Consider the following 56,321-nt stretch of genomic DNA (forward strand, 5'->3'; position numbering starts at 1 on the left):
GAACCCCGGTCTCGGACGAGCTGTCGAACTTCGACTACTACGCCGACGAGCCGGTCCGCATCACCACCGTACAGGCCCCCCAGAACCAGCCGCCCAAAGAGCTGACGTTCATCCCCGCGCTCATCCTTCTGGGCCTCATCGCCTTCCTGCAAAGGGGCCGCGCAGCCCGCACCACTGAACAAGAGGTAACACCATGAGCAAATCCGTCCTTTGTGCCGTGGACATCAGCAATGATGATCTGGACGCCACCGTGCTGCAACGCGCAGCCCAATTGGCCGAACTGGATGGTGCGCAACTGGATGTGGTGACTGTGCTACCGGATTTTGGAGAAAGCTGGGTCTCGGGTTTCTTCAAGCCGGAATTCCACGAAAGGGCCGTGGAAGCCGCGCACGAAAAGCTGATCAGCTTTTGCGCCGCGACGCTGGGAGAGGCGCGCAATGCCAAGGTTCGCCATGTGGTGGCCACCGGCAGCGCCTATCAGCAAATCCTGCACACCGCACAGGAAGCTGGCAGCGATCTGATCGTCATCGGTGCACATCGACCTGACCTCAAGGATTATTTGCTGGGCCCGAACGCTGCACGGGTTATCCGACATTCGACAGCTTCGGTCTATGTGGTTCGATAACAACCCTCAGTAGCCGGTCATCTCCAGGTATCCGCGACCGGTGTGGCTGCCTTCGACGATGACAGGTCCCTCCCAGTATTCGAACCGGGTTCCCATCCAGGAATTTGGCGTGAGGGCCGAGACGTCAACCTCTATCCCTCGATCAGGCAGTCGGAGTTTCCATCGGACCGGTACACGCCGCTGCGCCACGTCGGCCTGTTCCAGTGACTCGAATTCCACCGAGCCATCGGGCAAGGCGGTAGCGACGCCGGCGGCATCAATCCAGGTGGCAGCGGTGAAATCCCCGCGCGCGCCGCGCAGGCGGAATGCCATCAGTTTGTCTCCGTCATCGAAGCTGAGTGAAAACCAGTCCCAGCCGCTTTGATCTTCGGCCAAAGGTTGCGAGGACCATTCGCGATCCAGCCAGCCGTGGCCTGTGACTGCAACATCTCTATCTGGCAAGTGTAGGACGCCCTGAACCGTGTAGGAGGGTTGCGAGTAGTAATAGCTGGCTTGCCCATCGGCGGATTTGACGGAATAGCCACCGTCGCCATGGAACACCAATGGCCCGCTGGCGTGTAGGGTCAGATCATATCGGAATTCTGGACCGCCTGCGGTGAGTGAGAGCGTGTCGATATCAGCACCGCTCATGTGCCATTCGTCAATCCAGGCCTCAAAGGGCTGTGCGGTGACACCCGCTTGTCCCGTGCCGCCGCGCGACAGGCGTTCGGCGAAATAATGGCCCTGGGGGGTGGTGACGGCAGCATGCCCCATCCAGATTTGCGGGCTCTGCCAGCCCTCGGCCTCTTCCGGTTTCAGGGCCGACCGGAACAAAGTCCACTGGATGCCATAGTCGCGCCCGTCGTCGCCCACAAGATTGGCTGTCAGGTACCACCATTCGATGCGGTAGCGCGGATGGGGGCCATGATCTGCCGGGAAATCGAACGCGTAACCGGGTTGCAGCACCTCGAACCCTTCGGCTTTGGTACCAAGCCCGGCATAGCCCTGTGCCAAAGCGCCAAGGGGCAGAAGGAGGAAGAACAGAAATGCCTTAACGTTCATTGGCAAAAACCCTCAGCAAGTTTGCAGGTGGAATTTGGCGCAGACGCCAGGCGGGCAGGGCGGCAGCAATTGCGGCGGCCACAAGGGTCAGCGCAAACAGGCGCAGCCAATCCCACGGGAACAAGTGCATGGGCAAACGCCAGCCAAAGGCCTGCACATTGATCACGGCCAACAAGACCCAGGCCAAAAGCAAGCCCAGCGGCAGCGCGAAACAGGCCGTCAACGCCGCCAACAGTACGCTGCGCCATAGTTCAAGCTTTGCCAGCTGCGTGCGTGTTAGCCCCAGCGCCCAAAGCGGGGCGATTTGTGGCAGTCGTTGGGTCCAGAGGGTCAGAAGGCTGGTCAGAATCGCAAACCCGGCCACGCCCAAAGTCAGAATGTTCAGGGCCGAGGTTACCACAAAGGTTTTCTCGAAAATGGCCAAAGATTGTGCTTTCATTGCGCCCTGCCGGATGACGGATGACGGGGGCATTTCGAACCTGTCCCGCAAGCTCTGGGCCAGTTCTGCCGCACGATCGGGGGCGACACGGATGCCAAAGCGTCGCGCGGTGGTTCCGGGCGCGATCCTGTCCAGCATCGGCATTGACACAATCGCCTGTCCGGTCGGATTTCCATAGTCGGAATACACGCCGGCAATGCGCAACGTATGTTGGGGTGTCAGGGACACCAGGTCTCCGGGCCACAGATCAGCGCGGCGCGCCAGTTGTTCGTTGATCAGAACGGCTCCGTTCTGCATCACCTGGTCCCAGACATTCGGGCTGCGGGCGATGAGCGGCCAGAACTGGCGATAGGTCGGATCATCAACAACACCATACAGAAACAACGGGCCGGTCGGGTGGCTCAGCTCGGCATTGCGGATGGGAAGAACGGCATCGACCTGAGGCTCCAGCCATGCGGTGATGTCCGCGCCCTGCGCGTCGTTCTGTGCGGTGAAGTACAGCTCGGATGTCAGGCGCTGATCCAGCCAGCCGACAAAGGTCAGACGGAAGCTCGAGACCATGGTGCCAACACCGATATTTGCCGCAAGCGCCAGCAACAGGGCCATCAATGCCAGCGACAGCCCCGGCAATTGCGCGCGCATGTCCGCCCAAACCCACTGGGCCACAGGGCCGCGCGCTTTTTGTCCGAAAAATTGCAGCGCATGGGACAGAAGATAGGGCAGCAACAGCGCCGCACCGGTCAACAGTCCGGCAAGCAGTGCAAAGCCAGCGATCAGACCGTCCGAGACGAGAGGGGCCAAAATCCCCAACGCGATCAGAAGCAGGCCCGTGCCTCCGGCCAGACGCCAGGATTGCGACGTTCCGTTCCACGCCTGCAAACCGGGACCTTCCAGCAAAGGCATTCGCGCCAGACGCAGCAAGGCTTGGCTGCTTGCCGCCAGTGTGCCCGCAACCGCCATGGCCAGCCCGGCCATAACCCAGTCGGGCCGCAAGGACATCTGGCCGTCGATTGGTGCGCCGTACAATCCGCGCAGCGTGGCCGCCACGTCAGGCAACAAAGCACCCGCCAGAAAAAAGCCCATCACCAGACCAAAGGTGCCCCCGGCCAGTGCCAGAAAAAGCAACTCGGCGCAGACAATCCAGACGAGGCGCCGCATGGGCAATCCCAACGCCCTTAGGGTTCGGATCACGCCCCGCCTTTGGGCAAAGGCCAGCCCGACGGTGCCGTGTACGATGAACAGGCCTACGGCGAAGGACAGCAGGCCAAAAGCGGTCAGGTTCAGGTGAAAGCTGTCGGTCAGTCGGGCCGTGTCCATTTGCGATGAGGGGCTGATATGCTCAAGCTCTGGCGCGATGTCGGAAAGCGGCGGGATCGCCTTGGGCTGATCTGGTAACACGATCAGCCGCGAGATCTGGCCACTCTGGTTTAGCAGGCGCTCTGCGACCCCGATATCCGTCAGCACCAGATCAGGCGGCAGAGAGGTGCTGGCGATCACCGGGGGCACCCCCGGCGCGTTCCGCAAGACCGGCAACAGGTCCGCCGGGGCGAGCAGACGCCCCGGTGCGGTCAGCATCTCAGCCGGGTCGGGCGGTGTTGCACCCTGTTCCGCCTCGGTCACGGCGGGCAGCGCCGGATAGGTCACCATGTCGACGCCCATCAGGCGAACGGTTCGGCCGCCGATTCGCATCGAGCCCTCAAGGACAGCTGCCACTTGCCAGCCTGCGCGCCGAAGCGTGACATAACGGGATAAGGGAATAGGACCGCCGGGGTCGCGAAGCTCGTCGAACTGGCCGATCGCCAACTGGGCCGACGCCCGGTCATAACTGGCGCGCGCCTCGGCATTGATGGCCTGCACGGCGGACCACAGGCATGTCGCCAACGCAATTCCCGTGAGCAGAGTGACCAATTGCAGCGGATGCGCCCGCCAATGAGACAACAGCGCCTGAATTGCAGGACCGGTCATTGAAGCCGACCACCTGTCAGATGGGCGCGACTGTCCAGCCGGGCGGCGATATCAGGGGAATGCGTGACCAGCAGCAAAGCGGCCCCGGTATCGGCAACCAGTGACAGCATCAGGTCCAGCACGACCGCGCTGGCGGTTTCATCCAGGTTGCCGGTCGGCTCATCTGCCAGCAACAGTTTGGGACGGGTTGCCATCGCCCGGCCGATGGCCACGCGTTGTTGTTGACCACCCGACAGGTTTTCGGGAAACCGCTCCAGCAAGTCGGACAGGCCCAGCCGCTGCACCAGATGGCTGATCCAGTCGGGATCGTGACGTCCGGCCAGCCGCGCGTGGATCGACAGGTTATGCGCTACGGTCAGTGACGGGATCAGGTTGAATTGCTGAAATACCAAAGACAACGTCTCGCGCCGCAGGGCCGCCCGGCCCGGGTCGTCCAGCGCTGAAAACGGTGTGCCGTCCAGCGTGATCTCGCCACCGTCAAAGCCGTCCAAAGCAGCGACCAGATGCAGCAACGTGCTTTTGCCACTGCCGCTTTCGCCGGTCAGGGCAAGCGTCTTCCCCTGTTCCAGCGCCAGTGAAACGTCGCTGAGGACCGGCCGTCCGCCGGGATAAGATTTCTGAATATGATCAACGCTTAGTAGCATCCGTGGTCCCAACCTTTGCCCCTTACAATGTGCGGCGTAGAAAGCCGGTGTCCAGAGCAGACAGAGCACAGGTTCCTTTCGCCGCAGCCTGCCGCGTTACGCATCTGCCGGGGTTGTCCGGGCCTCACGAAACCGTCATTGTGACCCGAGCGCCGGGACAACACGCAGCGGGATCGGGATTGATGACATTATCGCAGCAGATCATCTGGGGCAGCCTTTATCTGGGCATCTGCTTTCTGGCCGAGATCATTCTGCTGACATGGTGCACACTGGTGATCCGCAAACTGGTCGCGCGCTTCGAGGCCAAGAGTCGGATTCTGATGACCGCAGGCCCGATCAGCGTAGCGCTGGTCTTTATTGTGACCATCCATACATTTCAGGTCTGGCTGTGGGCGATCGTCTGGACGCTGAGCGATGTGTTGCCGGACATGAACACGGCGCTTTACTTCTCTCTGGTGACGTTCACCACGCTGGGGTACGGCGACATTGTTCTGGGCGAACAACTGCGGATCTTCGGTGCATTTGCTGCGGTCACGGGATTATTGGCCTTTGGTCTGTCGACCGCTTTTATGGTGGCCCTGATGACGCGCGTTTTTCAGAAAGAGCTGATGGATTAGAGGATCGGTGCCGTAAGCCGTGCCAGAGGCGCGCCAAAGCGGATGTGAAACGGTTGCTGGAGCAGCGTGCGTCTTAATTCATAACTTTTTTCAAAATCGGCGCGCAGCATCTCGGCGGTCGCTTCGGCGGCGCGCGCGTCAAAAAACAGGGCCATCGCCTCGAAATTCAACCGGAACGAGCGATTGTCGAGGTTGGTTGTGCCCACGGCCGCCAGTGTGTCATCGACCAGAAACACCTTTTGATGCATGAACCCGTCCGTATAGCGAAATACGCGGCCGCCACAGTCGCGGAGCTCATCGAAATAGGCAAAGGCGGCCAGCCAGGGCAGCCGGTGATCGATCACGTCAGGAACCAGAATCCGCACGTCCACACCGCGCAGGGCCGCGTGTTGCAGGGCGGTCATGATGTCGATATCGGGCACAAAATAGGGGGATGCGATCCATAACCGGTCTTTCGCTTCGGCGATGGCCGAGAAATACATCATCGCGCCGGTTTCCGTGTCATCGCCCGGACCTGTTGCAACCAGCAGGGCGTTCATATCCTGCTCGGATTCCGAACCAGCCCAATCCAGCTGGTCAATCAGGTCCTCGTTGCGGGCCCAGTGCCAGTCCTCGGTAAAGATCAATTGCAGCTGGCGGACGATGTGACCGGTCATTTTCAGATGGGTGTCGCGCCAGTGCCCGAACCGCGAGCTTTGGCCCAGGTATTCGACACCTACGTTATGCCCGCCGATGAACCCGGTTTCGCCATCAACGATGACTGTCTTGCGGTGGTTGCGATAATTCAGCTGAAACCGGAAGTTCGGCCCGCGCTGCTGGCGCGGGTCCGCAACATCGACGCCTGCGGCACGCAATGTTTCCAGATAGCTTGAGGCCAGACCATAGCTGCCGACCGCATCGGTCATGAACCGCACATGTACGCCGCGCTTGACCGCAGCGATCAGTTTTTGCTGCAGTTCGCGGCCCAGCGCGTCGTCGCGGACAATATAGAATTGGATCAGAACATAGGTTCTGGCAGCGTCGATAGCCTCGAAGATCGCTTCAAACGTGGCTTCTCCGTCGATCAGAAGCTTGGCACCATTGCCCCGGGATACCGGTAGATGGGCCAGCGCCTCGAACGGGCGCGGGTTGATGCGCATGGACTCCGGGTCGGGTTTCGAGAAATCGGCAAAGGTTTTGATCCCTTCGACCACACGTTCGCTTTCCTGCCGTGCAATGCGATATCCGCGAAACCGGTGATGGCCCAGGAACAGGTAAAGCGGAACGCCCAGCATCGGCGCGGACAGCAGAAATACCACCCATCCGACCGCCCCCTGCGGCGTCCTTGCCGTCTGCGCCGCGCGCACGGAAAACACGACAGCGACGCAGGCCAGAAGAAAGACAAAAACAGAAACCAGCAGAGTCCACATCAGCGTGCTCCAGTTCGGGTGAAGCGGGTCAAAGTTTCAGTGCCCCCCATAATTTGCCATATCGATGATCCTACTCCACATTTTGATCGCGCCTAGGTCTGATCACCATCGGCCAATCGTCCGTCCAGTGACATCAGAATGGCAACTGGCCGCAGCGCCGGGATGTGGCTGAAGATGATCAGCAGGCAGACGGTCAGAGGCACGCTCAGGAATGCGCCGATCAGGCCCCAGACGGTTGTCCAGAAGGTCAACGCCAGAATGACCAGAAAGGTCGACATGTTCAGGGATCTACCCAACATCGCCGGGTCCACAAAGTTACCGATCAGGAACTGCAGCGTGCCGCATCCCAGAACAATGATCAGAAACGGACCGATGGTTTCAAACTGCACCAATGCAATCAGCGCCGGGAAACAGACCGCGATGATCGACCCGATGGACGGAATGAAGTTCAGCGCAAAGGTTAGAACGGCCCAAGTTTCGGCATATTCCAGACCCAGCGCCCTGAAGACGGCATAGCTGATCCCGGCGGTGATCAGGCTGATCAGAGTTTTGACCCCCACATAGCGCTGCAGGCTGAGCGAGATTGCGTCAAGCACCGAAGCCAGATCAGCCCCCAGCTTTGGGTTGCCTGCCGCAAGTTGCAGCTTTTTGCGAAAGGCCAGTCGTTCGGCCATCAGAAATGCCACATACAGGCTGATCAGGAAGAACTGGTTCAGCAGCGACGTCGCGCTGCCCAGCAGAAGGCGGGCCACGTAGGACATGTCGATACTGACCAGATTGTCCCGGATGAACCGGGTCACATCGTTGCCGACCAGTCCGGCAATGCGGTTCACCGCGTCGTCAAACTGCGTCTCATAGGTGTTGATTGATCGCGCGAATTGGGTGGCCTGACTGCCCAGAATATACATGATCATGAACAAACCGGCCAAAACTACTGTCACACCAGCGATATTGGCCAACCACACCGGAGCACGGGTCAGGGCAATAACCCGATCACTAAGCGCGATAATCAGCACGTTGATCAGCAACGCCATGGTGATTGGAATCAGAAAGCTTGCACCGGCATATAATCCCAACACGCCAAGGGTCGCGATGATCGTCACGTCGCGCAGAACGGCAAGGGACATGCGGGGACGGATCAGGCGGTCGGGTTGTTCAGGGCTCATAAGCGGGCCTTGGGTTGAGACGGGCAGGTGCGCCCTGTGATCCTGCACAGGCTGGGTGCTTTATGCAATGCGCACAGTTGCTTAACCCGGGAATTTACCACGTGGCGGCTTCTGCCTCGGTGAAAGGCAAGCTAAGATTTGAATATGACACAAGTTTCGATTCCCTCACCCGGACTGTATCTCCGCGCGCTCTGGATGGCTCTGGGCCGCTTTAACGACAAGAACGGCTTTGTCATGAGCAGCCATGTCGCGATGTCCCTGATGATGGCGCTTTTTCCCTTTGTGCTGTTCACCGTCGCCCTCGCAGGCGCACTGTCGCAAGGCTATGTCACCGACGAGCTGATTGAACTGATCTTTGGGGCCTGGCCTCAGGACGTGGCGGAGCCGATCATCGCCGAGTTGCGCGCGGTTCTGGCGGGCGCTGGCTCGGGTGTGATCACGCTGGGCGGTCTGCTGGCGATCTATTTCGCGTCGAACGGCGTGGGCGCCGTCCGTAAGGCCATGACCCAGGCCTATCATGACAAGGACAGCTGGCCATTCTGGAAGACGCGTCTGTTGTGTATCGTGTTGGTGATCATGGGCGGCGGCGCAATCCTTGCGATTGCCGCGATCGAGGTGGTTTTGCCGGTCTATACACGTCTGGTCTCGGAAAAGACAGCCGTGGATGTAGATGGCTGGTTTTCCGTGGACAGGCTGCGATGGACGTTCACCGTGGCGGTTCCCGCTGGCACCGTGCTGCTGGCACATCTGATCCTGCCCACGCGGCGTCACCGTCTGACGCAAATCCTTCCCGGCGTCGTGCTGACGCTGGCGTTATGGGCGGCCGGAGGGTGGGGGTTTTCGATCTATATCGCCCAGTTTGCCACCTACAGCGCCACGTATGCCGGGTTGGCGGGGGCCATGGCGGCACTGATCTTTTTGTACCTGTGCTCGGCCATGCTGATCCTTGGTGCCGAATACAACGGAGCGCTGATCGACCTTCAATCTCCTCAAGTCGCGCTTTGAGCTTCGGCATCGAACTGGCAGATTTGCGCCCCAGTCCCGACCCATTTCACCGATAGCTTCGCTGTAAAAGCACAGCCATTGCCAAAAGGTGAGATATGTCAGAACGCCCGGCCACCAACGTTCAGCCCGCGACCCAAACGGGAAAAACCACCCTGGATCAACGCATTGCCGAGCTGCGTGACCGTGCGCCCTCGGATATCAGCCATGGTCAGGCGCTGATGCTGCAGGGAATCGCAGCCTCATCGCTGCGCGAGCAGCGCCTGTCGGGCAACAAGATCGATTTGAAATAAGGCTAGCCGCGAAAGCCGGTGGCCACGACAAATTTCTCGGAACTGTCGGACCGGGATGCAGGGGGTTTGACGTTCGCCACTTTGTTGAACTTCTGTTTCAGAAGCTTCTGCAGGTCCCCTTCGGCTCCGCCAGCCAGCACCTTGGCGACAAATGTCCCGCCTTCCTCCAGAACATCGAACGCGAAATAGGCGGCTGTTTCACACAGGGCCATGATCCGCAAATGGTCCGTCTGTTTGTGCCCCGAGGACGCGGCGGCCATGTCGGACATCACCACATCTGCTTTGCCCCCCAGCCAGTCTTTGACCTTCAGATCCGCGTCATCCTCCATGAAATCCAGCACATGGGCTGTAGAGCCCGCGACCGGTTCCACTTCTTGCAAGTCGACGCCCAGAACGGTGCCGATCCGCTTGCCGCTTTTCTCGCCCAGAGCGTTCACGCGTTGAACTGCCACCTGCAGCCACCCACCGGGGGCACAGCCCAGGTCAACAACGCGGGCGCCCGGCACCAGAAACCGAAATTTATCATCCAGTTCCAAGATCTTGTATGCCGCACGTCCGCGATAGCCATCCGCTTGGGCGCGCTTCACATAGGGGTCGTTCAGCTGCCGCTCAAGCCAGCGGGTCGAGCTGAGCTTGCGCCCACGCGCGGTCTTCACCTTGACCTTCAGGTCGCGCTGTCCGCGGCCCGAATTGCTTTTGCCACTTGGTGTCTTCGCCATCAGAACGGTCCGTCTTCCAATACACCGTCCGCACTCATCTGCGCATAAAGCAGACCTTCGCGCAGCCCCCGGTCCGCCACGGAAAGGCGATCGGTGGGCCAGCATCTGAGAAGCGCCTGCAATATCGCCGAGCCGGACATGATCAGGGCCTGCCGGTCATCCCCGATCCGGGGATCGCGGCGCCGACCCTGAGGGCCGAGTTCTAGATAGCCGCGTATGACTTTGTCAATCTGATCGCTGGTCATGCGCAGCCCATCCACCTTGGTGCGGTCGTAGCGCTTCAACCCCAGATGCGAGGCCGCTACGGTGGTGACCGTGCCGCTGGTACCCACGATCTGGAACCCTTCGCGCGCCTGTTCGTCTTTGTACGGTGCGAAATCGGCAAGGTTTTCTTCGAAAAACCAGCTCATAAGCGCAAAGCGGGCAGAGTCGTCCTCAACATCGTTGAACTGATCGCGCAGGGTTGCCACGCCCAGCGGCACGCTGATCCAATCCACCACTTTAGCGGCGGGGAAGGGGCTGTCAGCGGTGTGAAACCCGTTATGCAGCCGCATGATCGCCGCCGGGCGATCCCGGCGCGGCACGGATGAGATGTCGATCCAGACCAGTTCGGTCGAGCCGCCCCCGATATCGACGACCAGCAATTGCTCGGTCTTGGTGGACACCAGCGGCGCGCAAGAGATAACGGCCAGGCGCGCCTCTTCCTCGGGCTGGATGATCTCGAGCGTCAGGCCGGTCTCGCGTTTCACCTGCCGGATGAAATCGCGCGAGTTCCTGGCGCGACGGCATGCCTCGGTCGCGATCAGGCGCATCCGCCTGACCCGGTTACGCTTCAGCTTTTGCTGACAGATCCGCAGCGCCTGAACGGTACGCGCCATGGAAGACCGGGACAAGCGTCCGGTCCGCTCGAGCCCCGCGCCCAGTTGCACGGATTTCGAGAAACTGTCGACCACATGGAACCCGCTGCCGTTGGGCTGGGCGATCAACATGCGGCAGCTATTTGTTCCCAGATCCAGCGCCGCATATAACGCATCTGGATCGGGTCTTTCCGGCGCGGGGCTTTCGACCGCCTTCGGGAACGCGCCCGCACCTTTGGGACGCTTGGGCGCCATCTTCCACGCCCTCCGATTTTCGAGTTACCCCGACCATAGGTCGCGCACCTGAATCGCGCAAGACGCTCATTAAAGTGATGAGAATTTTGATATGCGGCTTTGGCCCATAGTTCGTTACAAGGCTGGTATTCCATCGTAGGCAAAAAGGTCGTTTGAAATACGCCTTGTGTCGAAAACCGACCGACCCCTGCCCATATAGATGTTTAGAACCGGCCCATCTGGTTAGGAGGAATCATAGGCGATGCCTAACGTCACCATCGTATACTGGCGCGACATTCCAGCCCAAGTCATCGTCGGCAAAGGCCGCCGCGGTGCCAAGCGGCAGTTGGAGGAACGGTTCGAGCAAGCGATCGACCGGGCTGCCATGAAGGTGAACGCCAAGGACAGTGATGCCTACCTGGCCGAATGGCGCAAAGCCGCCCCGTTCGAAGTTGAAGGCGACCCGGCCGAGATCGCCGAGGCGCAGGCGGTGCGGTTGGAAACGGAATACGATCAGGACCGCGTGAAGGCGCTGATCGCAAATGACGGTTGGGCATGAGCCCGAAATCTTTATGGGAGGCCGCGATGGCTTTGCTGAACTTCAAGAAACGTGATGCAGTTGAAAATGGCCCGGTAAACCCGACTGTCGAAGCCTTCTTGCAGGGCTATTCGATCGAGGTGATGCCGCGCACTGCCGAGAAAGTCGAAGACTTCCGCGCGCTACTGCCTGAAGGCACCCGCGTTTACATCGCCCATATCGAGGGCACGCCCATCGAGGATATGGTCAAGACCGCCAAGCGGATCGCGGCCGAGGGCTATCCGGTCATGCCGCATTTCCCGGCGCGGATCATCAAGGATGCAGCTACGCTTGAGAACTGGATTTCCATGTATCAGGGCGAAGCCGGCGTCGAGCAGGCGCTGCTGCTGGCCGGTGGTGTCGCAACGCCCCATGGCGCATTTGACAGCTCGATGCAGCTGATGGAAACCGGTCTGTTCGACAAGGCGGGCTTCAAGCGTCTGCATGTCGCTGGTCACCCCGAAGGCAACAAGGACATCGATCCTGACGGTTCGACCAGGAATGTCGAAGACGCCCTGCGCTGGAAGCAGAAATTCAGCGAAACCACCGACGCTGAAATGGCGCTGGCGACGCAGTTTGCCTTCGACGCCAAGCCGATCATCGCCTGGGCCGACAGCCTGAAAGAAGCGGGCATCGATCTGCCAATCCACATCGGTATCGCGGGTCCGGCCAAGCTGCAGACGCTGATCAAGTTCGCCATCGCCTGTGGTGTTGGCCCGTCGCTGAAGGTACTGCAGAAACGTGCGATGGACGTGTCCAAGCTGTTGCTGCCTTATGAGCCGACCGATGTTCTGACCGAACTGGCCAACCACAAGGCGGCCAACCCGGACTTCAACATCACCAACGTGCATTTCTTCCCACTTGGCGGTATCAAATCCAACGCCACCTGGGCCATCAACAACGGCGGCGCTTCGGCAAAGCCTGCAAACTCCTAAGGAACGGACATGACCCGTACAGTCGTCGAATCAAAAACAAAAACTGCCGTTCTGGGCTTTGACGAACCGTTCTGCGTGATCGGTGAACGGATCAACCCTACAGGCCGCAAGAAACTGGCGGCTGAGCTGGAAGCAGGCGATTTCTCGACTGTCGAGAAAGACGCCATCGCGCAGGTTGCTGCAGGCGCAACTGTTCTGGATATCAACGCGGGCGTTGTCTATAACTCGAACCCCAACCCGAACGAGACCGAACCGCCGCTGATGACCAAGATCGTCGAGCTGGTGCAGGGTCTGGTCGATGTGCCGCTGTGCATCGACAGTTCGGTGCCCGGTGCGCTTGAAGCTGGTCTTGAAGCGGCGGAAGGTCGTCCGCTGTTGAACTCGGTCACTGGCGAAGAAGAGCGTCTGGAACTGGTTCTGCCGCTGGTCAAGAAGTACAATGTTCCGGTTGTTGCGATCTCGAATGACGACACCGGGATTTCCGAAGACCCCGATGTGCGCTTTGCCGTTGCAAGGACCATTGTTGAGCGTGCGGCCGACTATGGCATTCCAGCGCATGACATCGTTGTTGATCCGTTGGTCATGCCCATCGGCGCGATGGCAACAGCGGGCCAGCAGGTGTTTGCTCTGGTCCGTCGCCTGCGCGAGGAACTGGGTGTGAACACCACATGCGGCGCGTCCAACGTGTCGTTCGGGTTGCCGAACCGCCATGGCATCAACAACGCCTTCCTGCCGATGGCGATGGGGGCTGGTATGACGTCGGCGATCATGAACCCGGTCGCGCTGCCGGTTGGTCCCAAGAAGCTGGCCGAGAAGAAGGCCGAGATCGAAGCAAAAGGCATCATCCTGCCTGCGGATATGGATGACGAAACCTTCTGCCAGATTTTCGGTCTGGGCTCGACCCTGCCGCGTGCAGGCAAGGAAATGGAGGCCATCCGCGCCGCCAATCTGCTGACCAATAACGACCCGCATGGCGGTGAATGGATCCGCTTCAACAAACCGCCCTCCGAAGCGGGTGCGGAAAGCGACGGGGCCCGTGGTCGCCGGGGTGGTGGCCGTCGCCGCCGCGCTTGATCCATCTTTCCTAGGGCATCGAAAAGCCGGGCCAGCGCCCGGCTTTTTGCGTTTGATGCGGATCAATGTCCTGCGGGAGAGGGTTTGCGACACTGAAGGTCCTTTACTGCAGAGAAACGGGATTTGCATGATCAAGCATCACCCACCAAAACTGACAGATGCCGACCTAAGTAAGCGGCTGGGGAAAAAGGAATATTTCGAGAATCTTGTTGACCTGCAGGCGCAACTCGCCCTGATTCAGCAGGCCTTCCTGTTTCATGGGTCTAAGGGAGTACTGGTTTTCGAAGGCTGGGACGCTGCGGGCAAGGGCGGCACGATCCGGCGGATCAGTCAGGCGTTGGACCCCCGCAGTTTCAAGGTCTGGCCGATCGGTGCGCCGCGCAATTACTATCTGAACCGCCATTACCTGTTGCGGTTTTGGGAGAGACTGCCCCCAGATGGCGCGATCTCGGCCTTTGACCGCAGTTGGTATGGTCGGGTCATGGTCGAACGGCTGGAGAAGTTCACACCCGAACATCGCTGGCGCGCGGCCTATCGAGAGATCAACGATTTCGAGCGGATGCTGGTCGATGACGGCACACGGATCGTCAAATTGTTCTTCCATATTTCGCCGGATGAACAGATGGCGCGGTTTACGGAACGTCTGCGCAATCCGATTAAGAGATGGAAGTTGACCTACGAGGATTTCCGCAACCGGGAACGCTGGGACGAGGCGCAGGTGGCGGTGGAAGAGATGCTGGCCCGCACCTCTACCGAGACCGCGCCTTGGCACGTGATCCCGGCCAACAACAAAAAATACGCCCGGATCACCGCGATGCGTGCGATTGTCGATGCGTTCTCGAAAGATATCGACCTAAACCCGCAGCATCTGGACAAGCGAACGCTGGACGCGGCTTGCGAGGCACTGGATGTTGAACAATCTCTGATCGACACCCTTCGCGCCCGTACGGAATAATCCAGATCTCCAGCGCCGAAAGGCGCTTGCGGACTGTTGGCGCGCAATGCTATCCAAGCGCGCGCGGCGGGTATGATGTAATGGTAGCCTGTCAGCTTCCCAAGCTGAACGCGCGGGTTCGATTCCCGCTACCCGCTCCAATCATTTTGAACGCCGTGCCTGAAACAGGTTGATGACCGCCGGAATATGCACGCCGTCGGCACGCTCAAAAGGTTGGAAGACCTTTGCGACGGCCTCTCGGATGATCGCAATATCTTCGGGCGTCGCCTTGAAATGCGTGATCAGACGCGCGGCGGGGCCGATGCGGGTGCACAAGGCCGCACAGTCCTGCAATGTACCTGCCACTTTCAGGAACAGCGGCACAGCGTCTGCCTGAATGTCGGTCAGACCTGCCTGTGAGAGAATTCCGCTGACCCGGTCCCGGTCGTGAAAGGCAAGCGGTCCTGGTGCGTTGCGATCAAATTTGGGCAAGGAACCCAACCGTTTCGTCGCCTCGATATGGGGCAGTTTGAACCACGGGTTGTCATCCAGCGGGCCCCATGCGGCAGTGGTCATCTGACCGCCGGGTTTCAAGGTGAGGGCCATGTTGGCAAAGGCCGCAACGGGGTCGTCGAAGAACATAACACCGAAGCGTGAGATAAGGGCGTCTTGGGACCCTTCGCCAAAGGGAAATGTCTGCGCATCGGCAAATTGAAACGCGACATTCGACAACCCTGCATTGATGGCGCGCTGTTTCGCCCGGTCCAGAAATTGCTGTGAAAAATCAGCTGCCAGAACATGCCCATCAGGCCCGACCCGTTGCGCTGCAGCGACGCAGCTTGCCCCTGTGCCGCAGCCGATATCCAGAACACGCTGGCCGGGGCTCAGACCAGCCCGATCCAGAACAAGGGTCAGGACCGGGGCCAGCAAGGCATCCATTTCATCCTCATAGGTCAGCCATTTCGCTGCCGAAGGTGACGTGCTCCAGAGTTCTGCCTGTTCTGCGTTGGCCATGTCGCCTCCTATGGGGCGACTATGACCTCCGGCGGCGGCGGCGACCAGATTTTTCCTCATCCCCTCCGCCCGTGTTGAACGACGGTGAGGGCAGGGTGACCACCTTTGCCAGATCGGGGAACGGATCGGTCTTGTGCGGGATCGCGTTGGCGGCGACGAAATGGTCCTGAAACTTGGGCTCGATGGCGGTTTCGACCTTGGTGATCTCGCGCACGACACGCTCGATTTCGGCGCGCGATCCGATGTTGCACAGGGCGATCCGCGCGCCGGTGCCTGCAGCGTTGCCTGCGCTGGACACCTTGTCCAGCGGAGCGTCGGGGATCATGCCCAGAACCATCGCGTGTTTCGTCGAGATATGCGCGCCGAACGCTCCGGCCAGAACCACGCGGTCCACCCGCTCGACCTCCATCTCGTCCATCAGCAGGCGGGCACCGGCATAAAGCGCGGATTTTGCCAGTTGGATGGCGCGGATATCGCCTTGGGTGACTGTGATGCGCGGACCGCCTTCGGCGCTGGCGTCGTGGATCAGATAGGCATGCGTACGACCCTCGGGCACGCAGCGCGGGGTGCCGGTCTGCTCGGCCGATCCGATCAGGCCGCTTTCATCCAGCAACCCGGCGATGCGCATCTCGGCCACGGCTTCGATGATCCCGGACCCGCAGATACCGGTGATTCCGGTGGTGGCGATGTCCTGATCAAAACCTTCCTCATCGGACCATTTCTCGGACCCGATGACGCGGAAGCGGGGTTCTTTGGTCACCGGATCAATCTCGATCCGTTCAATCGCGCCCGGGGCGGCGCGCTGGCCCGAACTGATCTGCGCGCCCTCGAATGCGGGACCGGTGGGCGAAGAGCAGGCCAGAACCCGCTGGGTATTGCCCAGCAGGATTTCGGCGTTTGTGCCCACATCGACGATCAGCACGAGGTCTTCGGACTTGCCGGGTTCTTCGGACAGCGCGACGGCGGCGCAATCCGCGCCCACATGGCCCGCGATGCAGGGCAGGATGTAAACCTGCGCGCGGGGGTTCATGGTGGTCAGGTCCATCTCACGCGCGGGCAGGGACATGCTCTCAGATGTGGCGAGTGCGAAGGGCGCCTGACCCAGTTCGACCGGGTCGAGACCCAGCAGCAGGTGGTGCATGACCGGGTTGCAGACGAACACCGTCTCGACAATCAGCGCGGCGTCGATCCCGGCCTCATTGGCGATCGAGGTGGTCAGGTCGTTGATCGCCTCGCGCACCGCTTTGGTCATCTCGGCATCACCGCCGGGGTTCATCATGGAGTAGGACACGCGGCTCATCAGGTCTTCGCCGAAGCGGATCTGCGGGTTCATCAGCCCCGAGGACGCCTTGACCTCGCCGGTTTCCAGATCGGTCAGGTGCGCGGCGATTGTGGTCGAGCCGAGGTCGATGGCCAGACCGTAAAGCCCCTGTTCGTGTAAGCCGGGCCAGATTTCAACAATGCGGGCAACGCTGTCATTGTGGCCTTTGTGGACGGCCACAGTGACCTCCCATTTCCCTTTGCGCAGAACGGGTTGCAGTTTTGACATCAGCGACAGGTCGGCGGTGACGGCCTCGATCTTCCATTGCTCACGCAGGGCACGTTCCAGCCGTTCCAGATCGCCGGTGGGGGAATGCATGTCGGGTTCTTCCACCACCACGAAATACAGGCGCGTGGCCGGATCCATAGTGATCGCGCGCGCCGCGGCAGCCTTGCGGACGACCTGCCGGTGCACCTGGCTTTCGGGTGGCACGTCGATCACCACATTGCCCTGAACCGAGGCCTGACACCCCAGACGCCGCCCCGGTTTTAGCCCGCGTTTATCGTCATAGCGCTGCTCGACCGCGTTCCATTCGCTCAGCGCGTCCTCGGAAACGGTCACGCCGTGCTTGGGAAACTCGCCATAGCTGGGCGTAATCTGGCATTTCGAGCAAATCCCGCGCCCGCCACAGACCGAATCCAGATCGACGCCCAACTGACGGGCAGCGGTCAGAATCGGGGTGCCGACGGGGAAATGGCCACGTTTGCCGGAGGGGGTGAAGACGACAAGAGGGTCGGTGGTCATGAAAGGCCTGCCTTTGTATTCGCGCGTATGCCGCGCAAGATATGCGTTTGCGCGCAAAGCGAAAGGGCATTCAGCGGCAGGTTTTGCACAACTTGCGTCGTTTTGAAGCTGGGCTGGTACAACAAGTTGGGTCAGGGGGCTTTCCCTTTCGCCAAATCCGTGCCATAGGGTCGCCGTCAAACGGGCTTTTGCATGGGGTTATCAGATGCAGATTCGTGAGGCACTTACCTTTGACGACGTACTCCTGGTTCCGGGCGCATCCTCTGTGCTGCCGGCGACGGCGGATACAACCACACGCGTGACGCGTGAGATCACCATGAACATCCCTCTGCTCAGCTCGGCCATGGATACCGTGACCGAGGCGCGTATGGCCATTGCCATGGCACAGGCGGGTGGCATTGGAGTGGTGCACAAGAACCTCTCGGTCGAGGAACAAGCCCGCGAGGTGCGGCGGGTCAAACGCTTTGAATCGGGTATCGTCTACAACCCTGTGACCCTGCGCTCCGACCAGACACTTGCAGATGCCAAGGCGCTGGTCGAACGTTATAATTTCACCGGTTTCCCGGTTGTCGATCCAGATGGCCGCGTTGTCGGAATTGTCACCAACCGGGACATGCGCTTCGCTACTTCTGACAACACGCCGATTCACGCGATGATGACGTCCGAAAACCTTGCGATGCTAAAGGAACCTGCCGACCGGGAAGAGGCCAAAAGCCTGATGCGGGCACGTCGCATTGAAAAGCTGCTGGTCGTTGATGGTGAAGGCAAGCTGACCGGTCTGCTGACATTGAAGGACACCGAACAGGCGGTTCTGAATCCAACGGCCTGCAAGGACCGTCTGGGTCGGCTGCGGGTGGCCGCGGCGACCTCGGTCGGCGATGCCGGGTTCGAACGGTCCGAGCAACTGGTGGATTCGGGCGTGGATATTATCGTTGTCGATACGGCGCACGGCCATTCTCAGGGTGTTCTGGACGCAGTGAAACGGGTCAAGACGCTGTCGAACGAGGTCCAGATTATTGCCGGGAATGTCGCCACTTCTGAGGCAACAAAGGCGCTGATCGATGCGGGTGCAGATGCGATCAAGGTGGGGATCGGACCAGGCTCGATCTGCACCACGCGGATGGTCGCTGGGGTCGGTGTGCCTCAGCTGACGGCGATCATGGATTGTGCTTCTGCCGCGGGCGATGTGCCGGTGATCGCCGATGGCGGCATCAAGTTCTCGGGCGATTTCGCCAAGGCCATCGCTGCCGGTGCGTCCTGCGCTATGGTGGGCTCGATGATCGCCGGAACCGATGAAAGTCCGGGTGAGGTGATCCTGTATCAGGGCCGTTCGTTCAAATCCTATCGTGGTATGGGCAGTCTGGGCGCGATGGCGCGCGGCTCGGCTGATCGGTATTTCCAGAAGGATGCCGCCAACGACAAGCTGGTGCCCGAGGGGATCGAGGGGCAGGTGCCTTACAAAGGTTCAGCCAGCGCGGTGATTCACCAATTGGTCGGCGGCTTGCGCGCCGCGATGGGCTATACCGGATGTGCCACGGTCAATGAGATGCGTCGCAATTGCAACTTCGTCAAAATCACCGGTGCGGGCCTGAAAGAAAGCCACGTGCATGATGTTCAGATCACTCGCGAAAGCCCGAACTATCGCGTGATGTAGGGCGAAACCGACCAGGTTGTGAAGCTTTTGCTGCCCGGTTCGGCATGGGAAAGACAGGAAGACGGCAATGACACCGGCCGCCCGGATTCAGGCCTCGATCGAGGTGCTAGACGAGATTCTGGCTGGCGTGCCGGTTGAAAAGGCTTTGACCGGATGGGCCCGGCGCAGCCGGTTCGCTGGGTCCAAGGACCGTGCCGCAATCCGGGATCATGTGTTCGATGCGGTGCGATGCAGACGGTCCTTTGCCGCTTTGGGCGGGGGCGAGACTGGCCGGGGCCTGATGATCGGAGCGTGCCGTGCGTCCGGAACGGATCTGATTGCGTTGTTTTCCGGCGATCGACACGCCCCAGAACCCGTCACCGCCACAGAGGGCGCACGAGCCTTTTCATCGGATGCCGAGCGTCTGGATATTCCGGAATGGCTGTGGCCCGGATTCGTCGATTCGTTGGGAGCTGAGGCAGCGCCCGTCGCCATAGCCCTGCAACACAGGGCACCGGTTCACCTACGGGTCAACCTGTCCCGGGCGTCATTTGCGGATGCTGTTTCGGCCTTGGCCAAGGACGGAATTGTCGCTTCTCCTCACCCTGTATGCAGTACGGCTTTGCAGGTAGATGAGGGCGCGCGAAAGATCACTCAAAGCCGGGCCTTCACCGATGGTCTGATCGAGTTGCAGGATGCCGCAAGTCAGGCAGTGGTCGAGGCAATCCCCCTTTCGCCCGGCATGCGTGTTCTGGACTATTGCGCCGGTGGCGGTGGCAAGGCGCTTGCGCTGGCCGCACGCACCGAAGGTGTCGAGGTCTTTGCCCATGATGCAAGCCCTGCGCGGATGAAGGACCTGCCCATTCGGGCTAACCGCGCTGGGGCCACGATCACTATTCTGGATAGTGACGATGTGAAAAGGCAGGCTCCGTACGACGTGATCCTGACGGATGTCCCCTGTTCCGGCAGCGGTTCCTGGCGGCGCGCGCCAGCGGGCAAATGGGCGCTGACGCCGGATCGGTTGCGGGCATTGCCGATCCTGCAATCCGAAATTTTGGACTGCGTTTCGCCCTTGCTGACCGAAACCGCAACGCTGGTTTATGCCACCTGTTCCATGCTGAACGTCGAAAACGAAGGCGTCATCGATACGTTTCTTCAAGGTCACAGAGGTTGGACAAGCCCCTTCCGGCACAGGTGGCTTGTATCCCACGCAACGGATGGGTTTTTCACCGCGCACTTGACGCGAAAACACTGATCTGAGAACAACCTCAAGAAGTTTTGCCGTCCTGATGTTAAGCGGCTGTTAACGAGTTCGGGCCGATATAGGTCAAAATTTATCTATCCTGAGCCGTTAATGTCGAATTTAACAGTAAATTTCCCTGATCTATCGCGCCCTGCGCATTACGGTCGCACCCGCTATGTCTCGTTGGCGGCCATTGCTGCTTTGCTTTGCCTTTTGCCGGGGGTGGCATTTGTTCCGGACGCATGGACAAATGCTCTGATCGTGGCAGGGGTGACATTGCTGATCACCTCGGTTTTTGTTTTCATTCGAGGACGATTTCAACGCAAAACGGCCGATCATGTCACCTTGCTGCTAAATGGCATGGTGCAACATGACCGCGCCGCCTGTTTCATTGCCGATGGAAACGGGCGGATCATCACGTCAAGCCAGGTTGCAGTCGCGCGATTTCATCCGACGCCCGATGCTCAGCTGGAACAGTGTCTGAGGACGGTCTTCGCCAATCCCGCGGCTGTATTGTTGCGCCTGCAATCGCAAGCCAAGACGCTGGGACATGTGCGCGAGGTCATCGCAACGCGCAGCGCCGAGATAGTGGTCGATGTCTCATGGCTTCAAGACAATCTGGTGAGTTGGCGCTTTGAACTGGACCAAAACCGACCATGGGCGACCGTCGAAGCGCCGGTCATCAGAATTGGACGAAACAACGCGATACTGGACGGCAATAAAGCAGCGCATGAGTTTTTCGGCGATTTGCCTGCCTCTTTGGATCAGGTTCTGGTCGGAAAACCTCTTGGCAAAGCGGGACCACATAGATGCGTCAGACAAGGGGGCTCGTGCTGGGTTGTCGTGACGCCGTTGCGTCACAACGGCGTCGAACGCGATATGATGCTGGTCGAACTTCCTGATCAGCCCGCCTCAACATCCAAGACTTCTTTTGCTAGCTTACCCGTTCCCCTTTTGCGCCTGTCTTTGGACGGCATAATCCTCGATGCCAACCACCTGGCCCGACGTTTGATCGGCGAGGTCCGTGTGGGCTCTGAGAACATCGCGGAAATCATGCAAAGCTTTGCCCAGCCTGTCGGAGAATGGCTGAACGCCTCATCCCAACCGGATGAGGCTCCGCGGTCCGAGTTTCTGCGACTGCGGCGCGATGACAAAGAGATTTTTGTCCAGGTGACGCTGTCGCGGATCGAGCGGGAGGGGCAAACCCAACTGATCGCGGTACTCAACGACGCGACCGAACTAAAAACGCTGGAGGCGCAGTTCGTTCAGGGGCAAAAGATGCAGGCGGTCGGGCAGTTGGCCGGGGGGGTCGCTCATGATTTCAATAACCTTTTGACTGCGATTTCAGGTCATTGCGACCTTTTGCTGTTGCGCCACGACCAGAGTGATCCCAACTATGGTGATCTGGTGCAAATCAATCAGAACGCCAACCGCGCGGCGGCTCTGGTCAGTCAGCTTCTGGCGTTTTCGCGTAAACAGACGCTGCGGCCCGAAGTGCTGGATCTGCGGGATACGATCTCGGACTTGATCCACCTGTTGAACCGTCTGGTTGGAGAAAAGGTTCAGCTGACCCTAAGCCATGATCCGGTGGTCAAACCGGTTCGCGCAGACAAACGCCAACTGGAACAGGTTCTGATGAACCTTGTGGTAAACGCGCGGGATGCGATGCCCGACGGCGGTGAAATCCGGATCGAGACCGAGGTTCTGACCCTTGACAAACCAATCACCCGCGACCGCGCCACGGTGCAAAAAGGCCAGTATGTCACCGTAAAAGTGATCGACAGCGGCACCGGCATTCCGGCGGATAAGCTGCAAAAGATTTTCGAGCCGTTTTACACAACCAAACGCACCGGCGAGGGAACCGGATTGGGGCTTTCGACCGTCTACGGCATTGTCAAACAAACCGGCGGGTTCATTTTCGTGGACAGCACTGTGGGGCGGGGGTCAGAGTTCACCGTCTATTTGCCCGTGTGCCACCATCAGGAGAGACCGGTTCCCGAAGAACCTGCGACGCCAGACCATCATATGTCCAGCCAGGGCGAGGGGGTTGTTCTTCTGGTCGAAGACGAAGCCCCCGTGCGCGCCTTTGCCACCAGAGCGCTGCGGCTGAAGGGCTACACGGTCCTTGAAGCTGATTCGGCGGAAAGCGCGTTAAACCTGCTGCAAGACGCAGCGCTGCATGTGGACGTGTTCGTCACGGATGTGGTGATGCCCGGCATGGATGGTCCGACCTGGGTGCGCAAAGCCATGGAAACCCGACCCGATGTGCGCGTTGTTTTCATGTCGGGCTATACCGAAGGTGCATTTGATGAAACGGCGCCCCAGATCGCGCAATCTACCTTTTTGCCCAAACCGTTTTCGCTGACCCAGTTGACCGAAGCTGTATTCCAGCAATTCACCTGACTCGGCTATCTGGCCGACGCGTGTAGCTTGAATTCGTCCTTGAATTGAGCTCGGTACTGATCCCTGGTCTCATCGGCCAGGGTCAGTTCCCCTTGGGGCGAGACATTCTCCTGCGGCAGGCAGATGGCACAATTCAGACGCTCTTCAAGAAACGCACGAATCCCCGCTTGATTCTCGTATTTGAATACGTGCGTAGCGCCACGCCCGTTGCTACGGGGGCGTAAAAATTCGATCTGGCTGCCGACGTCGGCAAAGGCCGGTCGGTGAGGTTGTAGATACGCCTTGACGTACGCGTCAAAGGAGACGCTCTGCGTGGAGTTCGGATGACCCTCAAGGTCTGGACGGCTGCGATACCGGTACCAACTGCCAAGCCAATCGACAGGTTCGCGCACGACAGCCATGATCTCCATCTCTGTATCGAACATCTTGCGAAAGATATTCTGGAAAAACCGGTCGTAGCGGCGCACGGTTGCATGTTTCAAGTCGGTCGGTCCGGCCACAACGATGTCAGCGCGGTCCCGCAAGGCGGTCTGATAGGCGGTGCTGCCTGTCTTGGGAACTGACAGCAATGCCAGACGCTCTTCATAAAAAACAAGCATTTTCTCGTTTACCTTCAAGGGCTTTGAATTTTCAGAGTGTCGTAAACGACTCTTTAACACAATTGCCAAAGAGTGGGTTGCATAAGTTTTTATTGAAATGTTCTCTTTTTGGTCCCATAAAGAACAAGAGGCGAACAAAGCAGCGATTGCCGCCCGTCAAAGGGTGTGACAAAAGGGATAGCGACAGGACAATGGCGGATCTTCTGACGATGAGCGACAAGAAAAACGCAGACAAGCAAAAGGCGCTCGATAGCGCGCTGGCACAGATCGAACGACAGTTCGGCAAGGGCTCGATCATGAAGCTGGGCGAGGATTCCAAGCAGGATATCGAGGCAAGTTCGACCGGCTCGCTGGGGCTGGATATCGCGCTGGGAATCGGCGGCCTGCCCATGGGGCGGATTGTCGAGATTTATGGGCCTGAAAGCTCGGGTAAGACGACTTTGACGCTGCATTGCATTGCAGAACAGCAGAAACGCGGTGGCGTATGTGCGTTTGTGGACGCAGAACATGCGCTGGACCCGCAATATGCGCGCAAGCTGGGCGTTGATCTGGATGAATTGCTGATTTCGCAGCCCGATACCGGTGAACAGGCGTTGGAAATCACCGACACGCTGGTGCGCTCGGGTGCTGTGAATATGGTCGTGGTCGACTCGGTTGCGGCGCTGACGCCGAAATCTGAGCTTGAGGGCGATATGGGCGACAGCAATGTTGGCGTTCAGGCCCGCTTGATGAGCCAGGCGATGCGCAAGCTGACCGGTTCGATCAGCCGTTCGAACTGCATGGTGATCTTCATCAACCAGATCCGGATGAAGATTGGTGTGATGTTCGGCAGCCCGGAAACCACGACCGGTGGTAACGCGCTGAAGTTCTACAGTTCGGTCCGCCTGGACATCCGCCGCATCGGCGCGATCAAGGACCGTGACGAGGTCGTCGGCAACCAGACCCGCGTCAAAGTTGTCAAGAACAAGGTGGCACCGCCGTTCAAGCAGGTGGAATTCGACATCATGTATGGCGAAGGCATCAGCAAAATGGGCGAGCTGCTGGATCTTGGCGTCAAGGCTGGCGTGGTCGAGAAGTCGGGCTCGTGGTTCAGCTATGGGGACGAGCGGATCGGGCAGGGGCGCGAGAACGCAAAGCAATACCTGCGCGACAACACCCGCGCCGCGCTGGAAATCGAAGACAAGATCCGGGCCGCACACGGGCTGGACTTTGAGATGCCCCCTGAAGCGGAAGAGGATGATATCCTTGAAGCATAAAGCACGCGTGAGAGGGAATAACAGAAATCCTTCGGCACTGCGATGATGCTGGGAATACCGGGAACAGGGCGGTCCATCGGGGTCGCCTTGTTTCGTTTCAGACGCGTCGCCTGTGGACAGTCTGCAGGTGCGGGGCTAAACCTTTGGCGACCAAAATGATTGCGCGCTGAGAGACCTCAAATGCCCACGCTGAATGATATCCGATCGACCTTTCTGAATTACTTCGCCAAGCAGGGGCACGAGGTGGTTGCGTCCAGCCCGCTGGTGCCACGCAACGACCCGACGTTGATGTTCGTAAACTCTGGCATGGTGCAGTTTAAAAACCTGTTTACCGGTGTTGAAACTCGCAATTATAGCCGCGCCACAACGGCCCAGAAATGTGTGCGCGCAGGCGGCAAGCACAACGATCTCGACAATGTGGGATACACCGCGCGCCACCATACGTTCTTCGAAATGCTGGGGAACTTCTCTTTCGGGGACTACTTCAAGCATGAGGCTATACCGTTTGCTTGGGAATTGATCACCAAGGAATTCGGTATTGACAAGAACCGTTTGCTAGCCACCGTTTACCACACGGATGACGAGGCTTTCGAGATCTGGAAAAAGGTCGGCGTGCCCGAAGACCGGATCATTCGCATCGCCACCAGCGACAATTTCTGGCAGATGGGCCCCACCGGCCCCTGTGGTCCATGTACCGAAATTTTCTATGATCACGGCGACCATATCTGGGGCGGCCCTCCGGGCTCGGCCGAAGAAGATGGTGACCGGTTTATCGAAATCTGGAACATCGTTTTCATGCAGAACGAACAGTTCGAGGACGGCTCGATGGTCGAACTTGACATGCAATCGATCGATACGGGCATGGGTTTGGAGCGGATTGGTGCTCTGCTGCAGGGCAGTCATGACAACTATGACACCGACCTTTTCAAAACCCTGATCGAGGCATCTGCCGATGTGACAGGGGTTGACCCTTACGGGGACCAGAATGTCCACCACCGAGTGATCGCCGATCATCTGCGCTCGACCTCGTTTCTGATTGCTGACGGCGTGATGCCCTCTAACGATGGCCGCGGCTATGTTTTGCGCCGCATTATGCGTCGTGCAATGCGCCATGCTCATTTGCTGGGGGCCAAGGATCCGGTGATGCACAAGCTGGTACCGTCGCTGGTACAGCTCATGGGCGCGCAATATACTGAACTGGGCCAGGCGCAAGCGTTGATCGAAGAGACGCTGTTGCAGGAGGAAACCCGTTTTCAGCAAACGCTGGATCGCGGCCTGAAGCTGCTGGATGATGAGGTCGCCGGATTGCCGGATGGCGCGGCGCTGTCAGGCGAGTCCGCGTTCAAACTGTATGACACATATGGTTTCCCGCTGGACCTGACACAGGACGCGCTGCGCGAGAAAGGCCGCACAGTTGATACCGAAGGATTCGACGCGGCGATGGCCGAGCAAAAGGCCAAAGCGCGCGCGGCCTGGGCCGGGTCTGGCGAAGCAGCGGATCAGGCTGTCTGGTTCGATGTGCTCGACAGCGCCGGAGCGACGGATTTTCTGGGATATGACACTGAAAAAGCCGAAGGTCAGATTGCGGCCTTGATCGTGGATGGTGCTTTAGTCGATCGGATCGAACAGGGTGGCACCGGCTGGATCGTTGTGAACCAGACCCCGTTTTATGGCGAGGCTGGTGGGCAGATAGGTGACACCGGCGAAATCCGCCGTTTGGAGGATCGTGATGCCATTGCCCGGATCGAAGACACGCGCAAATTTGCAGAAGGCAAGGTCTATGGTCATAAAGTGACTGTGGATCAGGGGGCGATTTCTAAAGGTGATCCCGTTGAGCTTGAGGTTGACCATGCCCGCCGCACCGCCATTCGGGCCAATCACTCGGCGACCCATCTGTTGCATGAAGCGTTGCGGGAAACTTTGGGTGATCACGTTGCACAGCGCGGATCGCTGAATGCTGCCGAGCGTTTGCGGTTCGATTTCAGCCATTCCAAGGCTCTAACGCTGGACGAAGTCCAAAAGGTCGAGCGCGAGGTGAACGAATTCATCCGTCAGAACTCAGCAGTCGAGACACGGATCATGACCCCGGATGATGCGCGGGCGTTAGGGGCTCAGGCCCTGTTTGGCGAGAAATACGGGGACGAAGTGCGCGTGGTGTCCATGGGCAAGGCGCCCACCGGCAAAGGCCAGGATGGCGAAACATGGTCCATCGAGCTCTGTGGGGGCACGCATGTGCGCCAGACCGGCGATATCGGGACTTTTGTAGTGCTGGGCGACAGCGCCAGCAGCGCAGGCGTGCGCCGGATCGAGGCGCTGACAGGGGATGCCGCGTTCCGCTATCTGTCGGGACAGGATCACCGTCTGGCACAAGTCGCGCTGGAACTGAAAGCGCAGCCGGACACCGTGGTCGACCGGGTCAGATCTCTGCTGGATGAACGCAAGGCACTGCAGAATGAGGTTGCGCAATTGCGTCGCGATCTGGCCATGGCCGGTGGCGCCGGGCAGGGCGGAGGCGCTGAGGCGCGGGAGGTCAACGGAGTATCGTTTCTGGCGCAATCGCTTTCGGGTGTGTCCGGAAAAGACCTGCCCAGCCTGATTGACGAGCATAAGGCGCGGTTGGTCTCTGGTGCTGTTTTGCTGATTGCCGACTCCGGTGGAAAGGCGGCCGTTGCTGCTGGCGTTACGCCGGATTTGACGGATCGCGTCTCTGCAGTCGATCTTGTCCGCGCTGCGGTAACGGAACTGGGCGGAAAAGGTGGCGGTGGCCGCCCCGATATGGCGCAGGGTGGCGGTAAGGATGCTTCGAACGCAGATGCTGCGATCAAAGCCGCCGAACAGGTTTTAGGAGGATAAGATGCCGGCACTCTGGATTGCACATGTGACTGTGACAGACACGGATGCGTATGGAAAATATGCCGAGTTGGCAGGCCCGGCGATTGCCGCTCATGGCGGTGAATTCATCGCGCGGGCTGCGCGGTATGTCCAACTGGAAGGAAAAGAGCGCCCCCGAAACGTGGTCGCGCGTTTCCCGTCAGTGGACGCCGCTGTCGCGTGCTATCATTCCGAGCAGTACCAAAAAGCCCTGGAACACGCACGTGGTGCCAGTGAGCGAGAATTGGTGGTCGTCGAGATCACTGAATAAGAATCAGGCCACGTCCGACGACAGATTTCATATTCAGCAGTCGATTGGAGTTTCGCGGCAATCGTTTCAAGCGACGTCGGGTCCGGGGGGTCCTTACCCGTAAATTTTGTTCTATTACAGGGTGTTGCAAGGAAAACTTTGCACAGATATCTATCGAGGGTTGTTCACAATGTGGCGCACTACGCCTTCTTTTTGCGCGTAAATCGCCCTGACTCCTGACGAATTTCCGCCGTTTTTCCCCTTCACCTTGATCTAAAGATTGCGCAGCGGCGTCTCTTCGCGCTTAGTTAAGTGAAGAGGGTCACATTATGCCCAACGCAATCGATCAAGGCACAGATCGAGGAACTGGTATGATTTCGTTTCGGAAATACGCGAACAAGACATCTGGACGCGCGGTATTTGGTGTTCACACCGCGCTGGCGGTTTTCGCGTTGAGCTTTGGTGCCTTTTTGTATGGGGCCGAGGCGGAAGCGAATGAGGCTGCATTTATCAAAACCTCAATGAAATCCCCACCACCATCCGGTGCTTTGACCCTTTGTCATCAATATAAATGGGCCTGCGCAAGCAGCGCTAAGTTCTCGGCACCGGCGGATCAGGAATTGAAGCTGGTACAGCAGATCAACCGGCAAGTGAATGCTTCAACGCGTGAGATTACGGACCAATCACAATATAAAACGCGTGAACGCTGGGCATTGCCAACGCGCCGCGGCGGAGATTGCGAAGATTTCGCGTTGTTGAAAAAGCGGAATCTTATCAATGCGGGCATCGACCCCAGCAAGCTTTTGCTGGCCACAGTATTGGACACCCGCCGCAATGCCCATGCCGTTCTGGTCTACCGATCGAGCCAGGGGGATCTGGTTCTGGACAATTTGACCAACCGGATCAAGCCTTGGACTGCGACCAAATACATGTTCCTGAGAATGCAGGACCCGAAGCAGCCAAAGAACTGGGTCGGCGTTTACGCGAGAAGCTGAGATCAGCTGACGATTTAATTCAAGACCTGCCATCTGTGGACCGGGCTGAACGACGGTGAAGCTGTTCAACCCGGTTCGAAGTTTGTCAGCGGATTAATCTTCGTCGTTGTTTGCATTTTCGCTCTGAGCTGGGCTGCTGCCTTCCGAACCGTTTCCGCTGCCGTTGTTGCCTTTCTTGCCGCGGCTTTCAGTCTCAGTCTCAGTCTCAGTCTCAGTCTCAGTCTCAGTTTCAGTCTCGGTTTCGGTCTCGGTTTCAGTCTCAGTCTCAGTCTCGGTTTCGGTTTCGGTTTCGGTTTCAGTCTCGGTTTCAGTTTCGGTTTCAGTCTCAGTCTCGGTTTCGGACTCACCTTCGTCGTTGTGGTTGGTTTCACCATCGTCATTTTCATTAGGTGTACTTTCATCGGTTTCTTCACCGTTGTCCGTATCACCACCGTCATCCGATCCGGTGTCATCCGAAGGATCATCATCGTCGTCGCGAGAATTGCTGCTTTGATCCTCACCTCTGAACGATTTGGTATCGACAGATGCCGTCGGGAAGTCTGTCAGCACCGCAGCAAAGCCTGGGCAGTCCACCAAAGTCCTCGAAAGGATTTGTTCGAAATCTGCTCGGCGCTGAATATAGCGCAGCATTTTCGATGAGACGACGTCGCACGCGCATAACGTGTTTGACGAAACGGACTGCTTTGCCGTTTTGACTGTGCACATATCTGCTGCTTGTGCAGGCGCGACGGAAACAAACGGTACTGTTGCCGATACAAAAACAAATGACAATAAACGTGACTTAATACGCATCTTGCGTCTCCTTTGAACTCGTTAACCAAGGCGATTCACACACAACCGACGCCAAAGTTTTGACATACATACAGCGTTGTTGTGCCGGAATTTCAAGTGGCCAAGTTCACACTCGGAGAAAAATTAATACAACTTTAAGCAGATTGATGTGCAAAAACAAAAGAAAACACCCGATCAAGGTATCGAGCAGCTTTTCTACGCATTTTCCAGAGGGACGTAAAAATGTCACAATTGCGGCATTGTTTCCAATACCGCAACAGGATCAGGCGGATTTTGCCATGCGTTTGCGTTCGTGCGGATCCAGGAAGCGTTTGCGCAGTCGAATGGCGTTGGGTGTGACTTCGACGAGTTCATCGTCGTCAATGTAAGCAATGGCCTCTTCCAGCGAGAATTGCACATGCGGTGTCAGGCGGACCGCATCGTCCGAGCCGCTGGCGCGCACGTTGGTCAGCTTCTTGCCTTTCAACGGGTTTACTTCCAGATCGTTGTCCCGCGAATGCTCACCGATGACCATGCCCTGATATACTTCGGTCTGTGGCGCGACAAACATGCGCCCGCGCTCTTCCAGGTTCCACAGCGCATAGGCGACGGCCTGGCCCTTTTCCATTGAGATCAAAACGCCTGCGCGGCGACCGGGAATCGGCCCTTTATGCGCAGACCAACCGTGGAACACCCGGTTCAGGACACCAGTTCCGCGCGTATCGGTCAAAAACTCGCCGTGGTAGCCGATCAGCCCGCGCGATGGTACATGCGCGATGATCCGCGTTTTGCCCACACCGGCAGGGCGCATCTCGACCAGTTCGCCTTTGCGTGCGCCAGTGACTTTCTCGATCACCGCGCCCGAGAATTCGTCATCAACGTCGATGGTCACCTCTTCGACCGGCTCCAAACGTTGACCATCTTCTTCGCGGAACAGAACTTGCGGGCGCGAGATGCTGAGCTCGAAGCCTTCGCGGCGCATGTTCTCGATCAGGACCCCCATCTGCAATTCGCCGCGGCCCGCGACCTCAAAGGCTTCACCGCCCGGCGTGTCGCTGATGCGGATGGCAACGTTTGATTCGGCTTCTTTCATAAGGCGGTCCCGAATGACGCGGGATTGCACCTTTTTGCCGTCCCGTCCGGCAAGAGGGGAATCGTTGATGCCGAACGTCACCGTGATGGTGGGCGGATCGATCGGTTGGGCGGGCAGGGCTTCGTTGACTTGTGGCGAAACCAGCGAGTCCGCAACAGTGGCTTTGCTCATCCCCGCAATGGTGACGATGTCGCCGGCCTCAGCTACGTCAATGGGCTGTTGTGCCAAACCACGGAAGGCGAGGATTTTCGAGGCGCGAAAGTTCTCGATTACAGACCCGTCGCGGCTGAGCGCTTTGACGCTGTCTCCGGCCTTGAGAGTCCCGCTTTCAACACGGCCGGTCAGAATGCGGCCGATGAAAGGGTCGCTGCCCAGCGTGGTGGCCAGCATTCGGAATGGCTCATCCTTGCGCGCAGCCTGTTTAGGCGCTGGCACGTGGTCGACGATCAGATCGAACAGGGCGGTCAGATCTTGGCGAGGTCCATCCAGCTCCATATCCGCCCAGCCCGAGCGACCCGACGCATACATGGCCGGGAAATCCAGCTGATCGTCATCGGCGCCCAGATTTGCAAAAAGGTCAAAGCACTCGTCCAGCGCACGGTCGGGTTCGGCATCAGGCTTGTCGACCTTGTTTAGCACAACAATGGGGCGCAGACCCAACGCGAGCGCTTTGGAGGTGACGAACTTGGTTTGCGGCATCGGGCCTTCGGCGGCATCCACAAGCAGAACCACGCCATCAACCATGCTGAGAATCCGTTCAACCTCGCCGCCGAAATCGGCGTGGCCGGGCGTGTCGACAATGTTGATGCGTGTGCCTTTCCATTCGACGGATGTGGCCTTGGCAAGGATGGTGATGCCACGCTCTCGCTCAAGATCGTTGCTGTCCATGGCGCGCTCCGCCACGGCCTGATTTTCCCGGAAAGCGCCGGATTGTTTTAGCAGCTCGTCCACCAGGGTCGTCTTGCCGTGGTCCACGTGAGCGATGATTGCGATGTTGCGCAGGTCCATGAGAGGTCAGCCTTTGAACGGGAAGTTGGCCCGGCGCATAACGCGGCGCGGCGAAATATGCCAGCCCTAACCGTATGTCAGGCGCGGAGCGTGCCGGAAAACGGCTGAATGAGCGCGGATCGGGCCGAAATCAGCGCGATCCGGGCGTTACCAAAGACAAGATGGTAAACGTCCATGCCCGATTGCAACAGTCTCGAAAGGTCAGGTAAACCCCACTGTTTCTTTCAATTTGAGACGTGTATAAAGTCCCTGTTTTTAGTGTGTTTTTTGCGAGTAACAAAATGACGACATTTGCGAAATCCGTCATCATCATATCGTTTTTGATCGTGGCGCTTGGGTGGCTTGCAGACGGGGGGTCCGTCGACATGGATGCAGCCCAAAATGTTGAACAGGTAGCGGGTAATTCGGTTTAAGCGCGGATCGGACGATCAAAAAAGGAGCTCTCGGGCTCCTTTTTTTCTTCTTCACGCTTACTGCTTTTCAATCGCTTTCAATTTCGCCCTGTGTTGCGACAACCGTTTCACAACGAACCGGCGCGCTTTACGTTCAGCCAGTCTTACACGAATTTCTGTCAGGAACGCCTCTTCCAGAGTCTGAGAGGCAGCTCCCAACTCGTCACCAACCTCAACGAAGAACCGGTCGTCACCGGTTTCGTCCATGACCTTCATCGTGTCTTCGGCCAGTCGTGCTGCAAGCGTTGTGATGGTGTCAGACATCAGCGGGTTGTCTCGGTCAGGCGGCGTTTGACGTACTCGGTGACATCGCCCATCAGCGTGTCCATGTGGCGTTCCTGGAAAAAGTGATCTGCACCCTCGACCTCGTGATGGGTGATGGTGATGCCCTTTTGCTCGTGCAGTTTGCCCACCAGTGATGTGGTGTCAGCAGGGGGTGCCACGCGATCGGCCGAGCCATTGATGATCAGGCCGGAAGACGGGCAGGGGGCGAGGAACGAAAAGTCGTACATGTTCGCGGGCGGTGATACACTGATGAACCCGGTGATCTCGGGTCGGCGCATCAAAAGCTGCATCCCGATCCAGGCACCGAACGAAAAGCCTGCGACCCAGCAGTGTTTCGAGTTGTTGTTCATCGACTGCAGGTAATCCAGCGCCGAGGCGGCATCGCTCAGCTCGCCTATACCCTGATCATACTCGCCCTGACTGCGGCCGACACCGCGGAAATTGAACCGCAACACGGTGAAACCCATGTTGTAGAACGCATAGTGCAGGTTGTAGACCACTTTGTTGTTCATGGTCCCACCGAATTGCGGGTGTGGATGAAGCACGATGGCGATCGGTGCGTCTTTTTCCTTTTGCGGGTGGTAACGGCCTTCCAGGCGGCCTTCGGGTCCGGGAAAAATCACCTCGGGCATGTGTGCTTTGGTCCTGTCTTTTTCGCATAGGTGGCCAGATATACTTGACGATAATCGTCGGACACCTTAGAACGGTTCTAATTTCATTGATGTGCGTTGATGCACTGCCCGTCGGAGATACGCATTGCCTGCGGCGGCGTCAATGTTTTCGCGCGGTTCTTGCCGAGAGGGTATGGTATGAAGCTGTCAACGAAGGGACGTTATGCAATGGTCGCATTGGCGGATATTGCTTTGCAGCCCTCGGACAAGCTGGTCACTTTGGGCGAGATTTCCGAGCGCCAGGATATTTCGCTGCCGTATCTTGAACAGCTTTTCGTTAAACTGCGCCGGGCCGAACTTGTCAGTTCTGTCCGGGGACCGGGTGGTGGTTATCGGCTGGCGCGTCCGGCCTCTGATATTCGGGTGGTCGAAGTTCTGGCCGCCGTAGATGAGACCGTGGACGCGATGCACAAGGGGGCCGGCGCGTCGGGCGCATCCTCTGGCAGTCAGGCACAATCCCTGACCAACAGGTTGTGGGAGGGGTTGAGCGCGCATGTCTATGTCTTCCTGCATCAGACCCGGTTATCCGATGTCATCCGCAATGATTTGGCGCCGTGTCCAGCGGTGCCCAATCTGTTCGCCGTCGTGGATGACTGAGCGATGAGGGCACCGCTGCGCATATCCATGATGAAAAAGATGTATCCATGAAACGTGTTTATCTGGATCATAACGCGACAACCCCTTTGCGCCCAGAGGCTCGGGCTGCGATGACTGCCGCTATGGATCTGTGCGGCAACCCGTCCTCGGTGCATGCAGAAGGTCGTGCGGCCAAGGCGGTGATTGAAAGGGCGCGCGGCCAGATTGCGACGGCTTTTGGTGCGGATGGCGCGGATATTGTCTTTACGTCCGGTGCGACCGAGGCGGCGGCGCTGGCTATGAAGGGGCGCAATCTGCAAGGTGCGGCAATTGAACATGACGCGGTAAGAGCTTGGGCTGACGAAGTTTTACAAACGTCACCGAGTGGATTGGTCACTGTAGCCAAGGCGGATTGTTCGACGCTGCAATTGGCCAATTCCGAAACCGGTATTGTGCAGTCTCTGCCCGCGGGCTTGGCCGTGTGCGACGCGACACAGGCGTTCGGAAAATTGCCGGTCGCGTTCAATTGGCTGGGAGCCGAAATGGCGTTGATCTCGGCTCATAAACTGGGCGGGCCCAAGGGGGTCGGGGCCTTGGTGATGAAGCGAGGCACGGATATTGCGGCGCAGATCAAAGGCGGCGGCCAAGAGATGGGCCGCCGGTCGGGCACGGAAAATGTGATTGGAATCGCGGGGTTCGGAACCGCAGCTGAGGCGGCAGCAGCGGATTTGGCGACCGGCATTTGGGAAAAAACTTCAGAACTTAGAAATATTCTAGAAATGGCTCTTGAGGCTGGCTCTAAATCTACTATTTTTGTCGGGAAAGATCGCAAGCGACTCCCGAACACTTTGTGTTTCGCGACACCGGGCTGGAAAGGCGAGACGCAGGTCATGCAGATGGATTTGTCGGGTTTTGCGATCAGCGCAGGTTCGGCCTGTTCCAGTGGCAAAGTGCGTGCCAGCGCGGTTCTGACCGCTATGGGCTATGACGAACAGACGGCAGCCAGCGCAATCCGCGTATCGCTGGGGCCGGAGACGACGGAAGAAGATGTGCTGCGTTTTGCGGAAACGTGGTTGGAAAAAGAGAAAAAGCATCGCGCGCGGGCCGCGTGATCTGACGGAGGGTGTCTTATGGCCGCTTTGGACCAGACCCAGGTAAAAGAAGGTGTTGATCAGGAAACCGTGGATGCGGTGCGCGAAGTCAGCACTTATAAATACGGCTGGGATACCGATATCGAAATGGAATATGCGCCCAAGGGCGTGAACCCGGATATCGTCCGTCTGATCTCGGACAAGAATGATGAGCCTGAATGGATGACCGAATGGCGTCTGGCTGCATTCGAACGCTGGACCCAGATGGAAGAGCCCAAATGGGCGATGGTCCATTACCCGCCCATCGATTTTCAGGACCAGTATTACTATGCCCGTCCGAAATCGATGGAGGAAAAACCCAAATCGCTGGATGAGGTCGATCCCAAGCTGCTGGCCACATACGAAAAGCTGGGTATCCCGCTGAAAGAACAGATGATTCTGGCTGGCGTCGAGGGCGCGGAGAATGCACCTGCCGAGGGCCGCAAGGTGGCCGTTGATGCGGTCTTCGACTCGGTCTCGGTTGGCACGACCTTTCAGGAAGAACTGAAGAAAGCCGGCGTGATCTTCTGCTCGATCTCCGAGGCGATCAAAGAGCATCCCGAACTGGTCAAGAAGTATCTCGGCTCTGTCGTGCCAGTGTCTGACAATTTCTACGCCACGCTGAATTCGGCCGTGTTCTCAGATGGCTCGTTCGTCTACATCCCTCCGGGCGTTCGCTGCCCGATGGAACTGAGCACTTACTTCCGCATCAACGCCGAGAATACCGGCCAGTTCGAGCGGACGTTGATCATTGCCGACAAGGGCTCTTACGTGTCCTATCTGGAAGGCTGCACCGCGCCGCAACGCGACACGGCCCAGTTGCACGCTGCTGTGGTTGAGATCATCGTCGAAGAAGATGCCGAAGTGAAATACTCGACCGTTCAGAACTGGTTCCCCGGGGATGAGAATGGTAAAGGCGGTATTTATAACTTTGTGACCAAACGCGCCGATTGCCGGGGTGACCGGTCCAAGGTGATGTGGACACAGGTGGAAACCGGTTCGGCTGTGACGTGGAAATACCCGTCCTGCATCCTGCGTGGGAATGACAGTCAGGGTGAGTTCTACTCGATCGCGATCGCCAACAACTATCAGCAGGCCGATACCGGCACGAAGATGGTGCATCTGGGCAAGAACACCAAGTCGCGGATCGTGTCCAAGGGGATCAGCGCAGGTAAAGCGCAGAACACCTATCGCGGTCTGGTCTCGATGCACCCCAAGGCGAAAGACAGCCGGAACTATACGCAATGCGACAGCTTGCTGATCGGAGACAAATGCGGGGCGCACACGGTTCCGTATATCGAGGTCAAGAACAACTCCTCCCGCGTGGAACATGAGGCGACGACATCCAAGGTTGATGACGACCAGCTGTTCTATTGCCGCCAGCGTGGCATGGACGAGGAAGAGGCCGTGGCGTTGGTCGTCAACGGGTTCTGCAAGGACGTCCTGCAGGCCCTGCCGATGGAGTTCGCCATGGAAGCCCAGCAATTGGTTGCGATCAGCCTTGAAGGGTCTGTGGGCTAATTCTCCATGCCGATTGGAACGATCATAAGGAACGATGCTATCAATATGGCATCAACGGATCAGGGTCGCCTGACCTCGCGCGGCGTTTGCGTCGCCGCGAACACACAGTCTGGCGATCTCCTTATGATTGCGAATTGCCCTTGGTGGTTCCGCTTGCTAAGCAACACCCATTGGATTGTCAGTGGGGTCTGTCAGCGTGTCGATGCAGGAAGAACAGAACGCGAGTTTTCAGGATCGGGTCGATCGCATCACGGCCCGCGCGCAGGAAGCCAAGAAGGGCGTTCCGCGCAAGAAAGCCTACAGCATCTGGTCGCGCCTCGGCTATCCGGCCGCCTTCATCGGGGCGTTTTTTCTGGGCGTGGGCGCGGTGTTTCTGTCCCGGTACATCCAGTACAATCTGGTGGGATTGCCTGGCGAAGCCGAGGGGAGCTCGGCAGATATCATCGGGTTCATCATCGCGGGCGGCGCGGTCTTTCTGATTTCCTTCCTGTTGAAGGGCAACCAGAAGGAATTCGCCAGCGTAAGTGCGTTTGCGATGCTGATGACAACCTTCACGTTTCACAACGCGGTTTGGGCTTATCCGGAACTGTTCGAAAGAGTTTACGGAGAAGACTGGGTGGAGTTCATGCAGGACATGACCAAGCCTTCAAGTCTGCAATTGTTCACTCTGTCCGTCGAATTCGGTTAACGCAAACTGTAGTCACCGACCAATGCGTGCCACGCACCTTTGCGTGGCCAGAAACCGGTATGTCCCAAAGCGTGTCGCGACATCGGACGGGACCGGTTTGTTTTCTCAGGCCTGCGCAGTTGCGGTGCCTTCCATCAATGAACGAGATCTGAGCCATCCGTCGGATGGCCGTGTATTCAAGAGGATAAAAATGCTGGAAATCAAGAACCTGCACGTCAAACTTGAGGAAGAAGAAAAGCAAATCCTCAAAGGTGTCGATCTGACGGTCGAGGCCGGTAAAGTGCATGCGATCATGGGCCCTAATGGGTCGGGCAAGTCGACGCTCAGCTATGTCTTGTCGGGGCGCGACGGATATGACGTCACCGATGGGTCCGCGACCCTGGAAGGTGAAGACCTGCTTGAGATGGAGCCGGAAGAGCGCGCGGCGGCCGGTGTGTTTCTGGCATTTCAGTACCCGGTCGAGATTCCGGGTGTCGGCAACATGACTTTCCTGCGCACTGCCGTGAACGCACAGCGCAAAGCACGGGGCGAAGACGAACTGTCGGCCACCGATTTCCTGAAAGAAGTGCGTGCCAAGGCCAAGGCACTGAAAATCGACGCGGATATGCTCAAGCGTCCGGTCAATGTCGGGTTTTCAGGCGGTGAGAAAAAGCGCAATGAGATCCTGCAGATGGCGATGCTTGAGCCCAAGATGTGCATTCTCGACGAGACGGATTCAGGTTTGGACGTCGATGCGATGAAACTGGTGGCCGAAGGTGTGAACGCGCTGCGGGATGAAGGGCGCGGTTTCCTGGTTATCACGCATTATCAACGTCTTCTGGATCATATTAAACCTGATGTTGTCCACATCATGGCGGACGGTCGCATCGTGAAAACCGGTGGACCGGAACTGGCTCTGGAAGTTGAAAATAACGGTTACGCAGACATTTTGGCCGAGGTGAACTGATGGCGCTTCCGCAAGCAAAACAGACTGCAACCGAAGAGCGGCTGTCGTCTCTGACCATGCCGGACGCAGGTTGCACCCGGAAAGCACGTGAGGCCGCGCTCTCTCGCCTGCGCGAGATGGGATTGCCTGGCCGACGGGATGAATACTGGAAGTATACCCGTCCGGACACGCTGACCTCGGCCAATGCCATCCCGGCTGCGTTGTTCGATTCTGACGAACCGATGGTGTTCCATGATTTCGACAGGCTGAAGATCGTGTTTATCGACGGTGTTTTCAGCCCGGATGACTCGGATGATCTGTCGATGGAAGGCGTCTCGATTGATCGTCTGGAGGATATCTGCTGCAAGGATATTCACTGGGCCAAGGAGTTATACGGTGTTCTCGAGACTCGGGGACAAACGCCCGTTCAACGTCCACTAGCCGCGTTGAACACTGCATTTGCCTCGGACGGGGTGGCGATTCATGTCACCGGCAAGCCTTCGAAACCGATCAGCCTGATCTATCGCCACGCGTCCGAGACGTCGGATGCGATCTTGCATCATATCGTGCGGGTAGAAGCCGGGGCCGAGGTCACGATACTGGAAAACGGCCCGGCGGCGTCGCGTTTCAACAAATGTATGGAGATCGACATCGCCGATGGTGGCACGCTGCACCATATCCGTGCTCAAGGCCGCGATCATCAACGCCGAGCAGCCACTCATATGTTCACGCGTCTGGGGCGTGAGTCGGTCTACAAATCCTTTACGCTGACTGTAAATGGCGTACTGACCCGCAATGAGCAGGTCGTGGAACTGACCGGAGATGATGCGGTTGCGCATGTGGCCGGGGCCTGTGTGGGTGATGGTGATTTTCACCATGATGACACTGTCTTTGTCACCCATGACGCAGTGAATTGCGAAAGCCGTCAGGTGTTCAAGAAAGTTCTGCGTAACGGCGCGACCGGTGTGTTTCAGGGGAAAATTCTGGTCAAGGAAGGCGCGCAGAAGACGGATGGTTATCAGATCAGCCAGTCTTTGCTGCTGGATGATGACAGCCAGTTCCTCGCCAAGCCCGAACTTGAAATTTACGCCGATGACGTGGCTTGTTCGCACGGATCAACGTCCGGCGCGATTGATGAAACAGCCCTGTTTTATCTGCGCTCGCGTGGTGTCGCCAAGAAGGATGCGACGGATATGCTGACTCTGTCATTCCTTGCGGAAGCGGTTGAAGAGATCGAGGATGAAGCGCTGGCTGATGTGATCGTGTCCCGCCTGGAAAGCTGGTTGGCGCGCCGAAGCTGATGCCGGTCACGACCGATATCGTAGCCACGTATCGCGGACCGGGGCGCGTTGTCCGGCGGTTGCTGGACATGGGTCCGCGTGAAGATCGTGCTTTGATCATCGTGATGGCCGCGTGTGTTCTGGTCTTTATCGGTCAGACACCACGTCTTGCGCGCGAGGCTCATCTGACGGGGCAAGAGCTGAATTCACTGTTGGCTGGTGCCCTATTTGCATGGGTTTTGACCGCGCCACTGTTTCTTTATGTTCTGGCCGGTTTAAGCCATGTGGTCGCGCGGATGTTCGGCGGCAAAGGTGATTGGTTCGGAGCGCGCCTGGCCCTCTTTTGGTCTTTCCTTGCAGCCAGCCCGTTATTGATGTTGTTTGGGCTGGTCGCGGGCTTTATTGGCCCTGGCGGCGCCCTGAACGCAGTCGGGCTTGTCTGGGTGGGCGTCTTCTTGTGGTTCTGGATCTCGGCCCTGATTCAAGCAGAAAGACAAGCGGGATGAATGCGGTGGATTTGAAAGGTCTGGTCATCATGACCGTGGCTGCCCCGGCCGATGCAGCCCGTCAGGTTATGGCATTGTGTCCACCTCGGAATGTTTTGTGGCTGGCCTTTTTCCTTGCCGTCATCCTGAATACATTGCTGCAAACCGCAGCTGGCATCGTCTTTCCGCTGATCAACCCGGAATCCAATTTTCCGGTCGAACCCGTCGTGCAGACCCTTGCCACCTCGACCGGCGCTCTGCTCCTCAGCGTCATGGCGTTTTGTTTTGTGGGCAGAATTCTGGGCGGACAGGCCAGCCTGGACAGTGTCATGGCGTTGATCATCTGGCTTCAGTTGCTACAGATCGGAGCGCAGGGTGCGATTTACCTGATCGCATTGCTGATGCCGTTTCTGTCCGATATTCTGGTGCTGATGATGAGCGTCTACAGCATTTACATCACCCTGCATTTCATCAATCAGGCGCATCAGTTCGCCTCGTTGGCAATGTCATTTCTGGTTGTGCTGCTGTCCGGCCTCGTGGCCGTGCCCTTTGTGCTTCTATTGTTCCCGTTGGGCTAAATTAGGAAACCTGCGAATATGTATGATGTCCAAAACATCCGCTCTGAATTTCCGATCCTGTCGCGGCAGGTGAACGGTAAGCCTCTGACCTATTTGGACAATGGCGCGTCGGCGCAAAAGCCTCAGGTGGTAATTGATGCGGTCACACAGGCCTATGCGCAGGAGTATTCGAACGTCCATCGCGGCTTGCACTATCTGTCCAATCTTGCCACCGAAAAATACGAATCTGTCCGTGGCACCGTTGCCAAATTTCTGGGCGTCGCTGACGAGGATGAGATCGTTCTGAACTCGGGCACAACAGAGGGGATCAATCTGGTTGCATACGGTTGGGCCATGCCGCGCCTGCAAGCCGGAGACGAAATCGTTCTAAGCGTCATGGAACATCATGCCAATATCGTGCCCTGGCATTTTCTGCGCGAACGGCAGGGCGTGGTCCTGAAATGGGTCGATGTAGACGCGGCTGGGCATTTGGACCCGCAGGCAGTGATCGATGCCATCACTCCAAAGACCAAACTGGTGGCGGTGACGCACTGTTCGAACGTCTTGGGCACGGTCGTCGATGTCAAGGCCATCACGCAGGGTGCCCATGCCAAAGGAGTGCCGGTTCTGGTCGATGGCAGTCAGGGGGCTGTGCACATGCCGGTAAACCTGCAGGATATCGGCTGCGATTTCTACGCCATTACGGGCCACAAGCTGTATGGTCCGTCCGGCTCGGGTGCGATTTTCATCAAATCCGAGCGTATGGCCGAGATGCGCCCCTTTATTGGTGGCGGCGACATGATCAAAGAGGTCTCGAAGGACGAGGTGATCTACAACGACCCGCCGATGAAGTTCGAGGCGGGAACTCCGGGCATTGTGCAGACCATCGGAATGGGTGTAGCGCTGGACTATATGATGGGTCTTGGCATGGACAATATCGCCGCGCATGAGGCCGGTCTGCGCGATTATGCGATGGACAAATTGACAGGGTTAAACTGGTTGCAGGTCCAAGGCACGACAGCGAACAAGGCGGCGATTTTCAGCTTTACGTTGGATGGGGCGGGTCACGCGCATGACGTCTCGACCATATTGGACAAGAAAGGAGTCGCGGTTCGGGCAGGGCATCATTGTGCGGGTCCTCTGATGGATCACCTTGGTGTCACGGCTACCTGTCGCGCCAGTTTTGGTCTTTATAATACCACGGACGAGGTCGACACTTTGATCGACGCGCTGGAACTGGCGCATGATCTATTTGCCTGATCGGCGCACCGATTTGCAGTTGCACCCGGATCGGAACGAGGGTAGCTAACGGCCAAGGCACCTGTAGCTCAGCTGGATAGAGCGCTGCCCTCCGAAGGCAGAGGCCAGAGGTTCGAATCCTCTCAGGTGCGCCACTTTCAGACAATATTTTGCACAGGCTGCCCTTTCGGTCTGTGGTTCTGTGCAGAATGGATAAGACAAAACCCCCGACGGGCTGGCCGAAGGGGGCAAACAAAATCAGCAACAGGTTGTACAGTCAGCCGCGCCAGGTACGGACGTCACCGCAATCCATGTGGACGAAATTCGAGCGGTAATACTGGCCTACACCGCCAGCGCGGCAAGCCATAGCTGCCTTGGCCATCTGGGAGACAGAGCGTGAAGACAATCTGAGATCCGCCGCCTGACCCTTCATATGCAGTGAGTTGCGCGCAACACCGCGCGAGCGCGACCTGAGCATCGCATTGGTTTTGGGAGAGCGGTAGCCCGAAAGCAGCATATACGGCTCGCTCGCGTCCAGCATGTTGTGGGATGCGGCCATGATGTCGATGGTGCGCAGGTCTATGTCCTTGACCTGATCGTTGCGCCAGTCGCGCATGAAGTAATTGACCTCTTTCACCGCGTCTTTGATGTATTTGCCATCGACCCAATACACCATGTCAATGCGTTCGCCGGTGCGCCCCGAATACATGCGAATTCGGCGAATGTCGCCGCTGCCACGAAGAAAACCTGCCGCTTGGGAATATGTCGGTGCCGCGGCTACGGCCGTGGCTGCGAATGCGCCCAATAGGGCACGCCGGGTCAAGCCCGAAGCACTGCTCTTGGTCATTTCTTATGTCGTCCCGTACTGTTCCTGCCTGCACACGATGTTACGCGCGCGGTATTAATATTTTCCCATCCCAGATGCGAAACTTATGGCACAGTGGACCCGATCGGCCAAGAATTGTTTCGTTTCGCCAAGATCAAGGGGGAAATTTCGGCAGTTTTTTGCGCAATTGACACAGTTTTGCTTATTCGTGAGGCTGGTAAGGGGCCTGAGATGCAAACGCGCATCAAGGTCGAAAAGATGTATTCAAGTGATCAAGTTGTGAATAGACAAGTCTTTCGTCGCGCAACACTATTTTAGAACGCTTTTTTTGAAGTGTGTGAAGTTATTGAAAAACCTAAGGTCATCCCATGCCATTTGCCTTTCGTACCAGTACTCGTGTTGTTTTTGCGGTTTTGATGCTGAGCTGCGCCTCGGGCGTGCAGGCGAGCACGGACGGAACAGCGTTCCAGATGGCAGTCGCCGAGAACACTGCTGGCACCCCGGCCATTGCGGATTTTTACCGCGAAAACCAGTTTGATCCGATCTGGGTTGGAGACACGCCGCAGCATGTGGCGCGTCGGTCTGCATTGATTAAGGCCCTGTCTGCTGCAGATTTGCATGGGTTGCCGTCGTCCCGATATGACGTCCACAGCCTGATGTCGCAGATGCAGGATGCGAAAACAGCGCGTGATCTTGGCAAGGTCGAAGCTGCGCTGAGCCGGGCTTTCGCAAGATACGCCACCGATATGCAATCGGGTGCGCTGAAACCGGCTCAGATCGATGACGGGTTGGTGCGTGAGGTGACGCGGCTTACGGCCGAGGATCATTTGCGTGGTGTTATTGACGCCAAATCAGATGGATACATCAAAAATCTCATCCCGCAGACGGCACAATACCGCGCTCTATTGAAACAGAAGAGAGAACTGGAGCATCTGATCGCCCAAGGCGGATGGGGCGCGACGGTCCCCGATGGCAAGCTTGAAATGGGCGATACCGGTCCAAAAGTGATCAAGCTGCGCAATCGGCTGGTTGCTATGGGATATATGAAACCGACAGCCAGCCCGGCTTTCGATGATACGATGCTGGCGGCCGTCACGGCCTTTCAAAACGACCACGGGCTTGAGCCGGATGGGGTTGCGGGCAGCGGAACGATCGCTGAATTGAATCGCCCGGCATCGGATCGGCTGAAGTCAGTTCTGGTTGCATTGGAGCGTGAACGCTGGTTGCCGAAAGATCGGGGAGAGCGCCACATTCTGGTCAATCAGGCTGATTTCTCGGCCAAGATCATGGATGACGGGCAGGTTACGTTTGAAAGCCGAACGGTGATCGGCAAAAATACACATGATCGCCGCAGCCCTGAGTTTTCCGACCAGATGGAACATATGGTCATCAACCCCAGCTGGTATGTACCGCGCTCGATCATCACCAAGGAATACCTGCCAAAACTGAAGGCCGACCCGAATGCGGTCGGGCATATCCACATCACGGATCGCAGCGGCCGGCAGGTCAATCGCGGGGCGGTTGATTTCACGCAATTCACTGCCCGCAACTTCCCGTTCTCGATGCGCCAACCTCCTAGTCAGAGTAACGCACTGGGGTTGGTGAAGTTCATGTTCCCCAACAAGTACAACATCTATCTGCATGATACGCCGCAGAAAAGCCTGTTCTCGCGTGAGGTACGAGCCTTCTCGCACGGTTGTATCCGCCTGGCTGACCCGTTCGGGTTTGCCTATGCGTTGCTGGCGCTGCAGGAAGAGGACCCCAAGGCCTTTTTCCACCGGGTTCTGAATACAGGCAAAGAGACCCGAGTAAATCTCGATCAACCGGTTCCGGTACATCTGATTTACCGCACTGCCTATGTCGGACCCAAAGGCGATGTGCAGTATCGCCGTGACGTCTATGGCCGGGATGCAAAGATTTGGGACGCGTTGCAAAAGGCAGGGGTGGCCCTGCCGGACGTTCAGGGGTAATCACGGGCCAGGTCCTGAACCAAGGGAAGCCCGGAATGCAGTTTACCATTGATCAAGTCGCTCAGGCCTTGGGCGCGACGGCCGAAGGCCAGACCGATCTGACCATCTTGCGCGCCGCCGAACCGGGCGATGCCGGTCCGATGGATCTGGCGATGGCGATGTCTCCGAAATATGCCGAAACACTTGCGGCGGGCGCGGCGCGGGCTGCTGTGTTGTGGGATGGCGCGGATTGGAAAGCGATGGGGCTGGACGCGGCCATATTCGTCCAGCGGCCCCGAATGGCGATGGCCGGGGTTACGGCGATGCTGGACCGGGGGCAGGGGATTGCTCCGGGCATTCACCCCTCAGCCGTGATCGATTCAACGGCTGAAATCGGCGCAGATGTCTCGATCGGCCCTTTGGTCGTGGTTGGCCCTCGGGCACAGATCGGTGCGGGGTCAGTGATTGGCGCGCATTGCACGATTGGTATGGACGTGGTTTTGGGCCAGGACGCCCTCTTGCGCGAGATGGTCAGCATCGGTGCGCGGGCGCAGATCGGAAACCGGTTCATTGCACAACCCGGTGCACGGATTGGCGGCGACGGCTTCAGCTTTGTCACGCCCGAAGTGTCCGGAGCCGAGAATGTGCGTAAAACCATGGGCGACAAGGGCGACGCCAAGGATCAAAACTGGCTGCGCATCCACTCTCTGGGCGCTGTTGAGGTCGGTGATGATGTCGAGGTCGGCTCGAACAGCACGGTGGATAATGGGACGATCCGAAACACAGTGATTGGCGATGGCTCAAAGCTGGATAATCTTGTGCATGTCGGACACAACACGCGCGTTGGCCGCGATTGTCTGTTGTGCGGCCTGACCGGTGTGTCCGGGTCTGTCGAGATCGGAAACAATGTGATCCTTGGTGGTCAGACCGGTGTGGTGGACAATATCTTTATCGGAGACGGGGTGATTTCAGGCGGCGGGACGAAAATCCTGTCCAACGTGCCGGCAGGGCGCGTGATTATGGGCTATCCCGGCATCAAAATGGAAACCCACACCGATATTTACAAAGCCCAACGCCGCCTGCCGCGCCTGGCGCGTGACGTCGAGACGTTGAAAAAGGCGGTTTTCAAACAGCCCCCGAGCGATTAAGTCATCCGCAACGCGACAATCAGGGGACCGACATGAGCATCAGTGACCGTGTCATTGCAATCATCGCCGAACAGGCCGTGCTGGAGCCTTCGGATGTGACACCCGACAGCACGCTTGAAGATTTGGGCATCGACAGCCTTGGTCTGGTCGAAAGTATCTTCGCAATCGAAGAAGAGTTCGACATCAATGTTCCGTTCAATGCCAATGAACCCACGGCCAGCGATTTCGACATAACGAACGTTTCGGCCATTATCGCGGGCATTGAAAAACTCGTGGCTGAAAAGGTCTGACACACTCGATGAAACGCGTTGTCATTACGGGGGCGGGCACGATCAATTCGCTGGGGCATTCCGTGCCCGATACGCTTGAGGCCATGCGTGAGGGGCGCTGTGGTATCTCTGAGCTAGAGTTCCGCGACGTCGAGCGGCTGGCCATCAAAATTGGCGGTCAGGTGCGCGGATTCGAGGCGGAAGGGCGCTTTAACCGCCAGCAGATGACACTGTATGACCGGTTCACGCAATTCACCCTGACCGCCGCCAAAGAAGCCATCGATCAGTCGGGAATCGTTTTTCACGGTGATCTGGCCGCCCGGTCCGGCGTCGTTCTGGGTACTGCGGGTGGTGGAGTTTCGACCTGGGATGACAACTATCGTTCTGTCTATGAAGACGGAAAGAACCGCGTGCATCCGTTTGTTGTGCCGAAGTTGATGAACAACGCGGCCGCCAGCCATGTGTCGATGGAGCATAACCTCAAAGGTCCCAGCTTTACTGTCTCGACCGCATGCGCCTCGTCCAACCATGCGATGGCGCTGGCGTTTCAAATGGTGCGCAGCGGGGCGGCTCCAGCGATGCTGACCGGCGGGTCGGAATCCATGCTGTGTTTTGGCGGGGTCAAAGCCTGGGAAGGGTTGCGGGTCATGTCGAAAGATGCGTGCCGCCCGTTCAGCGCCAACAGGAATGGTATGGTGCAAGGGGAAGGTGCGGGCGTGTTTGTGTTCGAAGAATATGAACATGCAAAAGCGCGCGGTGCCGAGATTCTGTGCGAGGTTGTGGGCTTTGCTATGTCCTCGGATGCGGCCGACATTGTGATGCCCAGCAAACAGGGCGCGTCGCGTGCCATGGCCGGGGCTTTGGTTGATGCGGGGCTGAATGCCAGCGATGTGGGATACATCAACGCTCATGGCACCGGAACGGCTGCCAATGACAAAACAGAATGCGCGGCGGTGGCGGATGTATTCGGACCACATGCCGATGATCTGATGATATCGTCAACAAAGTCTATGCACGGTCACATGATTGGCGGCACCGGCGCGGTTGAGCTATTGGCCTGCATTATGGCCCTGCGAGACGGCGTGATTGCACCAACTATCGGTTACCAAGAACCCGATCCCGAATGTGCTCTGGACGTGGTGCCAAACGAGGCGCGCGAGGCAAAGATCGATGTCGCATTAAGCAACGCCTTTGCCTTTGGCGGGATGAACGCCGTCCTCGCGCTGCGGCGCGTTTAACGGATACGATACAAATAAAAAACGTCGCCCGGGATCGCCATGGCGACGTTTCCTAGCACGGTACAGGGTCAGTTCCGATTGGCGCTGATCCCGTTGAACCCGGCGGTGAACCCGGCCAGCGAAAGCCTCATCTCAACCAACTGGTTGGGCGCCAGAATCGATACCAGCGACATCGTTGCCTCGGTGCCCGCCTTCATCGCGTCGACATCGCCCTGCGTAAAGCCCATCTGAACGACACAGCCGACGGGGTTACAGTGGTGATAGTTGTAACGTTTGCCCGGCGCGCCATCGATCGACAAGGCCAGCTGCGCCTGAAGCAATGTCTCGAGCGGTACGATGACCGTTGCACCCGCAACTGCCGCCGAACCTTCCGGCAGTTTCTCAAGTGTGATTTCGGCAATGGGTTGCCCTTGATCCCCGTTCAGCAATTGGCGCATCGCGCAGGGGTCATTGCCGTTTTCCGTTTTGATGCAGGCAATCGTCCAATCGCCGCTTTCTTCCTTGACATATTGTTCGCCCACGCGCGGGCCGGCCTCACCCAAATCCAGATCGCCAACAGATGGCGTGGTCGGTTCCGCCTGAGTGTCGGTACCCTCCTGCGCATAAACAATGCCGGCCATGAAAGTGACGGTTGCCAGTGTGAGGGGAAAAAGGGTCCTGATCATGAATGCCTCGTTTTGCCGATCCAGCTTTTTGATCCATCTAGCACTGCAAATCGATGGTGTCAGGCGCAAACCGAGCGGTGGGTTCGGAATTCAACAAATTGTTGCCTATGCTGACGCGCGCAACCCAAAGAAACAAACAACAAAGGGAGCCGGTTGAGCGGCTCCCTTCATGAATTTTTTCTCCCCGTCGGACTGGCCGACTTAGTTATGCGCAGACGTTACGAAAGGGGAACCCGGGGGTCAACTGCTATTGGCAAGAATTTACCACCACCAGGGCCCTTTCTTGCAGATCAGGCGAAAAAAGCCGTGCCCGAAGGCACGGCCAGTCAACAGGGAGGAAGTCGCCCCTGCCGCAAACGAGTCATGACGGAGGCAAAATGACTATCGCAGCGATAGGTTAACTTTGTATGCTCAACCCTGATCGGTGAGTTTTGGGACAGTTTTTTAATGAAAAATGAAATCTTTATTGGCGGCGGCGGTGCAGATTACGGCGAAAAGCAAGGTCTGGCGTTGAAGTATGCAAACCGACACGGCCTGATCGCTGGCGCAACGGGAACTGGTAAAACCGTAACATTGCAAATCCTGGCCGAAGGTTTTTCCCAAGCTGGCGTGCCGGTTTTCTTGGCGGATGTAAAAGGTGATCTGTCCGGCCTTGCGCGGGCGGGCAGTGATCAGCACAAGTTGCATCAGGCGTTTATGGATCGGTCCAAGCGCATTGGGTTCGACGATTTTACTTATGCCGCTTGTCCGGTGACGTTTTGGGACCTTTTCGGCGAACAGGGTCACCCGGTTCGAACCACCGTTACCGAAATGGGACCTTTGCTGCTATCGCGCCTTCTGGAACTGAGCGAGGCGCAAGAAGGCATTCTCAACATCGCCTTTCGTGTTGCGGATGAAGATGGGTTGCCATTGTTGGACCTGAAGGATCTGCAATCCCTTCTGGTCTGGATCGGCGAGAACCGAACCCAGCTGTCATTGCGGTATGGCAACGTCTCGACCTCATCGATCGGAGCGATTCAGCGCCGGTTGCTGGTTCTGGAAAATCAAGGCGGAACAAAGCTGTTTGGCGAGCCCGCACTCGATCTGTCGGATCTCATGCAGGTGGATGAGGCCGGGCAGGGCATGGTGAACATTCTGGCATCAGACAAGCTTATGGGCGCGCCGCGCCTTTACGCGACATTCCTGTTGTGGCTGCTCAGCGAGTTGTTCGAGGAGCTGCCCGAAGTCGGCGACCCGGACAAACCCAAGCTGGTGTTCTTTTTTGACGAGGCGCATTTGCTGTTCGAAGACGCCCCAAAGGTTCTGGTCGACAAGGTCGAGCAGGTGGCGCGTCTGATCCGTTCGAAAGGTGTTGGGGTGTATTTCATCACGCAAAGCCCGGCGGATATTCCCGAGGATATTCTGGGCCAGTTGGGCAATCGTGTTCAGCACGCCTTGCGCGCCTTTACCGCGCGGGATCGCAAGAACCTGCGTCTTGCTGCCGAAACCTATCGTGAGAACCCGGATTTCGACACCGAAGCCGCCATTCGCGAAGTGGGTGTGGGCGAGGCTGTCACCTCGATGCTCATGAAAAAAGGTGTGCCCGGTGTTGTCCAACGCACGTTAATCCGCCCGCCTGGATCGCAGCTGGGGCCAATTACCGACGATCAGCGACAAGAGGTTTTGGGCCAGTCAGCCATGGGGCCGAAATATGATGTCCGGGTTGACCGCAAGTCCGCCTTTGAAATCCTTCAGGCCCGCGCCGAAGCTGCAGCCACCGAGGCCGAAGCTGCCGAAGCGGATGAGGTGATCGAACGGCAATCCCCGGCGGAAAGGGAATATGCCTCGGCCCGCAGATATTCCGGCAGTCGCGTGGGACGGTCCTCGGCAAGAGTGAGCCGGAAGAAGGACAGCTTTGCCTCTGCAATGAGCGAGGCGGTGATTAAAGAGCTGAAAGGCACCACCGGGCGTCGGATCGTGCGCGGCATCCTGGGCGGGCTATTCCGCAACCGATAAAGGCACGGCCGGTCTACTTGTTCAGCCGGCGCAATCCTTCTTCGCGGCATACGTTGTCCGCTTCGGCGACTGACATTTTTGTGGCCGGAAAGTCGATCGCCCGATCCCAAAGCACGCGGCGTTCTGTGTAAAGCTGGCATGTGACCACGCCCTTGGCCGTGGACACCTGAACGGGTTCCGTTTCCAGATCTTTCGGAGACGGAACACATGCGGTCAATGCTGTGAATGCAGACAGGACCAGAGCGGTTTTGGTGGCGGTCATTTTCATGATGAGGGACGTCCTCGTTGGTAAACACAAGTGATCGTACAGATCGGCGGTGGTGTGAGTGCGTGCCGATAGCGCCTGCGCGACATGCAAGCGGTGAACTCGTCTATTAAGAATTGTTAACGAAATCAAGACACCGCGCCGTAGGGCCGGCGCGGCGGGATCGATTGCGAGGAAATTCGCCTATTTTTCGGGAATGAGACCGCGTGGGCTGAACCTGAGAACAATCAGCAAGATCAGTCCCATCGTGAACAGGCGCATATGAGCGGCACTATCGATCAGATGCGCCTTGAGCGCGCTGCCATCCGGCATTCCCACCGTGATCAGGTTCATCAGCCACAGGCCGATGGGTTCGACCTGCACCCACAGGAACCAGATCAGGAAAGCCCCAAGAACGGCTCCGAAATTGTTGCCTGAGCCGCCGACGATCACCATGACCCAGACAAGGAAGGTGAACCGTAGCGGATTGTATGTGCCCGGTGTCAACTGCCCGTCCAGCGTCGTCATCATTGCACCTGCGATACCGCAAATGGCCGAGCCCAGGACGAAGATTTGCAGGTGACGGCGGGTGACGTCTTTGCCCATCGCTTCGGCAGCAACTTCGTTGTCGCGAATGGCACGCATCATGCGGCCCCAAGGGCTTTTCAGGGCCATCTGCGCCATCCACAGCAAGACAAGCAAGACGATCATGAACAGCAGCGAATAACCCAGCTTGACTGACAAGGTTGAGGCCGTGACCGGATCGATGCCCAACCACTCGGCCCGAGCAAGAAAGCCCGGATCTTGCTGCAACTCGACCTCATACCCTACAACCGGCGAAGGGCGCGGTATGCCGTAGACATTCTTGACCCCGCGGGCCAACCAGTCTTCGTTTTTCATGATGGCGATGATGATTTCGGCGATACCCAGCGTGGCAATCGCCAGATAGTCCGACCGCAAGCCCAGCGCGGTCTTGCCGATCAACCATGCAGCCCCGGCGGCCAGCAACCCGCCGGCGGGCCAGGCCAACAGAACCGGTAGGTTCAGGCCGCCGATATTCCCTGCGATCGCGGGATCGATTTCCTCGATGGCCGCAACATTCGGATCAAAGATCGCGCGATAGATGAAGAACCCACCAATCAAAATGGCGATGATTGCCAGCGTCCGCACGCGTCCGGCAGCCATCTTCTGGGCGGTCATAACGGCGGCGACAACGGTTGCCGCGCCCAGCAACAGCGCCAGAATGACGCCAAAGCCACCACCGGTCCACGCCCCAGGTGTCGGTGGGGTCGAAACCAGCACAACCGCCAACCCGCCAAGCGCGACAAAGCCCATGACACCGACGTTGAACAGGCCCGCAAAGCCCCATTGAAGGTTCACGCCAATGGACATGATGGCCGAGATCAGGCCCATGTTCAGGATCAGGATTGCCGCATTCCAGCTTTGGGTGAAACCGGTCAGAAGGATGAGCCCGCCGACGACAACGAAAAGCAGCGTGTTTTTGGCAGTCTCGGTCATACCACTTTCCCTTTGAACAGGCCTGTCGGCTTAAACAGAAGCACGATCAGCAGGATGACGAAGCTGACGGCGAATTTGTAATCGGTGGATAGAAGCTGAACCAAGCCCGACGGTTCAAGGTTTTCAGGTGCCAGGTAGGTCAGCACCTTTTTCCAGGCATAGGTGATCGTGACCTCGGAGAAGGCGATGATAAACCCGCCCGCAATGGCCCCGATCGGATTGCCAAGGCCACCCACGATGGCCGAGGCAAAGATCGGCAGCAGAAGCTGGAAATAGACGAAGGGCTTGAAGCTTTTGTCGAGGCCGTACAGCACACCCGCTGTCGTCGCCAGCGCAGCAACGATGATCCATGTGATCATCACCACCCGCTCGGGGTTGATGCCCGACAGCAGTGCCAGATCCTCGTTATCCGAATAAGCGCGCATCGACTTGCCGGTGCGCGTTTTGTTCAGAAACCAGAACAGCAGCACCACGGCAACGACGGCCACAATCACGGTAATGCCCTGAGAGGTCTTGATCGCCAGCCCCTCACGCAGCCCGGTCATCGCCTTGAAATCCCGCGCCGAGACGATGAACCGTGCCCCGTCCGAGAAACGCTGGTCATCCGGCCCGATGACGAACCGCACCAACCCGTTCATGATGAACATCACGCCCATCGATACGATCACCAGAATGACAGGTTTGGCCTTTTGTTCCCGGTAGAACCTGTACACGAGCCGGTCGGTGATCAGCACCAGAACGATACAGCCCAGAATGGCAAAGGGCAGGGCCAGCAGAGCGGTCGGCAGCGGCCCGAAACTGACCCCTGCGGCTTGCAGGCCCCATGTGACCAGCACGGCGATCATCGCGCCAAAGGCCATTGTATCGCCATGCGCAAAGTTCGAGAACCGCAGGATGCCATAGATCAGCGTCACCCCCAGAGCGCCCAGCGCCAACTGGCTGCCATAGGCGATTGCGGGAACAAGTACGAAGTTGGAGAGCGCCACAAAGGCGTTGAGGAAGTCCATATTACTTACCATACTCCGGGCAGATTATTTTGATCGTTTCAAACCGCGATGCGGTGCTGTCTTCTTTCTCATACAGCTTGAACCAAAAATCCCGCTCTTCCCAAAGATCCCACAACTCCTGTTCGCTCCCCACATTGGCTTCGAATACAAATGCATAAAACTGTTCGTCGTAAGGCGAGACTTGCTTGCCGGAAAGCCAATCCTCGAGCCGAAATTCTTTTGGTTCGCCAACTTCAAAATTGTAACGATACCAGATGGGAAGAGGGAATCGTTTGTTCGGATAGCTAGGTAGGTCTATCCAGGCAATTTTCTCCACGCCTTTTATCCTGCCATTCGGGTCTGCGTAGTTTTCCGGTGACAGAGGTGCCATCTGCACGACAGTTGAAAATATCAGCTCAGTTTCTTCGTTGGTTTGGGCGCATAGGTTTTGAAGATCGCATTTTTCAACAACGATACAGTCATAAATCTCAAGATCACTAACCGGGCCGGTAAACGCTGATACCGACAGGGGGAGTAGCGAGAACCCCAACGCGCATAAGGTCTTGAACATCCTCACCCCCCCAAGAAACTCTTACGCACTTCGGGATCGGCCAGCAGTTCCTTGCCCGTACCGGAATAGGCGTTCCGCCCCTGAACCAGCACGTATCCCTTGTCCGCGATCTCCAACGCCTGACGGGCGTTTTGTTCGACCATCAGGATCGGCAGGCCAGTTCGGGAAACCTCGATGATCCGGTCGAACAGCTCATCCATCACGATGGGCGAGACCCCAGCGGTCGGCTCGTCCAGCATCAGCACCTTGGGCTGGGTCATCAGCGCGCGGCCCACAGCGACCTGTTGGCGCTGGCCGCCCGACAGCTCTCCGGCAGCTTGGTTGCGTTTGTCACGCAGGATGGGGAACAGATCATAGACCTGCTCCATCGTCTGGCTGATATCGTCGCGGCGGATGAAAGCGCCCATCTCAAGGTTCTCTTCCACCGTCATCGAGGTGAAGATGTTCGAGGTTTGCGGCACAAACCCCATCCCGCGCATCACGCGATCCTGCGGGGTGAGCGTGGTGATGTCCTCACCATCGAGCCGCACCGCGCCGGAGCGGACATCCAGCATCCCGAACACGGCTTTCATTGCGGTGGATTTGCCCGCACCGTTGGGGCCGACGATCACCGCAATCTCACCCTTGTCGACAGCGATAGTGCAGTCATGCAGGATGTCCGGACCCTTGCCGTAGCCGCCGGTCATGGTGTCGCCGATCAGGAAGGGGCCGCCCTCGACCTTGTGTGTCTCACCGCTTTTGCGATGGGCGGGGGTCATTGTGCCGGCGCCGTGCGGGTTGGTGATCGAGGCGTCCTTGTTGCCCTTGTCGTCATGGTAAGGGTTGTCAGTCACGCCCCGGCCTCCAACTTGTCTTTGTTCTTCAGGCCGGTGCCCAGATAGGCCTCGATCACGTGCTCATTGGCCTTGATCTCGTCCAGAGTGCCTTCGGCCAACACTTTGCCCTCGGCCATACAAATGACCGGGTCGCAGATCTTACCGATGAAATCCATGTCATGCTCGATGACGACGAAGGTATAGCCGCGTTCCTTGTTCAGACGCAGGATCGTATCGCCAATGGTCATTAGCAGGGTGCGGTTCACGCCCGCGCCGACCTCGTCCAGAAACACGATTTTGGCATCCACCATCATCGTGCGACCAAGCTCCAGCAGTTTCTTTTGCCCGCCCGAGACCTGACCCGCCTTGTGGTCGGCCAAATGTTCGATGGTCAGGAATTCCAGCACCTCGTCGGCCTTTGCGCGCAGCGCGCGTTCTTCATCGGCGATGCGCTTGCGGCCGAACCATGTGTTCCACAGCGTTTCACCCGATTGCGCACCGGGTACCATCATCAGATTCTCACGGCAGGACATCGACGAAAACTCATGCGCGATCTGGAACGTGCGCAGCAGGCCCTTGTGAAACAGCTCATGCGGGGGCAGGCCGGTGATATCCTCACCATCCATCAACACCTTGCCGCTGGTCGGTGGCAGAACGCCTGCGATGACATTGAACAGAGTGGTTTTTCCGGCCCCGTTCGGCCCAATCAGACCGGTGATCGAGCCCTTTTGGATCTCCAGCGATGCCCCGTCCACCGCATGAAACCCGCCGAAATGCTTGTGCACGTCTTCGACGACGATCATCTTTTCCCCCAGCCGCCGTTGTCGGCGTTGTTGCCCCATCCCTGTATGAAGGGTGCGGCCTTTTGTCATTGAAACAGCCCGGACACAAGGCCCGGGCTGTTTGTTTTTATGACTGTTAACCGCGGATCAACGGAAGTTGACGGTCTTGTTCTCGCCGTCGGTAACTTCGATCTCACGATACGAGCCCGCGCTTTCGCCGGGGCCGATCAGCTCAACACCCGATGCGCCGACATAGTCGATGTCCTGACCTGCAGCCAGCAATTCGAGACCCTTGGCCAGCTCACCGGGATAGATTTTTTCGCCCGGAGCGTTGGCGACGTCCATAATCTTGGCGCCATACTCTGCCGGGCTGGTCGAGCCTGCAGCCTGCATCGCCAGCATGAACAGCGCAGCTGCGTCATAGCTTTCCGGCGAGTAGGGCGAGGAGCCGTCGAACCCGGCGGCTTCGGCCATGGCAAAGTACTTTTCAGCCCCTTCACCACCCGAACCGGCGATCTGACCGAACGAGCCGTTCAGGTCAGGGCCGACATTCGAGGGCAGCGAGTCACCGATCATGCCGCCGGGCAGACCGAATGTGTCAAACGCACCACTGTCCAGTGCCGATTGGATGATGCCCAGACCACCCTGATCCAGATAGCCCGCGACAACCAGAATGTCGCCACCGGCCGAGGCCAGCGCGCCCACTTCGGCCGAATAGTCGGCCTTGCCGTCTTCGTGCGCCGCGACGATAGTGACTTCGCCACCCGATGCCTCGAACGAGGACTGGATCGCGTCTGCCAGACCCTTGCCATAGTCGTTGTTGGTGTAGGTCAGAGCGATCGAGCTGATGCCACGGTCGTTCAGAATGTCGGCCATCACTTCACCTTCACGCGCGTCCGACGGGGCAGTGCGGAAGAACAGTCCGTTATCTTCCATGGTCGACAGGCCCGGAGAGGTGGCCGAAGGGGAGATCATGACCATGCCGTTCGGAATCGCGACGTTCTGCAGGATCGCGCCGGTCACGCCCGAGCAGTCGCCGCCGATGATACCGGCAACGCCGTCTGCGATCATGCGCTCACCGTTCGAAGTGGCCAGACCATTGTCGATACAGCCTGTATCGGCGCGCGATGCAGTCACTTTGGCACCGTCCAGCAGTTTGCCGGATTCGGTCACTTCGGCCATTGCCATCTCTGCGCCCGAACCCATCGCCGGAGCCAGAGATTCAATTGGCCCGGTGAAGCCGAACAGAACGCCCAGAGTGATGTCTTCGGCCAGCGCCGGACCAGCCAGCAGAGCGGATGCTGCAGTTGCAGTAAGCAGCTTTTTCATATGGTTACTCCCTGTTGTGAACGTAATCGTTCTGGGCACGACCCTAGGCAAGGCATTCAAAAAAGAAAAGTCCTAACGCAACTGTGTTTTTACGGCTCACAATCCTATTTGTTTTGATAGGTTTGTCGCCTTTCGCGGCAAGATAAACACAGTGAGGGAGGGCACCATGCTCCGAGCTTTCGCGATTCTGTTCCTGACCGGTTGCGCAAGTCTGGTCAGCGCCGACGTGCTGCAGACATCCGCCGGTGCGGTCCGCGTGGACAAGATGGCCGAAGGGTTGGACACGCCATGGGCCATCGGGTTGTTGCCGGGGGGCGGGTTTCTGATCACCGAGCGGGACGGAGAGCTTCTGTTCATCAATGACGGCTCATCAAAGCGCGTCAGGGGCGTGCCGAAAGTGGCCGCGAACGGGCAGGGCGGTTTGCTGGACGTCACGGTCGCGCGA

The 56,321-nt window shown here is 58.1% G+C and carries 54 protein-coding genes and 2 tRNA genes (1 of these 56 running past the window's edge); 33 read left to right on the forward strand and 23 right to left on the reverse strand.

The annotated features are described in order from the left end of the window. Both ACR0K4_RS10650 and ACR0K4_RS10655 read left to right on the forward strand, forming a co-directional pair. Nucleotides 1–197: DUF3394 domain-containing protein (locus ACR0K4_RS10650; protein WP_480853930.1), on the forward strand; the 197-nt coding region annotated here is incomplete at its 5' end. After that, complete coding sequence (locus ACR0K4_RS10655; RefSeq protein WP_480520576.1) at nt 194–625, forward strand: universal stress protein; 432 nt, start codon at nt 194–196, stop codon at nt 623–625. The genes ACR0K4_RS10650 and ACR0K4_RS10655, both read left to right, overlap by 4 nt. A gap of 6 nt (nt 626–631) precedes the next feature. On the opposite strand, the gene ACR0K4_RS10660 is transcribed toward ACR0K4_RS10655, so the two are convergent. From ACR0K4_RS10660 to ACR0K4_RS10670, 3 genes are read right to left on the reverse strand one after another with little or no spacing between them, the layout of a single operon-like run. Further along, nucleotides 632–1,666: a lipocalin-like domain-containing protein gene (locus ACR0K4_RS10660; RefSeq protein WP_480853931.1), complete on the reverse strand. Its 1,035-nt coding sequence runs from the start codon at nt 1,664–1,666 to the stop codon at nt 632–634. After that, complete coding sequence (locus tag ACR0K4_RS10665) at nt 1,656–4,070, reverse strand: ABC transporter permease (RefSeq protein WP_480853932.1); 2,415 nt, start codon at nt 4,068–4,070, stop codon at nt 1,656–1,658. Before ACR0K4_RS10665 ends, ACR0K4_RS10660 begins: the two co-directional genes overlap by 11 nt. After that, complete coding sequence (locus ACR0K4_RS10670) at nt 4,067–4,714, reverse strand: ABC transporter ATP-binding protein (protein ID WP_480853933.1); 648 nt, start codon at nt 4,712–4,714, stop codon at nt 4,067–4,069. The genes ACR0K4_RS10665 and ACR0K4_RS10670 overlap by 4 nt, the downstream gene beginning before the upstream one ends. Nucleotides 4,715–4,896: 182 nt before the next feature. Between ACR0K4_RS10670 and ACR0K4_RS10675 the strand changes: the two genes are divergently transcribed. Then, on the forward strand, nt 4,897–5,331 hold the full coding sequence (locus tag ACR0K4_RS10675; protein WP_480520569.1) for an ion channel: 435 nt from the start codon (nt 4,897–4,899) through the stop codon (nt 5,329–5,331). Here the strand turns inward: ACR0K4_RS10675 and cls are convergent. Next, nucleotides 5,328–6,740, reverse strand: coding sequence for a cardiolipin synthase (gene cls, locus ACR0K4_RS10680; RefSeq protein WP_480853934.1), 1,413 nt, complete (start codon nt 6,738–6,740; stop codon nt 5,328–5,330). The two genes, ACR0K4_RS10675 and cls, sit on opposite strands and share 4 nt — an antisense overlap. Nucleotides 6,741–6,832: 92 nt before the next feature. Next, on the reverse strand, nt 6,833–7,906 hold the full coding sequence (locus ACR0K4_RS10685) for an AI-2E family transporter (RefSeq protein WP_480853935.1): 1,074 nt from the start codon (nt 7,904–7,906) through the stop codon (nt 6,833–6,835). Between the two features lie 144 nt (nt 7,907–8,050). Between ACR0K4_RS10685 and ACR0K4_RS10690 the strand changes: the two genes are divergently transcribed. Further along, nucleotides 8,051–8,911: a YihY/virulence factor BrkB family protein gene (locus tag ACR0K4_RS10690; protein WP_480853936.1), complete on the forward strand. Its 861-nt coding sequence runs from the start codon at nt 8,051–8,053 to the stop codon at nt 8,909–8,911. Nucleotides 8,912–9,006: 95 nt separating this feature from the next. After that, nucleotides 9,007–9,201 carry a hypothetical protein gene (locus ACR0K4_RS10695; protein WP_480853937.1) on the forward strand — a complete coding sequence of 65 codons (195 nt, stop codon included), beginning with the start codon at nt 9,007–9,009 and terminating at the stop codon, nt 9,199–9,201. Nucleotides 9,202–9,203: 2 nt separating this feature from the next. Here the strand turns inward: ACR0K4_RS10695 and ACR0K4_RS10700 are convergent, their stop codons facing one another. Further along, nucleotides 9,204–9,920: an RlmE family RNA methyltransferase gene (locus ACR0K4_RS10700; RefSeq protein ID WP_480853938.1), complete on the reverse strand. Its 717-nt coding sequence runs from the start codon at nt 9,918–9,920 to the stop codon at nt 9,204–9,206. Continuing rightward, nucleotides 9,920–11,032: a Ppx/GppA phosphatase family protein gene (locus ACR0K4_RS10705; protein ID WP_480853939.1), complete on the reverse strand. Its 1,113-nt coding sequence runs from the start codon at nt 11,030–11,032 to the stop codon at nt 9,920–9,922. Before ACR0K4_RS10705 ends, ACR0K4_RS10700 begins: the two co-directional genes overlap by 1 nt. A gap of 241 nt (nt 11,033–11,273) precedes the next feature. Here ACR0K4_RS10705 and ACR0K4_RS10710 point away from each other — a divergent pair, with 241 nt between their 5' ends. From ACR0K4_RS10710 to ACR0K4_RS10730, 5 genes are all read left to right on the forward strand, one after another. Next, nucleotides 11,274–11,570, forward strand: a complete 297-nt coding sequence (locus ACR0K4_RS10710) for a virulence factor (protein WP_480853941.1) — start codon at nt 11,274–11,276, stop codon at nt 11,568–11,570. Nucleotides 11,571–11,596: 26 nt separating this feature from the next. After that, nucleotides 11,597–12,523 carry a methylenetetrahydrofolate reductase gene (locus ACR0K4_RS10715; RefSeq protein WP_480854191.1) on the forward strand — a complete coding sequence of 309 codons (927 nt, stop codon included), beginning with the start codon at nt 11,597–11,599 and terminating at the stop codon, nt 12,521–12,523. Between the two features lie 9 nt (nt 12,524–12,532). Beyond that, on the forward strand, nt 12,533–13,597 hold the full coding sequence (locus ACR0K4_RS10720; protein ID WP_480853942.1) for a methyltetrahydrofolate cobalamin methyltransferase: 1,065 nt from the start codon (nt 12,533–12,535) through the stop codon (nt 13,595–13,597). Between the two features lie 127 nt (nt 13,598–13,724). Further along, a complete protein-coding gene (locus ACR0K4_RS10725; protein WP_480853943.1) occupies nt 13,725–14,552 on the forward strand; it encodes a polyphosphate kinase 2 family protein in 828 nt (275 codons plus the stop codon). A 66-nt stretch (nt 14,553–14,618) separates the two neighbouring features. Further along, a tRNA-Gly gene (locus ACR0K4_RS10730) sits at nt 14,619–14,692 on the forward strand. A 1-nt stretch (nt 14,693) separates the two neighbouring features. Here the strand turns inward: ACR0K4_RS10730 and ACR0K4_RS10735 are convergent. Next, on the reverse strand, nt 14,694–15,545 hold the full coding sequence (locus ACR0K4_RS10735) for a class I SAM-dependent methyltransferase (RefSeq protein ID WP_480853944.1): 852 nt from the start codon (nt 15,543–15,545) through the stop codon (nt 14,694–14,696). Between the two features lie 19 nt (nt 15,546–15,564). Further along, nucleotides 15,565–17,610, reverse strand: a complete 2,046-nt coding sequence (locus tag ACR0K4_RS10740) for an ASKHA domain-containing protein (RefSeq protein ID WP_480853945.1) — start codon at nt 17,608–17,610, stop codon at nt 15,565–15,567. 205 nt (nt 17,611–17,815) lie between these two features. Between ACR0K4_RS10740 and guaB the strand changes: the two genes are divergently transcribed. From guaB to ACR0K4_RS10755, 3 genes are all read left to right on the forward strand, one after another. Beyond that, the gene (gene guaB, locus ACR0K4_RS10745; protein ID WP_480853946.1) at nt 17,816–19,264 is read left to right on the forward strand and encodes an IMP dehydrogenase; all 1,449 of its coding nucleotides are present in this window, start codon (nt 17,816–17,818) and stop codon (nt 19,262–19,264) included. A gap of 67 nt (nt 19,265–19,331) precedes the next feature. Continuing rightward, entirely contained in the window at nt 19,332–20,498 is a 1,167-nt protein-coding gene (locus ACR0K4_RS10750; protein WP_480853947.1) for an RsmB/NOP family class I SAM-dependent RNA methyltransferase, read from the forward strand. A gap of 99 nt (nt 20,499–20,597) precedes the next feature. Then, nucleotides 20,598–22,889 carry a hybrid sensor histidine kinase/response regulator gene (locus ACR0K4_RS10755; RefSeq protein ID WP_480853948.1) on the forward strand — a complete coding sequence of 764 codons (2,292 nt, stop codon included), beginning with the start codon at nt 20,598–20,600 and terminating at the stop codon, nt 22,887–22,889. 5 nt (nt 22,890–22,894) lie between these two features. Here ACR0K4_RS10755 and ACR0K4_RS10760 read toward each other — a convergent pair whose 3' ends face one another. Beyond that, the gene (locus ACR0K4_RS10760) at nt 22,895–23,488 is read right to left on the reverse strand and encodes a gamma-glutamyl kinase (protein WP_480853949.1); all 594 of its coding nucleotides are present in this window, start codon (nt 23,486–23,488) and stop codon (nt 22,895–22,897) included. Nucleotides 23,489–23,679: 191 nt separating this feature from the next. On the opposite strand from ACR0K4_RS10760, the gene recA reads away from it, so the two are divergent. The 4 genes from recA to ACR0K4_RS10780 all read left to right on the forward strand — a co-directional run bounded on the left by recA (nt 23,680) and on the right by ACR0K4_RS10780 (nt 28,860). Further along, a complete protein-coding gene (gene recA, locus ACR0K4_RS10765; protein WP_480520511.1) occupies nt 23,680–24,744 on the forward strand; it encodes a recombinase RecA in 1,065 nt (354 codons plus the stop codon). 180 nt (nt 24,745–24,924) lie between these two features. Next, nucleotides 24,925–27,597, forward strand: a complete 2,673-nt coding sequence (gene alaS / locus ACR0K4_RS10770; RefSeq protein ID WP_480853950.1) for an alanine--tRNA ligase — start codon at nt 24,925–24,927, stop codon at nt 27,595–27,597. A 1-nt stretch (nt 27,598) separates the two neighbouring features. Then, nucleotides 27,599–27,886: a DUF1330 domain-containing protein gene (locus ACR0K4_RS10775; protein WP_480520507.1), complete on the forward strand. Its 288-nt coding sequence runs from the start codon at nt 27,599–27,601 to the stop codon at nt 27,884–27,886. A 431-nt stretch (nt 27,887–28,317) separates the two neighbouring features. Beyond that, nucleotides 28,318–28,860: a transglutaminase-like cysteine peptidase gene (locus tag ACR0K4_RS10780; protein ID WP_480853951.1), complete on the forward strand. Its 543-nt coding sequence runs from the start codon at nt 28,318–28,320 to the stop codon at nt 28,858–28,860. Between the two features lie 93 nt (nt 28,861–28,953). On the opposite strand, the gene ACR0K4_RS10785 is transcribed toward ACR0K4_RS10780, so the two are convergent. The 4 genes from ACR0K4_RS10785 to ACR0K4_RS10800 form a co-directional block, all read right to left on the reverse strand. After that, complete coding sequence (locus ACR0K4_RS10785) at nt 28,954–29,565, reverse strand: hypothetical protein (protein WP_480853952.1); 612 nt, start codon at nt 29,563–29,565, stop codon at nt 28,954–28,956. Between the two features lie 349 nt (nt 29,566–29,914). After that, the gene (gene typA / locus ACR0K4_RS10790) at nt 29,915–31,732 is read right to left on the reverse strand and encodes a translational GTPase TypA (protein ID WP_480520501.1); all 1,818 of its coding nucleotides are present in this window, start codon (nt 31,730–31,732) and stop codon (nt 29,915–29,917) included. Between the two features lie 470 nt (nt 31,733–32,202). Then, nucleotides 32,203–32,448, reverse strand: a complete 246-nt coding sequence (locus ACR0K4_RS10795; RefSeq protein ID WP_480520499.1) for a hypothetical protein — start codon at nt 32,446–32,448, stop codon at nt 32,203–32,205. After that, entirely contained in the window at nt 32,448–33,101 is a 654-nt protein-coding gene (locus ACR0K4_RS10800) for an alpha/beta hydrolase (protein ID WP_480520497.1), read from the reverse strand. The genes ACR0K4_RS10795 and ACR0K4_RS10800 overlap by 1 nt, the downstream gene beginning before the upstream one ends. Before the next feature lie 177 nt (nt 33,102–33,278). Between ACR0K4_RS10800 and iscR the strand changes: the two genes are divergently transcribed. From iscR to ACR0K4_RS10850, 10 genes are all read left to right on the forward strand, one after another. Beyond that, on the forward strand, nt 33,279–33,737 hold the full coding sequence (iscR, locus tag ACR0K4_RS10805) for a Fe-S cluster assembly transcriptional regulator IscR (RefSeq protein WP_480520495.1): 459 nt from the start codon (nt 33,279–33,281) through the stop codon (nt 33,735–33,737). Between the two features lie 47 nt (nt 33,738–33,784). Continuing rightward, a complete protein-coding gene (locus ACR0K4_RS10810) occupies nt 33,785–34,828 on the forward strand; it encodes a cysteine desulfurase family protein (protein WP_480853953.1) in 1,044 nt (347 codons plus the stop codon). Nucleotides 34,829–34,846: 18 nt separating this feature from the next. Beyond that, complete coding sequence (sufB, locus tag ACR0K4_RS10815) at nt 34,847–36,367, forward strand: Fe-S cluster assembly protein SufB (protein WP_480853954.1); 1,521 nt, start codon at nt 34,847–34,849, stop codon at nt 36,365–36,367. Nucleotides 36,368–36,548: 181 nt separating this feature from the next. Then, entirely contained in the window at nt 36,549–37,055 is a 507-nt protein-coding gene (locus ACR0K4_RS10820) for a hypothetical protein (RefSeq protein WP_480853955.1), read from the forward strand. Nucleotides 37,056–37,245: 190 nt separating this feature from the next. Further along, nucleotides 37,246–38,001 (forward strand): Fe-S cluster assembly ATPase SufC, encoded by a 756-nt coding sequence (gene sufC / locus ACR0K4_RS10825; protein ID WP_480853956.1) that lies wholly within the window; start codon nt 37,246–37,248, stop codon nt 37,999–38,001. Then, the gene (gene sufD / locus ACR0K4_RS10830; RefSeq protein WP_480853957.1) at nt 38,001–39,281 is read left to right on the forward strand and encodes a Fe-S cluster assembly protein SufD; all 1,281 of its coding nucleotides are present in this window, start codon (nt 38,001–38,003) and stop codon (nt 39,279–39,281) included. The genes sufC and sufD overlap by 1 nt, the downstream gene beginning before the upstream one ends. Next, nucleotides 39,281–39,766, forward strand: a complete 486-nt coding sequence (locus ACR0K4_RS10835) for a YIP1 family protein (protein WP_480853958.1) — start codon at nt 39,281–39,283, stop codon at nt 39,764–39,766. The genes sufD and ACR0K4_RS10835 overlap by 1 nt, the downstream gene beginning before the upstream one ends. Continuing rightward, nucleotides 39,763–40,323 (forward strand): YIP1 family protein, encoded by a 561-nt coding sequence (locus tag ACR0K4_RS10840; RefSeq protein WP_480853959.1) that lies wholly within the window; start codon nt 39,763–39,765, stop codon nt 40,321–40,323. The genes ACR0K4_RS10835 and ACR0K4_RS10840 overlap by 4 nt, the downstream gene beginning before the upstream one ends. Nucleotides 40,324–40,341: 18 nt before the next feature. Then, nucleotides 40,342–41,562 carry a cysteine desulfurase gene (locus ACR0K4_RS10845; RefSeq protein ID WP_480853960.1) on the forward strand — a complete coding sequence of 407 codons (1,221 nt, stop codon included), beginning with the start codon at nt 40,342–40,344 and terminating at the stop codon, nt 41,560–41,562. Nucleotides 41,563–41,619: 57 nt separating this feature from the next. After that, a tRNA-Arg gene (locus tag ACR0K4_RS10850) sits at nt 41,620–41,696 on the forward strand. 122 nt (nt 41,697–41,818) lie between these two features. On the opposite strand, the gene mepK is transcribed toward ACR0K4_RS10850, so the two are convergent. Then, complete coding sequence (mepK, locus tag ACR0K4_RS10855) at nt 41,819–42,388, reverse strand: peptidoglycan L,D-endopeptidase MepK (RefSeq protein WP_480853961.1); 570 nt, start codon at nt 42,386–42,388, stop codon at nt 41,819–41,821. 347 nt (nt 42,389–42,735) lie between these two features. Here mepK and ACR0K4_RS10860 point away from each other — a divergent pair, with 347 nt between their 5' ends. The 4 genes from ACR0K4_RS10860 to ACR0K4_RS10875 are packed head-to-tail and all read left to right on the forward strand — an operon-like array spanning nt 42,736 to nt 46,971. Beyond that, nucleotides 42,736–44,337 (forward strand): L,D-transpeptidase family protein, encoded by a 1,602-nt coding sequence (locus ACR0K4_RS10860; protein WP_480853962.1) that lies wholly within the window; start codon nt 42,736–42,738, stop codon nt 44,335–44,337. 35 nt (nt 44,338–44,372) lie between these two features. Beyond that, the gene (gene lpxD, locus ACR0K4_RS10865; protein WP_480853963.1) at nt 44,373–45,464 is read left to right on the forward strand and encodes a UDP-3-O-(3-hydroxymyristoyl)glucosamine N-acyltransferase; all 1,092 of its coding nucleotides are present in this window, start codon (nt 44,373–44,375) and stop codon (nt 45,462–45,464) included. A 32-nt stretch (nt 45,465–45,496) separates the two neighbouring features. Further along, entirely contained in the window at nt 45,497–45,754 is a 258-nt protein-coding gene (locus tag ACR0K4_RS10870) for an acyl carrier protein (protein WP_480520472.1), read from the forward strand. An 8-nt stretch (nt 45,755–45,762) separates the two neighbouring features. Continuing rightward, the gene (locus ACR0K4_RS10875; protein ID WP_480520470.1) at nt 45,763–46,971 is read left to right on the forward strand and encodes a beta-ketoacyl-[acyl-carrier-protein] synthase family protein; all 1,209 of its coding nucleotides are present in this window, start codon (nt 45,763–45,765) and stop codon (nt 46,969–46,971) included. Between the two features lie 68 nt (nt 46,972–47,039). Here ACR0K4_RS10875 and ACR0K4_RS10880 read toward each other — a convergent pair whose 3' ends face one another. Next, a complete protein-coding gene (locus ACR0K4_RS10880) occupies nt 47,040–47,636 on the reverse strand; it encodes an invasion associated locus B family protein (protein WP_480520468.1) in 597 nt (198 codons plus the stop codon). Nucleotides 47,637–48,083: 447 nt separating this feature from the next. Here ACR0K4_RS10880 and ACR0K4_RS10885 point away from each other — a divergent pair, with 447 nt between their 5' ends. After that, on the forward strand, nt 48,084–49,631 hold the full coding sequence (locus ACR0K4_RS10885) for a helicase HerA-like domain-containing protein (RefSeq protein ID WP_480853965.1): 1,548 nt from the start codon (nt 48,084–48,086) through the stop codon (nt 49,629–49,631). Nucleotides 49,632–49,644: 13 nt separating this feature from the next. On the opposite strand, the gene ACR0K4_RS10890 is transcribed toward ACR0K4_RS10885, so the two are convergent. The 7 genes from ACR0K4_RS10890 to ACR0K4_RS10920 form a co-directional block, all read right to left on the reverse strand. Beyond that, nucleotides 49,645–49,899 (reverse strand): hypothetical protein, encoded by a 255-nt coding sequence (locus tag ACR0K4_RS10890; protein ID WP_480853966.1) that lies wholly within the window; start codon nt 49,897–49,899, stop codon nt 49,645–49,647. A gap of 180 nt (nt 49,900–50,079) precedes the next feature. Then, nucleotides 50,080–51,393 (reverse strand): branched-chain amino acid ABC transporter permease, encoded by a 1,314-nt coding sequence (locus ACR0K4_RS10895; RefSeq protein ID WP_480853967.1) that lies wholly within the window; start codon nt 51,391–51,393, stop codon nt 50,080–50,082. After that, nucleotides 51,390–52,400 (reverse strand): branched-chain amino acid ABC transporter permease, encoded by a 1,011-nt coding sequence (locus tag ACR0K4_RS10900; RefSeq protein WP_480853968.1) that lies wholly within the window; start codon nt 52,398–52,400, stop codon nt 51,390–51,392. Before ACR0K4_RS10900 ends, ACR0K4_RS10895 begins: the two co-directional genes overlap by 4 nt. 1 nt (nt 52,401) lies before the next feature. Then, entirely contained in the window at nt 52,402–52,950 is a 549-nt protein-coding gene (locus ACR0K4_RS10905; protein WP_480853969.1) for a hypothetical protein, read from the reverse strand. Between the two features lie 2 nt (nt 52,951–52,952). Further along, nucleotides 52,953–53,783 (reverse strand): ABC transporter ATP-binding protein, encoded by an 831-nt coding sequence (locus tag ACR0K4_RS10910; RefSeq protein ID WP_480853970.1) that lies wholly within the window; start codon nt 53,781–53,783, stop codon nt 52,953–52,955. After that, nucleotides 53,780–54,568 (reverse strand): ABC transporter ATP-binding protein, encoded by a 789-nt coding sequence (locus tag ACR0K4_RS10915; protein WP_480853972.1) that lies wholly within the window; start codon nt 54,566–54,568, stop codon nt 53,780–53,782. The genes ACR0K4_RS10910 and ACR0K4_RS10915 overlap by 4 nt, the downstream gene beginning before the upstream one ends. A 126-nt stretch (nt 54,569–54,694) precedes the next feature. Continuing rightward, nucleotides 54,695–55,876: an ABC transporter substrate-binding protein gene (locus ACR0K4_RS10920; protein WP_480853974.1), complete on the reverse strand. Its 1,182-nt coding sequence runs from the start codon at nt 55,874–55,876 to the stop codon at nt 54,695–54,697. Between the two features lie 166 nt (nt 55,877–56,042). Between ACR0K4_RS10920 and ACR0K4_RS10925 the strand changes: the two genes are divergently transcribed. After that, nucleotides 56,043–56,321, forward strand: partial view of a PQQ-dependent sugar dehydrogenase gene (locus ACR0K4_RS10925; protein WP_480853975.1) — the 5' end (the start) only. Its footprint extends 819 nt past the window's final position; 279 of the gene's 1,098 nt are visible here — the first part of the coding sequence; the start codon lies at nt 56,043–56,045; the stop codon falls past the right edge of the window.

This window comes from Ruegeria sp. K11 (genome assembly GCF_056531905.1).

What these genes read in the sequence shown, in the direction of transcription:
- ACR0K4_RS10845 (WP_480853960.1), top strand. Translation starts at nt 40,342, where the DNA reads ATGTATGATGTCCAAAACATCCGCTCTGAATTTCCGATCCTGTCGCGG.
- typA (WP_480520501.1), bottom strand. Translation starts at nt 31,732, where the DNA reads ATGGACCTGCGCAACATCGCAATCATCGCTCACGTGGACCACGGCAAG.
- ACR0K4_RS10700 (WP_480853938.1), bottom strand. Translation starts at nt 9,920, where the DNA reads ATGGCGAAGACACCAAGTGGCAAAAGCAATTCGGGCCGCGGACAGCGC.
- ACR0K4_RS10665 (WP_480853932.1), bottom strand. Translation starts at nt 4,070, where the DNA reads ATGACCGGTCCTGCAATTCAGGCGCTGTTGTCTCATTGGCGGGCGCAT.
- ACR0K4_RS10760 (WP_480853949.1), bottom strand. Translation starts at nt 23,488, where the DNA reads ATGCTTGTTTTTTATGAAGAGCGTCTGGCATTGCTGTCAGTTCCCAAG.
- ACR0K4_RS10655 (WP_480520576.1), top strand. Translation starts at nt 194, where the DNA reads ATGAGCAAATCCGTCCTTTGTGCCGTGGACATCAGCAATGATGATCTG.
- ACR0K4_RS10695 (WP_480853937.1), top strand. Translation starts at nt 9,007, where the DNA reads ATGTCAGAACGCCCGGCCACCAACGTTCAGCCCGCGACCCAAACGGGA.
- recA (WP_480520511.1), top strand. Translation starts at nt 23,680, where the DNA reads ATGGCGGATCTTCTGACGATGAGCGACAAGAAAAACGCAGACAAGCAA.
- sufC (WP_480853956.1), top strand. Translation starts at nt 37,246, where the DNA reads ATGCTGGAAATCAAGAACCTGCACGTCAAACTTGAGGAAGAAGAAAAG.
- iscR (WP_480520495.1), top strand. Translation starts at nt 33,279, where the DNA reads ATGAAGCTGTCAACGAAGGGACGTTATGCAATGGTCGCATTGGCGGAT.
- sufD (WP_480853957.1), top strand. Translation starts at nt 38,001, where the DNA reads ATGGCGCTTCCGCAAGCAAAACAGACTGCAACCGAAGAGCGGCTGTCG.
- ACR0K4_RS10675 (WP_480520569.1), top strand. Translation starts at nt 4,897, where the DNA reads ATGACATTATCGCAGCAGATCATCTGGGGCAGCCTTTATCTGGGCATC.
- ACR0K4_RS10690 (WP_480853936.1), top strand. Translation starts at nt 8,051, where the DNA reads ATGACACAAGTTTCGATTCCCTCACCCGGACTGTATCTCCGCGCGCTC.
- ACR0K4_RS10715 (WP_480854191.1), top strand. Translation starts at nt 11,597, where the DNA reads ATGGCTTTGCTGAACTTCAAGAAACGTGATGCAGTTGAAAATGGCCCG.
- ACR0K4_RS10870 (WP_480520472.1), top strand. Translation starts at nt 45,497, where the DNA reads ATGAGCATCAGTGACCGTGTCATTGCAATCATCGCCGAACAGGCCGTG.
- ACR0K4_RS10905 (WP_480853969.1), bottom strand. Translation starts at nt 52,950, where the DNA reads ATGTTCAAGACCTTATGCGCGTTGGGGTTCTCGCTACTCCCCCTGTCG.
- ACR0K4_RS10660 (WP_480853931.1), bottom strand. Translation starts at nt 1,666, where the DNA reads ATGAACGTTAAGGCATTTCTGTTCTTCCTCCTTCTGCCCCTTGGCGCT.
- sufB (WP_480853954.1), top strand. Translation starts at nt 34,847, where the DNA reads ATGGCCGCTTTGGACCAGACCCAGGTAAAAGAAGGTGTTGATCAGGAA.
- ACR0K4_RS10670 (WP_480853933.1), bottom strand. Translation starts at nt 4,714, where the DNA reads ATGCTACTAAGCGTTGATCATATTCAGAAATCTTATCCCGGCGGACGG.
- ACR0K4_RS10900 (WP_480853968.1), bottom strand. Translation starts at nt 52,400, where the DNA reads ATGGACTTCCTCAACGCCTTTGTGGCGCTCTCCAACTTCGTACTTGTT.
- ACR0K4_RS10775 (WP_480520507.1), top strand. Translation starts at nt 27,599, where the DNA reads ATGCCGGCACTCTGGATTGCACATGTGACTGTGACAGACACGGATGCG.
- ACR0K4_RS10740 (WP_480853945.1), bottom strand. Translation starts at nt 17,610, where the DNA reads ATGACCACCGACCCTCTTGTCGTCTTCACCCCCTCCGGCAAACGTGGC.
- ACR0K4_RS10835 (WP_480853958.1), top strand. Translation starts at nt 39,281, where the DNA reads ATGCCGGTCACGACCGATATCGTAGCCACGTATCGCGGACCGGGGCGC.
- ACR0K4_RS10800 (WP_480520497.1), bottom strand. Translation starts at nt 33,101, where the DNA reads ATGCCCGAGGTGATTTTTCCCGGACCCGAAGGCCGCCTGGAAGGCCGT.
- ACR0K4_RS10735 (WP_480853944.1), bottom strand. Translation starts at nt 15,545, where the DNA reads ATGGCCAACGCAGAACAGGCAGAACTCTGGAGCACGTCACCTTCGGCA.
- ACR0K4_RS10705 (WP_480853939.1), bottom strand. Translation starts at nt 11,032, where the DNA reads ATGGCGCCCAAGCGTCCCAAAGGTGCGGGCGCGTTCCCGAAGGCGGTC.
- ACR0K4_RS10885 (WP_480853965.1), top strand. Translation starts at nt 48,084, where the DNA reads ATGAAAAATGAAATCTTTATTGGCGGCGGCGGTGCAGATTACGGCGAA.
- ACR0K4_RS10750 (WP_480853947.1), top strand. Translation starts at nt 19,332, where the DNA reads ATGACACCGGCCGCCCGGATTCAGGCCTCGATCGAGGTGCTAGACGAG.
- ACR0K4_RS10810 (WP_480853953.1), top strand. Translation starts at nt 33,785, where the DNA reads ATGAAACGTGTTTATCTGGATCATAACGCGACAACCCCTTTGCGCCCA.
- ACR0K4_RS10915 (WP_480853972.1), bottom strand. Translation starts at nt 54,568, where the DNA reads ATGATCGTCGTCGAAGACGTGCACAAGCATTTCGGCGGGTTTCATGCG.
- ACR0K4_RS10685 (WP_480853935.1), bottom strand. Translation starts at nt 7,906, where the DNA reads ATGAGCCCTGAACAACCCGACCGCCTGATCCGTCCCCGCATGTCCCTT.
- ACR0K4_RS10725 (WP_480853943.1), top strand. Translation starts at nt 13,725, where the DNA reads ATGATCAAGCATCACCCACCAAAACTGACAGATGCCGACCTAAGTAAG.
- mepK (WP_480853961.1), bottom strand. Translation starts at nt 42,388, where the DNA reads ATGACCAAGAGCAGTGCTTCGGGCTTGACCCGGCGTGCCCTATTGGGC.
- ACR0K4_RS10720 (WP_480853942.1), top strand. Translation starts at nt 12,533, where the DNA reads ATGACCCGTACAGTCGTCGAATCAAAAACAAAAACTGCCGTTCTGGGC.
- ACR0K4_RS10880 (WP_480520468.1), bottom strand. Translation starts at nt 47,636, where the DNA reads ATGATCAGGACCCTTTTTCCCCTCACACTGGCAACCGTCACTTTCATG.
- lpxD (WP_480853963.1), top strand. Translation starts at nt 44,373, where the DNA reads ATGCAGTTTACCATTGATCAAGTCGCTCAGGCCTTGGGCGCGACGGCC.
- ACR0K4_RS10890 (WP_480853966.1), bottom strand. Translation starts at nt 49,899, where the DNA reads ATGAAAATGACCGCCACCAAAACCGCTCTGGTCCTGTCTGCATTCACA.
- ACR0K4_RS10875 (WP_480520470.1), top strand. Translation starts at nt 45,763, where the DNA reads ATGAAACGCGTTGTCATTACGGGGGCGGGCACGATCAATTCGCTGGGG.
- ACR0K4_RS10795 (WP_480520499.1), bottom strand. Translation starts at nt 32,448, where the DNA reads ATGTCTGACACCATCACAACGCTTGCAGCACGACTGGCCGAAGACACG.
- ACR0K4_RS10785 (WP_480853952.1), bottom strand. Translation starts at nt 29,565, where the DNA reads ATGTGCACAGTCAAAACGGCAAAGCAGTCCGTTTCGTCAAACACGTTA.
- ACR0K4_RS10920 (WP_480853974.1), bottom strand. Translation starts at nt 55,876, where the DNA reads ATGAAAAAGCTGCTTACTGCAACTGCAGCATCCGCTCTGCTGGCTGGT.
- ACR0K4_RS10860 (WP_480853962.1), top strand. Translation starts at nt 42,736, where the DNA reads ATGCCATTTGCCTTTCGTACCAGTACTCGTGTTGTTTTTGCGGTTTTG.
- ACR0K4_RS10895 (WP_480853967.1), bottom strand. Translation starts at nt 51,393, where the DNA reads ATGACCGAGACTGCCAAAAACACGCTGCTTTTCGTTGTCGTCGGCGGG.
- ACR0K4_RS10840 (WP_480853959.1), top strand. Translation starts at nt 39,763, where the DNA reads ATGAATGCGGTGGATTTGAAAGGTCTGGTCATCATGACCGTGGCTGCC.
- ACR0K4_RS10710 (WP_480853941.1), top strand. Translation starts at nt 11,274, where the DNA reads ATGCCTAACGTCACCATCGTATACTGGCGCGACATTCCAGCCCAAGTC.
- alaS (WP_480853950.1), top strand. Translation starts at nt 24,925, where the DNA reads ATGCCCACGCTGAATGATATCCGATCGACCTTTCTGAATTACTTCGCC.
- ACR0K4_RS10755 (WP_480853948.1), top strand. Translation starts at nt 20,598, where the DNA reads ATGTCGAATTTAACAGTAAATTTCCCTGATCTATCGCGCCCTGCGCAT.
- guaB (WP_480853946.1), top strand. Translation starts at nt 17,816, where the DNA reads ATGCAGATTCGTGAGGCACTTACCTTTGACGACGTACTCCTGGTTCCG.
- cls (WP_480853934.1), bottom strand. Translation starts at nt 6,740, where the DNA reads ATGTGGACTCTGCTGGTTTCTGTTTTTGTCTTTCTTCTGGCCTGCGTC.